This is a genomic window from Streptomyces cyaneofuscatus (assembly GCF_000718135.1).
GTDB lineage: Bacteria > Actinomycetota > Actinomycetes > Streptomycetales > Streptomycetaceae > Streptomyces > Streptomyces cyaneofuscatus.
Genome location: NZ_JOEM01000032.1, coordinates 1 through 56,314 on the forward strand (window position 1 = coordinate 1; position 56,314 = coordinate 56,314).

Annotated in this window: 51 protein-coding genes, 1 tRNA gene and 1 pseudogene; 35 read left to right on the forward strand and 18 right to left on the reverse strand. The window is 70.9% G+C overall.

Going from position 1 to position 56,314, the window contains the following annotated elements; translation table 11 throughout:
- Positions 1–310 (forward strand): Imm49 family immunity protein (locus IF17_RS1000000140040; RefSeq protein WP_244890573.1); only part of this gene is annotated, 310 nt, incomplete at its 5' end.
- 213 nt (positions 311–523) lie between these two features.
- Here IF17_RS1000000140040 and IF17_RS0133725 read toward each other — a convergent pair.
- On the reverse strand, positions 524–1,564 hold the full coding sequence (locus IF17_RS0133725; RefSeq protein WP_030574541.1) for a hypothetical protein: 1,041 nt from the start codon (positions 1,562–1,564) through the stop codon (positions 524–526).
- A 406-nt stretch (positions 1,565–1,970) separates the two neighbouring features.
- Between IF17_RS0133725 and IF17_RS0133730 the strand changes: the two genes are divergently transcribed.
- Positions 1,971–2,369, forward strand: a complete 399-nt coding sequence (locus IF17_RS0133730; protein WP_030574544.1) for a hypothetical protein — start codon at positions 1,971–1,973, stop codon at positions 2,367–2,369.
- Positions 2,366–2,887: a hypothetical protein gene (locus IF17_RS0133735; RefSeq protein ID WP_030574546.1), complete on the forward strand. Its 522-nt coding sequence runs from the start codon at positions 2,366–2,368 to the stop codon at positions 2,885–2,887. Before IF17_RS0133730 ends, IF17_RS0133735 begins: the two co-directional genes overlap by 4 nt.
- On the opposite strand, the gene IF17_RS0133740 is transcribed toward IF17_RS0133735, so the two are convergent.
- Entirely contained in the window at positions 2,855–3,199 is a 345-nt protein-coding gene (locus IF17_RS0133740) for a hypothetical protein (RefSeq protein ID WP_030574549.1), read from the reverse strand. The genes IF17_RS0133735 and IF17_RS0133740 overlap by 33 nt on opposite strands.
- Before the next feature lie 145 nt (positions 3,200–3,344).
- A complete protein-coding gene (locus IF17_RS0133745) occupies positions 3,345–4,112 on the reverse strand; it encodes an IS5/IS1182 family transposase (RefSeq protein WP_030574552.1) in 768 nt (255 codons plus the stop codon).
- 189 nt (positions 4,113–4,301) lie between these two features.
- Between IF17_RS0133745 and IF17_RS0133750 the strand changes: the two genes are divergently transcribed.
- From IF17_RS0133750 to IF17_RS0133760, 3 genes are all read left to right on the forward strand, one after another.
- A complete protein-coding gene (locus IF17_RS0133750; RefSeq protein WP_030574555.1) occupies positions 4,302–5,138 on the forward strand; it encodes an alpha/beta fold hydrolase in 837 nt (278 codons plus the stop codon).
- Positions 5,139–5,310: 172 nt separating this feature from the next.
- Complete coding sequence (locus tag IF17_RS0133755) at positions 5,311–6,114, forward strand: helix-turn-helix domain-containing protein (RefSeq protein WP_030574558.1); 804 nt, start codon at positions 5,311–5,313, stop codon at positions 6,112–6,114.
- On the forward strand, positions 6,107–6,322 hold the full coding sequence (locus tag IF17_RS0133760; protein ID WP_030574560.1) for a DUF397 domain-containing protein: 216 nt from the start codon (positions 6,107–6,109) through the stop codon (positions 6,320–6,322). Before IF17_RS0133755 ends, IF17_RS0133760 begins: the two co-directional genes overlap by 8 nt.
- A gap of 182 nt (positions 6,323–6,504) precedes the next feature.
- On the opposite strand, the gene IF17_RS0133765 is transcribed toward IF17_RS0133760, so the two are convergent.
- A complete protein-coding gene (locus tag IF17_RS0133765) occupies positions 6,505–6,858 on the reverse strand; it encodes a PRC-barrel domain-containing protein (RefSeq protein ID WP_018511266.1) in 354 nt (117 codons plus the stop codon).
- Positions 6,859–7,169: 311 nt separating this feature from the next.
- Between IF17_RS0133765 and IF17_RS0133770 the strand changes: the two genes are divergently transcribed.
- Complete coding sequence (locus IF17_RS0133770) at positions 7,170–7,778, forward strand: MarR family winged helix-turn-helix transcriptional regulator (RefSeq protein WP_030574563.1); 609 nt, start codon at positions 7,170–7,172, stop codon at positions 7,776–7,778.
- A gap of 45 nt (positions 7,779–7,823) precedes the next feature.
- Here the strand turns inward: IF17_RS0133770 and IF17_RS0133775 are convergent, their stop codons facing one another.
- On the reverse strand, positions 7,824–8,165 hold the full coding sequence (locus IF17_RS0133775) for a DUF5713 family protein (RefSeq protein ID WP_018511264.1): 342 nt from the start codon (positions 8,163–8,165) through the stop codon (positions 7,824–7,826).
- A 209-nt stretch (positions 8,166–8,374) separates the two neighbouring features.
- On the opposite strand from IF17_RS0133775, the gene IF17_RS0133785 reads away from it, so the two are divergent.
- The 3 genes from IF17_RS0133785 (at position 8,375) to IF17_RS0133795 (ending at position 11,482) form a co-directional block, all read left to right on the forward strand.
- Entirely contained in the window at positions 8,375–9,532 is a 1,158-nt protein-coding gene (locus IF17_RS0133785; protein ID WP_030574566.1) for an acyl-CoA dehydrogenase family protein, read from the forward strand.
- Between the two features lie 46 nt (positions 9,533–9,578).
- Complete coding sequence (locus IF17_RS0133790) at positions 9,579–10,451, forward strand: acyl-CoA thioesterase (protein WP_030574568.1); 873 nt, start codon at positions 9,579–9,581, stop codon at positions 10,449–10,451.
- A gap of 62 nt (positions 10,452–10,513) precedes the next feature.
- Positions 10,514–11,482: a cation diffusion facilitator family transporter gene (locus IF17_RS0133795; protein WP_030574571.1), complete on the forward strand. Its 969-nt coding sequence runs from the start codon at positions 10,514–10,516 to the stop codon at positions 11,480–11,482.
- A 51-nt stretch (positions 11,483–11,533) separates the two neighbouring features.
- Here IF17_RS0133795 and IF17_RS0133800 read toward each other — a convergent pair whose 3' ends face one another.
- Positions 11,534–12,355: a phosphatase gene (locus IF17_RS0133800; RefSeq protein ID WP_030574574.1), complete on the reverse strand. Its 822-nt coding sequence runs from the start codon at positions 12,353–12,355 to the stop codon at positions 11,534–11,536.
- Positions 12,356–12,673: 318 nt separating this feature from the next.
- On the opposite strand from IF17_RS0133800, the gene IF17_RS0133805 reads away from it, so the two are divergent.
- Together IF17_RS0133805 and IF17_RS0133810 are read left to right on the forward strand one after the other, a co-directional pair.
- Positions 12,674–14,386 (forward strand): glycosyltransferase family 2 protein, encoded by a 1,713-nt coding sequence (locus tag IF17_RS0133805; protein ID WP_030574577.1) that lies wholly within the window; start codon positions 12,674–12,676, stop codon positions 14,384–14,386.
- Between the two features lie 34 nt (positions 14,387–14,420).
- Complete coding sequence (locus IF17_RS0133810; RefSeq protein ID WP_030574580.1) at positions 14,421–17,459, forward strand: acyltransferase family protein; 3,039 nt, start codon at positions 14,421–14,423, stop codon at positions 17,457–17,459.
- Here the strand turns inward: IF17_RS0133810 and IF17_RS0133815 are convergent.
- The gene (locus tag IF17_RS0133815) at positions 17,437–18,015 is read right to left on the reverse strand and encodes a TetR/AcrR family transcriptional regulator (RefSeq protein WP_030574583.1); all 579 of its coding nucleotides are present in this window, start codon (positions 18,013–18,015) and stop codon (positions 17,437–17,439) included. The genes IF17_RS0133810 and IF17_RS0133815 overlap by 23 nt on opposite strands.
- Before the next feature lie 141 nt (positions 18,016–18,156).
- On the opposite strand from IF17_RS0133815, the gene IF17_RS0133820 reads away from it, so the two are divergent.
- Positions 18,157–19,074: an NmrA family NAD(P)-binding protein gene (locus IF17_RS0133820; protein WP_030574587.1), complete on the forward strand. Its 918-nt coding sequence runs from the start codon at positions 18,157–18,159 to the stop codon at positions 19,072–19,074.
- Positions 19,075–19,325: 251 nt separating this feature from the next.
- Here IF17_RS0133820 and IF17_RS0133825 read toward each other — a convergent pair whose 3' ends face one another.
- The 3 genes from IF17_RS0133825 to IF17_RS0133835 all read right to left on the reverse strand — a co-directional run bounded on the left by IF17_RS0133825 (position 19,326) and on the right by IF17_RS0133835 (position 21,978).
- Positions 19,326–20,564 (reverse strand): DUF418 domain-containing protein, encoded by a 1,239-nt coding sequence (locus IF17_RS0133825; protein ID WP_030574590.1) that lies wholly within the window; start codon positions 20,562–20,564, stop codon positions 19,326–19,328.
- On the reverse strand, positions 20,561–21,226 hold the full coding sequence (locus IF17_RS0133830) for a GOLPH3/VPS74 family protein (protein WP_030574594.1): 666 nt from the start codon (positions 21,224–21,226) through the stop codon (positions 20,561–20,563). Before IF17_RS0133830 ends, IF17_RS0133825 begins: the two co-directional genes overlap by 4 nt.
- 107 nt (positions 21,227–21,333) lie before the next feature.
- Positions 21,334–21,978, reverse strand: coding sequence for an SACE_7040 family transcriptional regulator (locus IF17_RS0133835; protein WP_030574597.1), 645 nt, complete (start codon positions 21,976–21,978; stop codon positions 21,334–21,336).
- Between the two features lie 121 nt (positions 21,979–22,099).
- Here IF17_RS0133835 and IF17_RS0133840 point away from each other — a divergent pair, with 121 nt between their 5' ends.
- From IF17_RS0133840 to IF17_RS1000000138230, 8 genes and pseudogenes are all read left to right on the forward strand, one after another.
- Positions 22,100–23,722, forward strand: coding sequence for a carboxyl transferase domain-containing protein (locus IF17_RS0133840; RefSeq protein ID WP_030574599.1), 1,623 nt, complete (start codon positions 22,100–22,102; stop codon positions 23,720–23,722).
- Between the two features lie 7 nt (positions 23,723–23,729).
- Positions 23,730–25,676: an acetyl-CoA carboxylase biotin carboxylase subunit gene (locus IF17_RS0133845; RefSeq protein WP_030574603.1), complete on the forward strand. Its 1,947-nt coding sequence runs from the start codon at positions 23,730–23,732 to the stop codon at positions 25,674–25,676.
- Positions 25,673–26,644: a hydroxymethylglutaryl-CoA lyase gene (locus IF17_RS0133850; protein ID WP_030574607.1), complete on the forward strand. Its 972-nt coding sequence runs from the start codon at positions 25,673–25,675 to the stop codon at positions 26,642–26,644. The genes IF17_RS0133845 and IF17_RS0133850 overlap by 4 nt, the downstream gene beginning before the upstream one ends.
- Positions 26,645–26,652: 8 nt before the next feature.
- Positions 26,653–27,819: an acyl-CoA dehydrogenase family protein gene (locus IF17_RS0133855; RefSeq protein ID WP_030574610.1), complete on the forward strand. Its 1,167-nt coding sequence runs from the start codon at positions 26,653–26,655 to the stop codon at positions 27,817–27,819.
- A gap of 190 nt (positions 27,820–28,009) precedes the next feature.
- Positions 28,010–28,288 (forward strand): hypothetical protein, encoded by a 279-nt coding sequence (locus tag IF17_RS1000000139540; RefSeq protein ID WP_209437795.1) that lies wholly within the window; start codon positions 28,010–28,012, stop codon positions 28,286–28,288.
- A gap of 19 nt (positions 28,289–28,307) precedes the next feature.
- A complete protein-coding gene (locus tag IF17_RS1000000139545) occupies positions 28,308–28,700 on the forward strand; it encodes a hypothetical protein (protein WP_244890574.1) in 393 nt (130 codons plus the stop codon).
- A gap of 82 nt (positions 28,701–28,782) precedes the next feature.
- A pseudogene (locus IF17_RS0133865) lies at positions 28,783–28,953 on the forward strand (YdcF family protein); the annotation flags it as partial.
- Between the two features lie 196 nt (positions 28,954–29,149).
- Positions 29,150–30,556 carry an eCIS core domain-containing protein gene (locus tag IF17_RS1000000138230; RefSeq protein WP_078616132.1) on the forward strand — a complete coding sequence of 469 codons (1,407 nt, stop codon included), beginning with the start codon at positions 29,150–29,152 and terminating at the stop codon, positions 30,554–30,556.
- 237 nt (positions 30,557–30,793) lie between these two features.
- Here the strand turns inward: IF17_RS1000000138230 and IF17_RS0133875 are convergent, their stop codons facing one another.
- The 4 genes from IF17_RS0133875 to IF17_RS0133890 all read right to left on the reverse strand — a co-directional run bounded on the left by IF17_RS0133875 (position 30,794) and on the right by IF17_RS0133890 (position 34,008).
- Positions 30,794–31,468, reverse strand: a complete 675-nt coding sequence (locus IF17_RS0133875) for a hypothetical protein (RefSeq protein ID WP_030574619.1) — start codon at positions 31,466–31,468, stop codon at positions 30,794–30,796.
- A gap of 175 nt (positions 31,469–31,643) precedes the next feature.
- Positions 31,644–32,648 carry a metallophosphoesterase family protein gene (locus IF17_RS0133880; protein ID WP_051884198.1) on the reverse strand — a complete coding sequence of 335 codons (1,005 nt, stop codon included), beginning with the start codon at positions 32,646–32,648 and terminating at the stop codon, positions 31,644–31,646.
- Between the two features lie 278 nt (positions 32,649–32,926).
- Complete coding sequence (locus IF17_RS0133885; protein WP_030574624.1) at positions 32,927–33,478, reverse strand: DUF1707 SHOCT-like domain-containing protein; 552 nt, start codon at positions 33,476–33,478, stop codon at positions 32,927–32,929.
- Positions 33,479–33,561: 83 nt separating this feature from the next.
- Positions 33,562–34,008 (reverse strand): winged helix-turn-helix transcriptional regulator, encoded by a 447-nt coding sequence (locus tag IF17_RS0133890; RefSeq protein WP_030574627.1) that lies wholly within the window; start codon positions 34,006–34,008, stop codon positions 33,562–33,564.
- A 223-nt stretch (positions 34,009–34,231) separates the two neighbouring features.
- Between IF17_RS0133890 and IF17_RS0133895 the strand changes: the two genes are divergently transcribed.
- From IF17_RS0133895 to IF17_RS0133930, 8 genes are all read left to right on the forward strand, one after another.
- Positions 34,232–35,731: an MFS transporter gene (locus IF17_RS0133895; RefSeq protein WP_030574630.1), complete on the forward strand. Its 1,500-nt coding sequence runs from the start codon at positions 34,232–34,234 to the stop codon at positions 35,729–35,731.
- Positions 35,728–36,369 carry a GNAT family N-acetyltransferase gene (locus IF17_RS0133900; RefSeq protein WP_030574634.1) on the forward strand — a complete coding sequence of 214 codons (642 nt, stop codon included), beginning with the start codon at positions 35,728–35,730 and terminating at the stop codon, positions 36,367–36,369. Before IF17_RS0133895 ends, IF17_RS0133900 begins: the two co-directional genes overlap by 4 nt.
- Before the next feature lie 144 nt (positions 36,370–36,513).
- Entirely contained in the window at positions 36,514–37,929 is a 1,416-nt protein-coding gene (locus tag IF17_RS0133905; protein WP_030574637.1) for an FG-GAP and VCBS repeat-containing protein, read from the forward strand.
- A gap of 299 nt (positions 37,930–38,228) precedes the next feature.
- Positions 38,229–39,092 carry a siderophore-interacting protein gene (locus IF17_RS0133910; RefSeq protein ID WP_030574640.1) on the forward strand — a complete coding sequence of 288 codons (864 nt, stop codon included), beginning with the start codon at positions 38,229–38,231 and terminating at the stop codon, positions 39,090–39,092.
- 165 nt (positions 39,093–39,257) lie between these two features.
- The gene (locus IF17_RS0133915) at positions 39,258–40,706 is read left to right on the forward strand and encodes a pyridoxal phosphate-dependent decarboxylase family protein (protein ID WP_030574643.1); all 1,449 of its coding nucleotides are present in this window, start codon (positions 39,258–39,260) and stop codon (positions 40,704–40,706) included.
- A complete protein-coding gene (locus tag IF17_RS0133920) occupies positions 40,690–41,967 on the forward strand; it encodes a lysine N(6)-hydroxylase/L-ornithine N(5)-oxygenase family protein (protein WP_030574646.1) in 1,278 nt (425 codons plus the stop codon). Before IF17_RS0133915 ends, IF17_RS0133920 begins: the two co-directional genes overlap by 17 nt.
- Entirely contained in the window at positions 41,964–42,533 is a 570-nt protein-coding gene (locus IF17_RS0133925) for a GNAT family N-acetyltransferase (protein WP_030574649.1), read from the forward strand. The genes IF17_RS0133920 and IF17_RS0133925 overlap by 4 nt, the downstream gene beginning before the upstream one ends.
- Positions 42,530–44,308, forward strand: coding sequence for an IucA/IucC family protein (locus IF17_RS0133930; RefSeq protein WP_030574652.1), 1,779 nt, complete (start codon positions 42,530–42,532; stop codon positions 44,306–44,308). The genes IF17_RS0133925 and IF17_RS0133930 overlap by 4 nt, the downstream gene beginning before the upstream one ends.
- A 59-nt stretch (positions 44,309–44,367) precedes the next feature.
- Here IF17_RS0133930 and IF17_RS0133935 read toward each other — a convergent pair whose 3' ends face one another.
- Positions 44,368–45,918: a beta-N-acetylhexosaminidase gene (locus IF17_RS0133935; RefSeq protein WP_209437796.1), complete on the reverse strand. Its 1,551-nt coding sequence runs from the start codon at positions 45,916–45,918 to the stop codon at positions 44,368–44,370.
- Between the two features lie 243 nt (positions 45,919–46,161).
- On the opposite strand from IF17_RS0133935, the gene IF17_RS0133940 reads away from it, so the two are divergent.
- From IF17_RS0133940 to glmS, 3 genes are all read left to right on the forward strand, one after another.
- The gene (locus tag IF17_RS0133940) at positions 46,162–47,052 is read left to right on the forward strand and encodes a DUF4429 domain-containing protein (protein ID WP_030574658.1); all 891 of its coding nucleotides are present in this window, start codon (positions 46,162–46,164) and stop codon (positions 47,050–47,052) included.
- Positions 47,053–47,171: 119 nt separating this feature from the next.
- On the forward strand, positions 47,172–47,447 hold the full coding sequence (locus IF17_RS0133945) for a hypothetical protein (protein WP_003968990.1): 276 nt from the start codon (positions 47,172–47,174) through the stop codon (positions 47,445–47,447).
- Between the two features lie 85 nt (positions 47,448–47,532).
- The gene (glmS, locus tag IF17_RS0133950; protein WP_030574660.1) at positions 47,533–49,362 is read left to right on the forward strand and encodes a glutamine--fructose-6-phosphate transaminase (isomerizing); all 1,830 of its coding nucleotides are present in this window, start codon (positions 47,533–47,535) and stop codon (positions 49,360–49,362) included.
- A gap of 110 nt (positions 49,363–49,472) precedes the next feature.
- On the opposite strand, the gene IF17_RS0133955 is transcribed toward glmS, so the two are convergent.
- Positions 49,473–49,994: a universal stress protein gene (locus IF17_RS0133955; protein WP_030574663.1), complete on the reverse strand. Its 522-nt coding sequence runs from the start codon at positions 49,992–49,994 to the stop codon at positions 49,473–49,475.
- A gap of 896 nt (positions 49,995–50,890) precedes the next feature.
- On the opposite strand from IF17_RS0133955, the gene IF17_RS0133960 reads away from it, so the two are divergent.
- The 3 genes from IF17_RS0133960 (at position 50,891) to IF17_RS0133970 (ending at position 52,966) form a co-directional block, all read left to right on the forward strand.
- Positions 50,891–52,111 (forward strand): helix-turn-helix domain-containing protein, encoded by a 1,221-nt coding sequence (locus IF17_RS0133960; RefSeq protein ID WP_030574665.1) that lies wholly within the window; start codon positions 50,891–50,893, stop codon positions 52,109–52,111.
- 10 nt (positions 52,112–52,121) lie between these two features.
- Positions 52,122–52,727, forward strand: coding sequence for an oligoribonuclease (orn, locus tag IF17_RS0133965; RefSeq protein ID WP_030574668.1), 606 nt, complete (start codon positions 52,122–52,124; stop codon positions 52,725–52,727).
- 166 nt (positions 52,728–52,893) lie between these two features.
- A tRNA-His gene (locus IF17_RS0133970) sits at positions 52,894–52,966 on the forward strand.
- Positions 52,967–53,022: 56 nt separating this feature from the next.
- Here IF17_RS0133970 and IF17_RS0133980 read toward each other — a convergent pair.
- Both IF17_RS0133980 and IF17_RS0133985 read right to left on the reverse strand, forming a co-directional pair.
- Positions 53,023–55,095 (reverse strand): TerD family protein, encoded by a 2,073-nt coding sequence (locus tag IF17_RS0133980; protein WP_032773004.1) that lies wholly within the window; start codon positions 55,093–55,095, stop codon positions 53,023–53,025.
- Between the two features lie 183 nt (positions 55,096–55,278).
- A complete protein-coding gene (locus IF17_RS0133985; protein WP_026241329.1) occupies positions 55,279–56,313 on the reverse strand; it encodes a LacI family DNA-binding transcriptional regulator in 1,035 nt (344 codons plus the stop codon).
- Position 56,314 lies beyond the last annotated feature (1 nt).

Consider the following 56,314-nt stretch of genomic DNA (forward strand, 5'->3'; position numbering starts at 1 on the left):
GCCGATCAACCTCTTCTACCACTACGTCCGCAACGACCGCGACGGATTCACCCCCGCCCTCGCGGACGCCCTGAAACTCCACAAGACGTACTGGACCCTGAACAAGGACCGCGCCAAGGACAGCAGGCAGAAGTTCCACTGCCCCCGCGTATGGCGGAACGGCTCGAATATGTCCCGGTTCACCGTGCATATCGCGGAGCCGCCCCCGTCTCCCGTACTCCACATCGTCAGCGCGAGTGTGGCCGCCGTACAAGCTCCCCACAGACCCCAGGTGAAGGGGCGTTCACGCTTTCCGCGAACTGCGGCGTAGGTTCCCGCCCCTGCGGCGAGCGAAAGGATGACGGCCAGGGCGATGAAGAGTTCATGGCCTCGGAAGATGGCGGACAGCATGAAGACCGGGACTCTCGTGAGGATGCCCCCGTCCCATGACCGACGATGTATGTGATCTTCACATTATGTAGGGCACGCGAAGACGATCACCAGATCACCGGATCACCAAGAGGGCGCGCGGCCAGGTCTGTCGTCAGGCGGCGGCCTGGGCGGTCCCGTGTTCGGTTCGGCAGTCGCGGCAGCGGCCGGGGGTGGGGGCGCGGAAGGCGCGTTCGCAGCCGTCGCAGGTCTGTAACGGGGTGACGACGACCCGTGGTCGGGCGGGGGCGGCGAGTTCGTCGGGGCCGGGGAGGGGCGGGGGCAGCAGCACGGTGAGCCGGTGCCTGAGGAGTTTGGCGGGGTGGCGGAGGAGCCTGGGCGGGTCGTTGGTGAGGGCGTGGCGGATGGTGTCGGGGTGGGCGTCGCGTTCCAGCCAGGCCGCGACTGCGGGGACGAGCTGGCGGACGTCGTTCTCGGAGAGCACGAACTGGGGTGCGTGGCGGCGGAGGTCGCTGAGGAGTGCGGTGGCGGCGCGGTCCAGCTCCGGGGTGAGTTCGCGGGGTTGAGGCAGGGGCGGGCGCGGCGGCTTGGGCGCGGTGGGGGGCGGGACGAGGGGGACGAAGGGGGTGTTGGCCTGCGGTGCGTGTTCGTCTTCATGGTCGTGTTGTACGTCGGGGGGTGCGGGGGCGGCGGCCGCTTCCGGTGCGGGCGGCTCCGGTGCGGGCGGCTCCGGTGCGGGCGGCTCGGGCTCGGGGATCTGCGGTGCTGGGATCTGCGGTGCGGCGGGGCGCCGTTGTGGCAGCGGCGCCACAGCCCTGGGCCGTAACAGCGCCGCAGGCTGGTTGCAGAACACCGTGCGGGTGACGATCCGGCCGTTCGGCAGGCGGGTGCGGGCCCGTTGCAGGTAGCCGTGGGCTTCCAGTTCGCGCAGGGCGGCGGCGACGAGCTTCTCGCCCTCGGGGAAGCGGGCGGCGAGCGCTTTGATGCCGATCTCGGTGCCTTGAGGGAGCGACTGGATGCGTACGGCGAGGCCCACGGCGGTCGTGCTGAGGGTGGGGTGCTGGGCGAGGTGGTTGCCGACGACGGTGAAGCGGTCGGTGTGGCGGATCGCGATGTGGATCACGCCACGGGCCGGGAGAGGGCCGGGAAGCTCTGTCAGGGCGCGCATGAGCGCAGTATTCTGCGAGGTATCCATCGGGAAGCTGTCTCTTCCTTGGTGGTCAGGCCCTCGATCGGGATTGCAGTCCCGGCCGGGGGCCGACGTATGTGCTGGTCTGGTGGCGTGAGCATATGCCTGCCAACCGGTGCGAAATCCAGCTCAGTTGGCAAACCTCACCCGTGTGGGTGACGAGCCCCCGGGATCCGTCAGGTGAACGAAGGGTTGGGTTGGGTGGGGTTATTTCTCTAGTTCTTCAAGTAGTTGATGTCGCTCGCCACCGCGTCGCGGTCGCGCACGATCCGGTGAGCGGTTTGTGCCGGAAACCGGATCGCGCCCGCGCACGACCCTGTCGGGATCGTCACCGTACGAGGGGGAAATCAGCCATACCGGAGTGAGTACGGACGCTCATGTCCGGGCCCGGACCAGTTCCTACCGTGAGCCCATGAACACAGGCACGCCGTACGCGAGCACTCTCCCCTGTACGCCGGATCAGTGGCCGCTGCTCTACCTGTGCACGGTGGCCGTCCTGGCCGGTTTCGGCCTGCTGGTGAACCTCGGCGCGCTGTACGTGTCCGTCTTCGCCACCGACGACTGCGGCTCCACCACGCCCACCCCGTTCCGCTGCACCACTGCGGGCACGCTGACGATGTACGCCCTGCCGTGGATGGGCCTGATCGTCGCGGTGGTCGCCGCCGTCGGCCTGGGCCTCGGCGCCTTCGGGCGCGGCGACTCCCCCTGGTGGTTCCTGCTCGCCGGAGCCGGTGCGCATCTGGCGTCACTCGCCGCCCTCTGCGGTGTGGTCCTGTGGGGCCGCGGAGAACGAAAGGCTTCTGCCCCATGAGCATCGGCATCGACGCGTACCAGCACTGGAAGGGCAAGGCGGTCCGCCGGCCCGACGACGTGACGACCACGACCCCGCTGACCTGGCAGGTGGAGAAGTACGGCGAGGCCGAGCGGCGCGTCACCGGCCGGCACCTGCCGCCCTCCGCCCACGCCACCGGACGCGCCACCGCCGCCGACGCCCTGGCCGAGCTGGCACTGGGCGAGTCCATCCGCCGCACGGTCCTGCGGCAGCGCGGGGGGACCGTGCACGCCGCCCTGGAACTGGGGTCCACCTGGGCCGAGGTGGCCACCGCGCTGGGCGGCACCCCGGATGAGGCCCGCGCCGCGCTCCGGCTGTACGCGGAGGAGCAGCGGAAGCGCTACGAGGACGACCGGATGGCCGGCCAGAACCCCACGGGCCTCTCCCCCGAGCAGTACCGCTCCGTCCTCGGCCTGGCCGAACTGACCGACCACGAAAGTACGTTGTCGCCGTCGCCGTCACCCTCAGGGAAGCAGCCGGATGAGCCCCTGGCCTGAGGGGTGCTCCTCCCCTGAGTCGTCCGGGATCCCGAGCCTGAGCCCTCGGCTCCGGGCGACCCGGTGCACATCGCGCAGGGAGTGCGTGAGGGCCGCGCTCACGTGGCGGAGCTGGATCTCGGTGGTCTGTTCGTCGGCCAGCATGTCGTCGGCGTGGTCCAGCAGTTCGAGCGCCATGCTGAGTTGCTGGGCCTCCACCTTGTCGGCAGCCTGCGAGACCCTGCCCGTGCCGTTGCCGACGACGTAGCAGGGCCTGCCTCCCAGGCCGGTCCAGGGAAGCAGACGGGCTTCGTTCGGCGCCTTTTCGCTCATGGGAAGTCAACTTCGTGACATGTGAGGGTGAATTCTTCGCTGAGTGGCGATCCACTCACAGAGTGAGACCGGCGCGGCTAAGGGCTGTCCCGTAAATGATCTCTGAGGGACGGGACCGTGGGAGGCGATCAATCCGGCCGCTTATCTAGCCGGAGAGGTTGAGGTTGTGCAGCCGGGCGATGCCGAGCATGGCGTGGTGGACACCATCGCCTTTGAGGCGGCAGTCACGGAGGATCTTCCAGTTCTTCATGCGGGCGAAGACGTGCTCGTCCCGGGCGCGGACCTGCTTGTGGGATTTGTTGTGGGCCTCCTTCCAGTCGGGCAGCTCCTCGGCTTTGCGGCGCCAGTGAGGCATCACGAGTCCGGTGCCCGGATAGCCGCCGTCGGCGATGGTGATGGTCATGCCAACGGCAGCCTTGGCCCCTGACTCCTCCCATGCCTTGCAGTCATTGCGGTTGCCGGGTACTGGGCGGCCCACCAAGACGACGTGGCGAGTGTCAGCGTCGATGACGACCTGGTGGTTGGTGGAGTACCGATAGTTCTTGGACCGCTCGGCCATGGTGTGGTCTCTGGTGGGCACGAGTGTCCCGTCCACGATCAGTACGGTGCCCTTGTCGAAAGACCTGCGTGGCCGGAGCGCGATCATCGGCCCGAGATGGTCGATGATCCGGTCTGCTGCGGACTTCGACACACCGAAGAGCAGTGCGAGTTGCCGCATCGTCAAGTTTGTTCGCCAGTAAGCCGCGACCAGCAGCGTCCGGTCCTCCAGAGGCAGGCTCCACGGCCGCCCTCTACCGACGGCGTCCGCACCCTCGCGCCGCAGAACCGTCACCAGCTTGCCGAAGGAACGCTGGTTCAGCCCGGTGAACGGGGCTATCCAGGACGGCTGCGATGCCGTAATCACACCAGTCACAACTGGATCATCCCAGTTGCCGCTGCCGCCCCATGCCCTCGATTCTGCGTGAGGGGGTTCGTCGTCTCCCTGCGAGGACTTCGGCACCGAAAGCCTGGCGCACCGATGAGTTTCCTGCACTGCGGGGGTCCTATTGGCAGCAACGCACACCACAGCAGTACGGACCCTACGTGAACTGGAGAGACAAACATGGCAACAGCGCGAGAGCAGTCGGCCGGAGCCGAGGCCCGAGTCACCTCCGCCGACGGCACCGAGATCGCATTCGAGCAGTCGGGCCGCGGGCCGGCCGTCGTCCTGGTTGCCTCGGCACTGGCAGACCGCTCGGACACAGCCAAACTCGCGACTCTCCTCGCCCACCACTTCACTGTGATCAACTACGACCGGCGCGGACGCGGTGCCAGCGGGGACGCCGCTACTTACGCCCCCGACCGCGAGATTGAAGACATCGCCGCGTTGGTCGAACACGTCGGCGGTTCGGCGTCGCTGTTCGGCTCGTCCTCCGGAGCGGTCCTCGCCCTGCGCGCGGCCGCGACCGGAGTCAACGTCGACCGCCTAGCTCTGTACGAGCCGCCGTTCGTAGTCGGGGAAGGCGACGACGGACCGCCTAAGGACCTCGCGCAACAGATCACCGCGTTGCTTGCGGAGGGCCGGCACAGCGACGCGGTCAAGTACTTCATGACCAGGGTGCAGGGCATGCCCGGCATCGCCGTGTTCTTCATGAAGCTCATGCCGAAAATGTGGGCAAAACTCACCAAGTTGGCCAGCACTCTCCCCTATGACATCGCGGTCATGGGCGATACCCAGCAAGGCAAGCCGCTCGATGCCGAGGAGTGGAAAGGGGTGGCCCTACCCACCCGCGTGCTGACCGGTGGCAAGAGTCCAGCCGCATTCCAGCGCGCCGCCCTCGCCGTCACCGAGATCCTGCCGCAGGCCGACCACCGCACTCTGCCCGGACTCAACCATGGCGCCGTCGTCATGGCTCCGAAGAAGATCGCCCCGCAGATCATCGAGTTCATCAAGGGATGAGCTTGTCGTTCGAGCGGTTCGGCGGCGCTTGGCACCCCTTCTGGCACTCGAAGCGGAGCACGCCCCATCCCCAACTGACCGCCGAACCCCGAACGACCACGACTTGCGGGACAGCCTTTAGGCTCGCCAGAGCATTCGGAGTGACATCGCGCTTGTCGCACGGGAGCTGGCTGTGAGTAATGCCTATGGCGAATGGTTGAAGTCCGCACGTGAAGCAGCAGGACTGACCCAGCAGCAGCTGGCAACCACGGCCCTCATGACCCGGTCGCACATCTCGCATATCGAGGCCGGACGCCGCGTGCCGAGCGAAGAAGACGCCCGACGACTGGATCTGGCGCTGGGCACGGGCAATGTGCTCACGAGTTTCCGGCGGGGAGCGGAGGACGACGGAGTCCTCGCGGACTACTTCGGCGCAGCGCGGCATCTCGAACAACAGGCGACGATGATCCGCGAGTTCGCCCTGTCATTTCTCCCGGGCATCCTCCAGACCGAGGCGTACGCACGTGCCGTCCTCGGCATGGCGTTCCCACCGTTGAGCCCGACGGAATGTGACAAGGCCGTCGTCGCACGGCTGAAGCGCGCAAAGATCTTCGAGGGCGCCAAGCCACCGGTGGTCTGGGCGATCCTGGACGAAGCGTCGCTCCGACGTCCGATCGGTGGACCGAAGGTCATGGCGGAGCAACTGGACCACATCATCGAGCTCACCGAAGCGAAACTCATCCGCACGCACGTGCTCCCCATGTCGCTCGGTTTCCACTCGTTGCTGGAAAGCATGCTCACGTTGATGTGGTTCGATGACCAGCCGCCCGTCGCCTACAGCGAAGGGGTGCGGGTAGGGAAGTTGCACGACTCGCCGGCCGTAGTCGAGGCACTCCAGAGCCGTTACGCTCTTGCACTGAGCGACTCCCTGTCACGAGACATCTCTCTGGCGGAGCTGAAGGCAACAACAGCGAAGGGCTACAGAGAACATGGCTAGGCGGAGCATCCCGACCAACTTCTCGCCCACCCGCTGGCGCAAGTCGTCCTACAGCGGCAGCGAGTCGGGGAGCTGCCTCGAAGTGCAGGACCACCACCCCACCGCCGTCCCCGTCCGCGACTCCAAGGTTCCCGGCGGGCCTACGCTCCTCATCCCCGCGCCCGGGTGGTCCACCTTCATCAACGTCGTACGCGACGGGTCCCTGTAGTCCGCGCACGCGGGCGGGGGGGGGGGGGGGGGCGCTCCCGCCCCCCCCCCCCCCCCCCCCCCCTTTTCCCCCTCGGGCGCCGCCGCCGCCGGCCCAGAGCTGGCGGGGGCCGGCGGGGGCCGCGAGGTTCCCCCCCCCCCCCCGCCCGCTGTCACTTCTGGTCCGTCGGCGTCGCCGTCGGATCAGACGCGACGGTGGCGGCCGTAGTACTCACCCGTCGTGCGGTGGAAGTCCGCGTCGCCGACGTGCTTGTCCTTGTCGAACTCCGGGGCGTCCTTGATCTGCTCCTTCGTGAGGTCGATGTAGACCTTCTGGTCGTCGGTGTCGATCCGGCTCACCGTGCCCGCCGGGAGCAGGACGTGCTTGCCGAAGATCCATACGCCGGTGTCGACCACCAGGTACGAGGACGTGACGTCGTCGGAGTGCTTGTCGACCTTGCCGATGCTGCCGTCGGTCGCCTCAACCTTGTAGCCGATCAGGTCGGTGCCGACGGTGTGGCCGACGGTCGGCTGGTAGCCCCACAGGTTCTCAGACATAAAGAAACTCCTTCGATCGCACCTGAATGAATTTGGTTCAGCGGACCGCGCACCTCGTTGAAAAGGTGCTCTTTCCGCCCTGCTCATTTCCTGAGCAACCGTTGACAGCCTCGTGCCCGGCACCCCCGGCACCATGTCTGCGAACTCGTACGTTTTTCGATCCATTTCGCGGGAATTCGATGCGCCCGCTCCGCGCCTCCGCGCGACCCAGATGAAGAATCATGGGTTTCGGAACGGCTGGGGCGTCAACGCTAAGGAGGACTTGCCCGCAGGCGCGGACAGGGCCGCAGCTCGACCGAGGGTGTTCCAGCATGGGCGTAGAGCGTTCCGGCCCTGATCAGAGGCTCCGCGATGTGGCACGGGCGATGCGTGGGGTCATCGAGCTGCTGGAGGTCTACTGGACGCGGGTTCCCGAAGGCTTCTCGCCCGTCACCGTGTCCGCGCCTCAGCTTCGGGTCATGTACGTGATCGAGCGCCGGGAGGGCATCAATCTGCGGCAGCTGGGTGCGGAGCTGGACGCGGCGCCGTCGTCGGTGAGCCGGCTGTGCGACCGGCTGGAGGCCATCGGCTTCGTACGGCGGTCCTCCAGCACGGCCAGTCGGCGCGAGGTCGAGCTGCGGCTGACCGCTCAGGGGCGAGTGCACCTCGACCGGCTGCGGGCACGGCGGGAGGAGCGTCTCGCGGCCGCTCTGGCGCGGGCGTCACCGGCCTCGCGGGCCCGGCTCATGGAGGCGGTGGAGACCATCCGCGTCGCGCTCACCGGCGCCGTACGGGCCGGGCCCGCCGAACCTCCGGGATCAGGAGCCCAGCAGCCCCCGCACACCGGGAAGGAGCAGCCGCCCGGTGACCGGGCGGAGCAGCCGCCGGGTGACGGGTCGGAGCGGCCGCCGGACACCGGGACGGAACGGCGTACGGGATGACCAGCACTCCGGCGCGCTGGTGTGCGGCCGGGCGGCGGGACCTCCTCACCACTCCCGGGCCGCGATCAGCTCCTCCCCGTCCGCGTCCTCGAAGCCGTACGCCTGCGCGATGAACCAGAACGCCTCGCCTATCTCCTCGCGCGCCACCGTCTCGATCTCGCTGCCCGCCGCCTCGAACTCCGCCTCCAGGGCGTTGAACTCCTCCGTCGCTCCCTCGGTCAGCCGGTACAGCGCCGCCAGGTCCGCCGGCCGCTCCGCCTCGATCCGCTCGCACAGGCGCAGCAGCACCGCCCGGCCCCGGTCCAGGACGTGGTCCGGGTAGTAGTCGTCCTCGTACAGCGGGAGCAGGAACGCGTGCTCCGCCACCTGCTGGTTCGTGATCGTCACGATGGCCCCTCCGCCCTTGCCGGTGCACTCCCGTCGATCGTGCACCACGCCACTGACAACGCCCCGGCCCAGCCGCTCTCCCGCGTGCTCAGCATCACCCTGGACAGCTCCGTGACCGACCGGTAACTTCGAGGGGGAATGAGCAAGCGCTTAGCCCTGTCCGGTGAGCGAATACACCAGCCGATCAAGGCCGATCAAGGAGGCACCCCGTGCGCCGTACGGTATTCAACGAGGACCACGAGGCGTTCCGGGAGACCATCCGCGCCTTCATCGCCGCCGAGGTCGTGCCGGTGTACGACGAGTGGTTCGCCGCGGGCGTCGTGCCGCGCGAGTTCTACCTCAAGCTCGGTGAGCTGGGCATCTTCGGCATCGAGGTCGACGAGGAGTACGGCGGCGCGGGCATCGACTCGCACAAGTACGAGGCCGTCATCTACGAGGAGACCGCCCGTGCGGGTGTCTCCTTCGGCGGCTCCGGCGTGCACACGCTGCTCGGCCTCCCGTACGTCAAGATGCTCGCCACCGACGAGCAGAAGAAGCGCTGGCTGCCGAAGTTCGCGACCGGCGAGGAGATGTGGGCCCTCGCGATGACCGAGCCGGGCACCGGCTCCGACGTCGCGGGCATGAAGACCACCGCCAAGCTCTCCGAGGACGGCACCCACTACGTCCTCAACGGTGCGAAGACCTTCATCACCGGTGGCGTCCACGCCGACCGCGTGATCGTCTGCGCCCGTACCGCCGCCCCGCGCGAGGACGACCGCCGCTTCGGCATCTCCCTCTTCGCCGTCGACACGAAGTCCGAGGGCTACTCGGTCGGCCGCAAGCTCGACAAGTTGGGCCTCAAGACCTCCGACACCGCCGAGCTGGCGTTCGTCGACGTCAAGGTCCCCGTCGAGGACCTCATGGGCGAGGAGAACAAGGGCTTCGGCTACCTCGGCACCAACCTGGCCTCCGAGCGCTGGGGCATCGCCTTCGGTGCGTACGCGCAGGCCGCGGCCGCCGTCCGGTTCGCCAAGGAGTACGTGCAGGAGCGCACGGTCTTCGGCAAGACCGTCGCCTCGTTCCAGAACACCAAGTTCGAGCTGGCCGCCTGCCAGGCCGAGGTGGACGCGGCCCAGGCCGTCGCCGACCGTGCGCTGGAGGCCCTGGACGCCGGAGAGCTCACAGCAGCAGAGGCCGCCTCCGCCAAGCTGTTCTGCACCGAGGTCGCGCACCGCGTGATCGACCGCTGCCTCCAGCTGCACGGCGGATACGGCTTCATGAACGAGTACCCGATCGCCCGCCTGTACGCGGACAACCGCGTCAACCGCATCTACGGCGGCACCAGCGAGGTCATGAAGTCGATCATCGCCAAGTCCATGGGCCTGTAGGCGGGCCCAGCCCCTCTGCAAGAGCTGTAAGGACTACGTTCTCTTCATGAGCGCAGCACTCGATTCCCTGCTCGATCTGCTCGACCTGGAGCAGATCGAGCGGGACATCTTCCGGGGCACGAGCCGCAGCGCGGTCGTGCCCCGGGTGTTCGGCGGGCAGGTCGCGGCCCAGGCGCTGGTCGCCGCGGGCCGGACCGTCCCCGCCGAGCGGGCCGCCCACTCCCTGCACGCGTACTTCCTGCGCGCCGGGGACCCGGGCGCGCCCATCGTCTACAGCGTCGACCGCATCCGCGACGGGAAGTCCTTCACCACCCGCCGGGTCGTCGCCGTCCAGCACGGGCAGCCGATCTTCCACCTCTCCGCCTCCTTCCAGACGTACGAGGACGGGCTGGAGCACCAGGCCGACATGCCTTCCTCCCCCGATCCGGAGACCCTGCCCACGGCCGCCGAGATGCTGCCCCGGTACGCGGACCGTTTCAGCGATCCCGGGATGGTGGACCGGCTGATCGAGGCGCGGGGCGCCGTCGACCTGCGGTATGTGGACGCGCCGCCGTTCGGCACGGTGGGCGAGACGCGTGAGCCGCGTTCGCAGGTCTGGTTCCGGACCAACGGCAAGCTCGCGGACGACCCGCTGCTGCACGTCTGCATGGCCACGTACGTCTCCGACATGACGCTGCTGGACTCGGTGCTCCTGGCCCACGGGCGGGGCGGCTGGGCGGTCGGTGACGTGGTCGGGGCGAGCCTGGACCACGCGATGTGGTTCCACCGGCCGTTCCGGGCGGACGAGTGGCTGCTGTACGACCAGGAGTCGCCCTCGGCCTCCGGCGGGCGGGGCCTGGGCCAGGCCCGGATCTACACCGCCGACGGGCGCCTCGCGATCACCGTCATCCAGGAGGGTGTCGTCCGGGTTCCCCGTTGACCGGCGGCGGGATGAGCCCCGCCTGAGGTGCCATTTCGGACATACTCCCCTCCATGAGCTCCATGAGTGACGCGCAAGTCAAGAGCGAAGCTGACGACGGGGAGTCCACCTTCACCGTCATCGTGGCGGCCCTCGCCAACCTCGGCATCGCCGTCGCGAAAGCCGTCGCCGGCCTGATCAGCGGGTCCAGCGCGATGCTCTCCGAGGCCGCCCACTCGGTCGCGGACACCGTCACCGAGGTCATGCTCCTCACCGCGCTCAAGCGGAGCGAGAAGCCGGCCGACGAGGACCACCCCCTCGGTTACGGCCCCGAGCGGTACATCTGGGCCATGCTCGCCTCCATCGCCACGTTCGTCGGCGGTGCGGTCTTCTCCATCTACGACGGGGTCCACACCCTGATCGCGGGCGAGGAGCTGGGCGACCCGCTCATCTCCTACATCGTCCTGGCCGTCGCCTTCCTGCTGGAGGGCTACTCCCTGCGCACCGGGGTCAAGCAGGTGCGGCGCGAGGCGTCGCGGCTGCGGGTGCCGGACACGTACTACCTCCGCCACACCCCCGACACCGCCGTGAAGGCCGTCGTCATGGAGGACTCGGCGGCGCTGATCGGGCTGCTGCTGGCGGCGGGCGGGCTGCTCGGCGGGCAGCTCACGGGGTCGGGGGTCTGGGACGGGATCGCGTCCTGCCTGATCGGCCTGCTGCTCGTGTACGTGGCCTGGGTGCTCGGCCGCTCCAACGCGCAGCTGCTCATCGGGCGCCCGCTGCCCCCGGCGGTGCGGGCGGGGGTGCGGGAGGAGCTGAAATCCGTACCGCACATCGTCGACGTACTGGAGCTGACCACGCTCATCCAGGGGCCGTCCGAGATCATGATCGCCGCGAAGGTCGACTTCCGGGACATGGCGACGGCCGAGGAGGTCGAGTGGGCCTGCGAGGAGGCGGAGGCCCAGCTGCGGGAGCGGTTCCCGTCGGTCCGGCGGGTGTATCTGGACCCGACGCCGGGGCGGGAGCAGCGGGAGCGGCGCAGGGGGCCTTGAAGCCTGACGGCTCCGGCTCCGCCGGCCGCCCCCAGGAGCCCGCCGGATCCCCTACACCGCCGGCTCCCGTGCGGCGTCGGGCTCGCGCTCGTCCTCCAGCAGCCCCGCCGCGTGCAGCAGGTAGTCCGTCATCGGGTCGTAGAAGCGCGGGTCGGTGACGTGGTCGTCGAGGGGGACGGTGACCTGGAGGGTGCCCTCCGCCTCGCCGAGGAAGAGCGCCGGGTCGTTGCAGTCCGCGTAGCCGATCGCGTCCAGCCCGCGCCCGCCCGCGCAGCCCGCCCAGCCGTGGTCCGCGACGACGAGGTCGGGCAGCGGGCGGCCCAGGTGCGCCATGGCGTCCAGGATGGCCGCCATCGGGGCCGGGGAGTGGGTGTGCCAGAGGGTCGCGCCGCGTTCCAGCATCGCGACATCGGCGAACTGGACGACCAGCCCCTCGTCCGCGATCAGCCCGGAGGGGATGCGGACGATCTCGCAGCCCGCCCGGCGCAGGGCGTCCGCCGTCTGCCGGTGCACGTCCAGCAGGCCGCCGGGGTGGCCGGTGGCGAAGAGGACCCGCTCGTGGCCGTCGGCCGCCTTGCGCAGGCGGGCCGCCATCCGCTCCAGGGCGTCGACCGTCAGCTCGGGGTCGATGGTGTCCTGGCCCATCCGGTGCGCGGGGTCGTCGTTCACTCCGCAGCGCTCGGCCATCACCGCGAGCACGTCCTGCTCGTCGGTCCAGCGGTCGCCGAGCTCCAGGCCGAGCCAGTAGTGGCGGTCACCGTTGGCGAGCTTGCGGTAGTGGGAGAGGTTGTTGTCGCGAGGTGTGGCGACGTCCCCCGCGATACGCGAACGGACGAGGTGGTCGACGAGGGCGGCGCGGCTGGGTATCGGCATGCACCCATTGTGCCGCCCGGGGTGCGGGGCGTGCCCGGTGTCCCGTACGCCGGACGGTACGCCGGACAAGTACGCCGGACGGATCCGACGCGGGCCCGTAAGTCTTCCGGGACTGTTCACCCTCGCGTGACCTGCGCCTTCCCCGGCCCGACGGGTGCGGCCGGTCGAATGGAAACACCCAGAGGTCTGGACCAATTGAGTCACGCCAATCCGCTGTCTCATTTCCGCCCGAGGCCGCGTTCTCGCGCAAGTGGTCTATACCTTTGGCACTAGGGTGGGCCACCTGAAACGGGTACATACACAGCCGTGGGGGGCTTTATGACCGTGCATCACCTTCCGCAACCACCGTCCGACGACGAGCTCTACTGGTACTTCGGGCCGCAGCGGCGCTGGGTCCTGGTGAGCAGTTCGCTGGCGTTCGTCTTCACGGCGGCCACCATGTTCGCCTTCGCGTTACGGACTCCGGCCCTGTGGGCGTTCCTCGCGATTCTCGGGCTCAACGTCGTGGCGCTGGGGCTCTCCTCGGTCAACAGCCTGCGCCAGCGCCGGCTGACCCGGCCGTCGCACGAGGTGCTCGTCCACGCCTGGCAGCCCGCCGAACTGCCCACCGTGGACCTGTACTTGCCGACCTGCGGCGAACCCCTCCCCGTCCTCGACAACGCCTACCGCGCCGTCGCCGCCGTGGACTGGCCCGGCGCCCTGACCGTCTGGGTCCTGGACGACGGCGACCGGCCCGAGGTCGCCGCGCTGGCCTCCTCGTACGGGTACGAGTACGTCGTCCGGCCCGACCGGGGGCATCTGAAGAAGGCGGGCAACCTCAACCACGCGCTCACACTCAGCAATTCGGAGTTCATCGCGATCCTGGACGCGGACTTCGCTCCCCGCCCGGACTTCCTGCGCCACCTGGTGCCGTATCTCGCCGACCCCGCCGTCGGCATCGTGCAGAGCCCCCAGTGCTTCGACACCGACGAGTCGATGGAGTGGATCCAGCGCGCCGCCGGTGCGGCCCAGGAGTGGTTCTTCCGCTGGATCCAGCCCTCCCGGGACGCCAGCGACGCCGCCATCTGCTGCGGCTCCAACGCCGTCTACCGGCGCAGCGCGATCGACCTGGCGGGCGGCTTCGCGCGGCTCGACCACAGCGAGGACCTGTACACCGGGCTCGCCCTGCACGAGCAGGGGTTCCGCACCCAGTACGTCCCCGTCCTGGTCGCCAAGGGCACCTCGCCCGACGAGGTCACCTCCTTCGTCAACCAGCAGTACCGCTGGGCGATGGGCAACCTCCACCTGCTTGGAACGCCCGTCCTGAAGCGGATGCGGGCGCCCTGGCGGATGCGGCTCTGCTTCTACGAGGGCGTCGTCGGCTACCTCACGACGGCCGTGAACACCTTCGCCGCGCCGCTGCCGCCGCTGGTGATGATGTTCTGGTACCCGGACCACATCCGGCCCTGGCACGTGCTGCCGCTGCTCGCCCCGCTCTGGCTCTGGCACGTGCTGCTGCCCCGGATCAGCCGCACCCGCTGGCGGGTGGAGGTGATCCGGGCCAACGTCCTCACCAGCGTGGCCGCCGCCACCGCGTTCTGGCACACCCTGCGGGGCCGCAGCGCCACCTGGGTGCCCACGGGGACGCGCAGCAAAGGGAGTTCGGGCTCGATGGCCCGCCGGGTGGTGGGCGTCTCGCTGGCCTGGCTCGTCCTGTCCAACGGGGCGGCGGCGGCCGGGATCGCGCTGGCCGTGGCCCGTAACGGCTGGGAGCCCAACTGGGGTCTGCTGCTCTATCTCTTGGTGCAGCTCCAGATCAATGTGCCGTTGATACGTGACCTGTTGACCGAGCTGCGTCCGGGGGCGCGGGACGAGGACGTCCCGCAGCCGTCACGTGGCGCGGGGGCCAGGGCGTTCCTGGTGAGCCTGCGCTCCCCGGCCGGGATGCTGCCCCGCCGCTGGCCCGAGACCCTCGCCGCCTCCGCCGTCCTCCTGCTCACCGGCCTGCTCGCCTCGGGGTGGGTCAACCCGATGCTCCCCTGGTCGAGCTGAGCCGAGCCGCGCCGTGCTGAAAGGCCTTGCCGTCATGCCCTTCCTCCTTGCTCCCGGGCCGCGCCGGAAGACTCCCGGCCCCCGCCGGAAGCGCTCCGCACCAGCGTCCACGCCACCGCCCGTGCCGCCCGCCCGGCGTTCCGGCGGCGAGTCCGGGCCCAGCCCGCACCGCTCCACGTTCCGGCCCGACATCGAGGGACTGCGGGCCGTCGCCGTCCTCGCGGTCCTCGCCTTCCACGCCGAAATACCGGGCCTGACAGGCGGGTTCGTCGGCGTGGACGTCTTCTTCGTCATCTCCGGCTACCTGATCACCGGGCTCCTGGTCCGCGAGGCCATCAGCACCGGCCGGATCCGGCTCGGCGACTTCTTCTCCCGACGGGCCCGGCGCCTGCTGCCCTCGGCCGCCGTGGTGCTCGCGGCGGTCGCGGTGGCCGGCGCCTGGCTGACCGTACCGCTGCGCCGCACCGACCTGGAGTACGACGTCCTCGCGGCGGCGCTCTCCGTCGCCAACTGGCGGTTCGTCTCCCAGCGGACCGACTACCTGGCCGCCGGGCACGACCAGAGCCCGCTGCTGCATTTCTGGTCGCTCGCCGTGGAGGAGCAGTTCTACCTGTTCTGGGCGCCGCTCCTCGCGGTGGTCGTGCTCTGCGCCGCCCGTGCGGTCCGGCGGGGGCGGGCCGTACGGGCGGTGGTGGCGCTGGTCACCGGGGCGCTGGTCCTCGGCTCGTTCGCGCTGTCCCTGCACTGGACGGAGCACTCGGTCTCGCTCGCGTACCTCGGAACGCCGTCGCGCGTCTGGCAGTTCGGAGTGGGGGCGCTGCTCGCGCTGCTGCCCTGGCACCTGCTGCGCGGGCCGCGTCCGCTGCGGCTGCTGTGCGGGTGGGGCGGGGCGGCGGCGATCGGCTGGTGCGTGGTGGCGTACGACGCCTCGACGCCGTACCCGGGTTACGCGGCGCTCGTCCCGACCCTGGCCACCGCCGCCGTGATCCTCGCGGCGATTCCGGGGCGGGGCGAGCGGAACGTCCAGGGCGCGTACGGGGTCGGGCGGCTGCTGGCCGGGCGCGCGCCCCGGGCCGTCGGGCGGCTCTCGTACAACCTGTACCTGTGGCACTGGCCGGTGCTCGTCCTCGCGGAGGCCCGGCTCGGCACGCTCGGCTGGCCCGCGAGGACCGCGCTGACGCTGGCCGCCGTCCTGCCCGCGCTGGCCACGATGCGCTGGGTGGAACAGCCGCTGCGCCGCAGCCGTACGGTCTCCGAGCTCCCCCGGCGCGGGCTGGCGGTGGGCGTCTCGGCCATCGTGCTGCCGGTCGCGCTGGCCCTGGTGGTGGGCACGGCCACGCTGCACCTGATGGGCCCCGCCACTCCGGTCGACGTCAAGGGGCTGCCGCCGGGGGCCGCCTCCGGGCCGTCGCTGCTCGGGGCCCCCTCAGGGGACGGGCCGGTGGTGCCGAACCCGGTCCAGGCCCGCAAGGACTTCCCGCCGGACCGGAACTGCCAGGTCGCGCCGGAGGTGACCCGCAGCCCGGAGTGCCTGTTCGGGGCGGTGGACAGCCCGGACCGGATCGTGCTGCTCGGCGACTCGCACGCGGGGCAGTGGTTCTCCCCGATGCTGGCGCTGGCCTCGCAACGCGGCTGGGCGCTTCAGGAGTTGGTCAAGCAGGGATGCCCACTGCCGGAGTTGGCGGTGGACAGCCCGCAACTGGGTCGTGCGTACCGGGAGTGCGACACCTGGCGTGCCGATGCCCTGGAGCGTCTCCGTACGGGACCGAAGCCCCGGCTCATCGTGATCGCCTCGCTCAACCGGTACACCGCCGATCCCGAACTCCTCGCCGCTGCATGGGAGAAGACGCTGAAGCCGCTGCGGGCGATCGGCGCCCCGGTCGTGTACGTCGAGGACACCCCCGTACCCGGGAAGGACATCCCGGCGTGTGTCTCGGGCGCTCCGGACGGTGCGGCCGCCTGCGCGTTCCAGCGGGCGGAGGCGGTTCCGGCCGATCCGCTGGCCCGGAGGATCGCGGCGGGGGCGGTGCCGGGCGTACGGGCCATCGGCGTGAACCAGGTCCTCTGCCCGGGCGACGGCCCGACCTGCCCGGCCGTACGGGACCGCATCCTGCTCTACCGGGACGACGCCCACCTCACCAATGTGGCGGCCGTCGTGCTGACCCCGAGGCTGGAGCGGCTGCTGACGGACGCGGGGGCGCTGCCGACGGCCGTCACCCCTGCGGCCCCCGGGGACTGGACCGAGCTGCTGCGGGACGACTTCGAGGGCCCGGCGGGCAGCCGCCCCTCCCCCGCGAACTGGCGGTACGACCTCGGGACCTGCTACCCCGGCTGCCCGGCCCCGCAGTGGGGCACCGGCGAGATCGAGACCATGACCGACTCGACGGACAACGTCCGCCTGGACGGGAAGGGCGCGCTGGAGATCGTGCCCACCAGGAAGGGCGACGCGTGGAGTTCCGGGCGGATCGAGACCGTACGTTCCGACTTCGCACCGCCGCCCGGCGGAGTGCTGCGGATCGAGGCGTCGATCGCGCTGCCGGACGTGACCGGGCCGAAGGCGGCGGGGTACTGGCCCGCTTTCTGGACCCTGGGCGCCGAGCTGCGCGACGGGTACACGGGATGGCCGGGCGTCGGTGAGCTGGACGTCATGGAGTCCGTCAACGGCCGGGACACCGTGTTCGGTTCGATGCACTGCGGGGTGCTGGAGGGCGGGCCGTGCAAGGAACCGGTGGGGCTGACGTCGGGGCCGCAGGCGTGCGCGACCTGCCGTACGGAGTTCCACGCGTACGCCGTGGAGGTCGACCTCGGCGCGGGTGAGGTGCGCTGGTATCTGGACGGCCGGGTGTACCACCGGGTGAGCGCCGGGCAGATGGACGCCGGGACGTGGAAGCGGGCGGTGGACCACGGGGTGTTCCTGATCCTGAACGTGGCGATCGGCGGCAAGCTGCCGGCCGCGGACGGCGCGACGGCGGGGCCGGGCACCGAACCGGGGCATCCGATGCGGGTCGATCAGGTCACGGTGAAGGTCAGGGGCTCGGACTCCGGTCCGGTCAGGGGCGGCGGCTCGGGCTGAGGCCCTCGACGGTGAGGGTGAAGAGGCGGTCGGCCTGGACGGCCGGTTCGGTGTGGTGCTCGGTGGCCAGGGCGATGCCGACGGCGAGGGTGATCAGGTCGTGGAAGGTGACGCCCGGCCTGACCGCCTCGTCGCGCAGGGCGCGGCGGAGCAGCGGGGTGGCCGCGGCTTCGAGCACCGCGCCGCAGGAGTGGCCCCCGGAGGGGTCGGCGGGGGCGTCGGTGGGGGGCTCGTAGGTGAGGGCGTCCGCGAGCCCCCGGGCGGAGACGGCGTACCGCACGAGGTCGTGGAGCCAGTCCAGCAGGGGGGCCCGGCTGTCGTCGGCGCGGGTCAGCTCGTGGGCGCGCTGACAGAGGGCCTGGATGCGTTCCTGGAAGACCGCTTCGAGGAGGGCCTGGCGGGTGGGGAAGTGGCGGCGCACGGTGGCGGAGCCGACGCCGGCGGTACGGGCGACCTGCTCCAGGGAGGCGGCGGCACCGTGCCGGGCGACCTCCGCCTCGGCCACGGCCAGGATGCGGCTGTAGTTGCGTCGGGCGTCCGAGCGCTGACCGGTCACGTGCTCTCCGTTCTCTGCTTGCTCTGCTTGCTCTGCTTGCTAAGTGGTGGGCCCCGCCATATCGTAGCGAGGGTGAAACGGCGGGCCCCGCCGTTTTGCCCGTTCGCGGTCCCGTCGACGATTGCCCGAGGAGACACGGCCATGTCATCACCCTCTGCCCCCGTACTGGTCACCGGCGCCACCGGACGCCAGGGAGGGGCGGTCACCCGAGCACTGCTGGCCGCCGGGGTGCCGGTGCGCGCGCTGGTCCGCGACCCGCACGCCCCGCGCGCGAAGGCCGTCGAGGCGCTGGGCGTCGAGCTGGTGACCGGAGACCTCTCCGACCGGTCCTCGCTGGATCCCGCCTGCGCGGGCGTCCGTGCCGTGTTCTCGGTGCAGATGCCGCCGATGGACGAGAGCGGGGCCGACTTCGCCGCGGAGCTGGCGCAGGCGACCCACCTGATCGAGGCGGCGCGGGCCGCGAGGGTGCCCCAGTTCGTCCAGTCCTCGACCAGCGGGGTCGGGCGGCACACGGAGACCCCGGGCTGGGCGGAGGGCCGCTGGGCGGCCATGGAGGGCTACTTCGCCACCAAGCAGGCGATCATGGAGAAGGTGCGCGGGGCGGGCTTCGCCCGCTGGACCGTGATCAAGCCCGCCTTCTTCATGGACAACCTGCCCCAACTGGCACCCCACGGGCCCGAGGGCGGCCTGGCGACGGTCCTGCTGCCGGACACGCCCCTGGCGCTGGTGGCGACGGAGGACATCGGCGCGGCCGCCGCCCACGCCGTTCTGGAGCCCGACCGCTTCCACGAGGTGGAGCTGGAGCTCGCCGGTGAGGTGCTCACCATGACGGAGGTCGCCCGGACGCTGTCCACCGCATGGGGCGTTCCGGTGGAGGCGCCCACCATGAGCCTCGACGAGGCCCTCGCGGCCGGCATGCCCGCATGGGGCGCCGGACACGTCTGGAGCAACGCCATCCTCCAGCCCGCCCGCCCCGAACTCGCCCTGGAGCTCGGGATTCCGGTGACCACGTTCGCCGCCTGGGCGCAGAACCACCTGACGGCGGCCCGAGGAGCCTGAGGAACGGACAGCCGCGGCCGCCGGACCCTACGCCGTACGCCGTGCGCCGCACCGGCCACGCGCGAGTCCCTCCCCCGTTACCCGGGGACCCGCGCGAGCCGTCGTGCGGGCCGAACGGTCGTACGACACGGTCGGCCGGGGCCCGGAGCCGCACCGTGGTGCGGCTCTGTCCGGGCACCGGAAGTATCGCCTTCCGTCCGGGGAGGGGGCGAACGCTTTTCCGGGTGGATCCCGGCCGGGGAGCCGCCTGTTCAGCCGCGAGGGGCGGGCCGGCCCCACAACGTGACCGCGCGCAGCAGCCGCTCGACCGGGCCGAGCCGGTGGCGGCTCATCAGCCAGGCGGACGCCGCGAGTTGGAACCCGTAGAAGAGAAGTGTCCCGCCCAGCACTGCCGCCGCGCCGACCCGGCCGTACAGGGCGGCCCCGTAGCCCGTGAAGACGAGCGCCATCACCACCGACTGCGCAAGGTAGTTGGTGAGGGCCATGCGTCCGGCCGGGGCCAGCCGGGCGGCCAGGCGGGCGCCGCGCGGGGTGGTGAACCAGAGGAGCAGGCCGCTCGCGTACGCGGCGCTGAGCGCCGGTGCGGTCAGCATGCCGAGGATGAACGCCGGGATCTCCCAGCGGGCGCCCAGCGGCCCCACCGTGCCCGCCGCCATGAGCACCCCGCCGGGCAGGCCGACGGCCAGGCCCCAGAGGCAGACGCGCCGCAGCCGGGCCGTGCGGTCCGGGGTGCCGGTGTCCGCCAGGAGGCGGCGCCTGCCCGCGACGAACCCGGCGAGGAACGCGGCGACGACCATGCCGCCCATCATGAGGAGCCCGACAAGAATGTCGCTCCAGGCGTCCATGTTGGCGCGGACCACGTCCGCCGGGCCGCCCCGGTACGCGGTGGTCAGCTCGGCCGCGGAGGCCGCGGAGGCCGCCAGGCCTTCGTCGCTCTCACCCGTGTCCACCAGGGCGACGGCCGCCCCGAGGAGCAGGTAGAGCCCGGCCACGACCCCGTACACCCGGAGCGCGGCACGCCACATCCTGGCCGGGTCGACGGCACGGGCGGCGAGGAGGATCAGGCCGAGGAGCGCGTACGTGGTGAGGATGTCGCCCGGGTACAGCAGGACCGCGTGCAGCGCGCCGAGCACGAACAGGCCGAGCAGGCGGCGCAGCATCCTCGGTGCGAAGGGGGCCCCGTCGCGTTCGGCCGCGTCCATCTGGAGGGTGAAGCTGTAGCCGAAGAGGAAGGAGAACAGCAGGTAGAACTTGGTCTGCACGAGCGCCATGACGAGCCAGTGCGCCACCTGGTCCAGACCACTGGCGGTCGGCCCGGCGCTGCCCCCGCTCAGCCCGTCGAGGCCGGACATCACGAGGACGTTGGCGAGGAGGATGCCGCAGAGCGCGAACCCGCGCAGCGCGTCGATCTCGACGATGCGGTGAAGCCTTGGGCTTACGGCGGCGGGCTCGATCGCCGCTGTGGGCCCGATGGTCTCCGGGCGCTTCACGGCACCACGGAGAGCACCGTCACCACGGTCACCGTGGAGATCGCGGCCTGGAGGTTGCGGATCGCCTCCCGGACGCTCACGCCCGCCCAGTGGCCGTCGGCGATCTCCGCCATGCGCGGGGTCACCTGCTTCTTCGGCAGGCCGGGGAAGGCCTGCGGGTGCATCCCGGTGGCGTGCACCAGGGCGACCAGTGCGCTCGTACGGGCGTCCGGCTCGGCCCCGTACAGCACCACCGCGGCCAGCCGGTCCCGCAGCTCGCGCTCGACGGAGCCGTCGGCCTCCGGGTAGCGGCGCACCGGGAAGACGCCGAGGGCCCGGTGGCGCTCCTCGGTCACCAGGCCGCGGGCGCAGAGGCTGTCCACGACGTCCTGCGAGCCCTTCGCGTGCTCCCGGGTCAGCCACTCGACCACCTTGCGGCTGCTGGAGGCCCCGTGGACCCAGCGCGTCAGCCGGTCGAGCCGTCCGTCGAGGAGGGAGTCGCCGGTCGGGGTCGGGTCGAAGACCTCGACGCGACCGCCCTTCACCGTGACGCGGCCTGCCATGACCAGCTCCAGGAGCATGCCCGCGGCCACGCCCCAGCGCGCCGCCGACTCCCCCTTCGCCGCGCCCGTCGTGTCGTCCAGCGACAGCAGCATGATCTCTTCGCCCAGCGAGACGGCCATGGTCAGGCTCCCCCGTGCTCTCTTCGTCCCGATCGGTCTCTTCGTCCTGCCTGATCGGACAGACGTGAAGAACGCGCCCGGGGTTGCCCTACGACGGAAACTCCTGCTCAGGAAGGGTCCACGACCACCGCACGGGAGGGGTCCACCGCCGCCGCGAACGCCCCGCGCGCCAGCCGGTGCAGCAGCGCGGCGGTGGCCTCGCGGCCGGGGCGGGCCTCCGGGCGGGCCAGGTGCGGGGTGGAGTTCAGCAGGCCGAAGACGGCGTGCACGGTGACGCGGGCCTCGTTCTCGGGCAGGCCGGGGTAGAGGGCGCGGACGACGCCCACCCAGACCTCGACGTACTCGCGCTGGAGCCGCCGCACCCGCTTGCGGTCCGTGTCGCGCAGCCGGTCCAGCTCGCGGTCGTGGAGGGTGATGAGGGGGCGGTCGTCGAGGGCGAAGTCGATGTGGCCCTCGATGAGCGCGTCCAGGAGCGCCTCCGGGGAGCCGTCGCCCCGCGACGCGTCCTCCGACACCCGCAGGCGGCCGCCGTCCAGCAGCCGCTCGCTGATGCCGACCAGCAGTTCGGCGAGCATCGCGTCCTTGCCGGGGAAGTGGCGGTAGAGGCCGGGTCCGCTGATACCGACCGCAGCGCCTATCTCGTCGACGCCGACACCGTGGAAGCCGCGCTCGGCGAAGAGGCGTGCGGCCTCCCGCAGGATCTGCTCGCGGCGGGTGGGGGCCGCGACGCGGGCGGCGGCATGGGTGCTCATGAGGATTCATTCTAGACAGGGTCGTTAGCGCTCGTTAACCTGAGGGAAACGCGTTAACGCTCATTAACAGCAGACGGACATCACGCACATGATCGCGGTACGGGCAAGGGGGCTCGACACGATGCAGCAGGCACCGGTCCTGGCGAGCGCGGCCGATCCCGCCTCGGAGGCCTGGCAGGCCAACGAGGCGGCGCATCACGCGCTCGTCGACGAGCTGGCGGCACGGCTCGCCACGGCACGGCTGGGCGGGGGTGAGAAGGCGCGGGCCCGCCATGAGGCGCGCGGCAAGCTGCTCCCCCGGGACCGGGTGGACGCCCTCCTCGACCCGGGTTCGCCGTTCCTGGAGCTGGCCCCGCTGGCGGCGAACGGGATGTACGGGGACCAGGCCCCCGCCGCCGGCGTCATCGCGGGCATCGGGCGGGTCTCCGGCCGCGAGTGCGTGATCGTCGCCAATGACGCGACCGTCAAGGGCGGCACGTACTACCCGCTGACCGTGAAGAAGCACCTGCGCGCCCAGGAAGTGGCGCTGGAGAACCGGCTCCCCTGCCTCTACCTGGTCGACTCGGGCGGCGCCTTCCTGCCGATGCAGGACGAGGTGTTCCCCGACCGGGACCACTTCGGGCGGATCTTCTACAACCAGGCCCGCATGTCGGCGGCGGGCATTCCGCAGATCGCGGCGGTGCTGGGCTCCTGCACGGCGGGCGGGGCGTACGTCCCGGCGATGAGCGACGAGGCCGTCATCGTGCGCAACCAGGGCACGATCTTCCTCGGCGGCCCGCCGCTGGTGAAGGCCGCGACCGGTGAGGTCGTCACGGCGGAGGAGCTGGGCGGCGGCGAGGTCCACTCCCGGATCTCCGGCGTCACCGACCACCTCGCGGAGGACGACGCGCACGCCCTGCGGATCGTCCGCAACATCGTGGCCACCCTCCCGGACCGGGCGCCCCTCCCCTGGTCGGTCGAGCCGGCCGAGGAGCCGAAGGCCGACCCGGCGGGGCTGTACGGGGCGGTCCCGGTGGACTCCCGGACGCCGTACGACGTACGCGAGGTCATCGCCCGGGTGGTCGACGGCTCCCGCTTCCAGGAGTTCAAGGCGGAGTACGGGCAGACGCTGATCACCGGCTTCGCCCGCATCCACGGCCACCCGGTCGGGATCGTCGCGAACAACGGGATCCTGTTCGCCGAGTCGGCCCAGAAGGGCGCCCACTTCATCGAGCTGTGCGACCAGCGCGGCATCCCGCTCGTCTTCCTCCAGAACATCTCCGGCTTCATGGTCGGCAAGGACTACGAGCACGGCGGTATCGCCAAGCACGGCGCCAAGATGGTCACCGCCGTCGCCACCACCCGCGTGCCGAAGCTGACGGTCGTCGTCGGCGGTTCGTACGGGGCGGGCAACTACTCGATGTGCGGCCGGGCCTACAGCCCCCGCTTCCTGTGGATGTGGCCCAACGCCAAGATCTCCGTCATGGGCGGCGAGCAGGCGGCCTCCGTGCTGGCCACCGTCAAGCGCGACCAGCTCGGCGACGACTGGAGCGCCGAGGACGAAGAAACGTTCAAGGCCCCGATCCGCGCCCAGTACGAGACCCAGGGCAACGCGTACTACGCCACCGCCCGGCTCTGGGACGACGGCGTGATCGACCCCGTGGACACCCGCCAGGTGCTGGGCCTCGCCCTCACGGCCTGCGCCAATGCCCCGCTGCCGCAGAAGGACCCGGCCGGTCCCGGCTTCGGCGTCTTCCGGATGTGAGGAACAGATGACGACGATGTTCGACACCGTTCTGGTCGCCAACCGCGGCGAGATCGCCGTCCGGGTGATCCGGACCCTGCGCGAGCTGGGGGTGCGCTCGGTCGCGGTCTTCAGCGACGCGGACGCGGACGCCCGGCATGTACGGGAGGCGGATACGGCGGTACGAATCGGCCCGCCGCCGGCCGCCGAGAGCTACCTGTCGGTCCCGGCGCTCCTGGAGGCGGCCCGCCGCACGGGCGCGCAGGCCGTCCACCCCGGCTACGGATTCCTCGCGGAGAACGCCGAGTTCGCCGCCGCCTGTACGGACGCGGGCCTGGTCTTCATCGGCCCGCCCGCCTCCGCGATCTCCCTCATGGGCGACAAGATCCGGGCCAAGGAGACGGTCGCGGCGTACGGCGTCCCGGTGGTCCCCGGCTCCTCCGGCAGCGGCTTGACCGATGCCCAACTGGAGTCGGCGGCAAGGGAGATCGGCACCCCGGTCCTCCTCAAGCCCTCTGCGGGCGGCGGCGGCAAGGGCATGCGCCTGGTCCGGGACGCGGCGGCGCTGGCGGAGGAGATCGCGGCGGCGCGGCGCGAGGCCAGGGCCTCGTTCGGCGACGACACCCTCCTCGTGGAGCGGTGGATCGACCGCCCGCGCCACATCGAGATCCAGGTGCTGGCCGACGCCCACGGCAACGTGATCCACCTGGGTGAGCGCGAGTGCTCGCTCCAGCGCCGCCACCAGAAGATCATCGAGGAGGCTCCGTCCGTCCTCCTCACTCCGGAAACGCGGGCGGCGATGGGCGAGGCGGCCGTGCAGGCGGCGCGCAGCTGCGGCTATGTCGGCGCGGGGACGGTGGAGTTCATCGTCCCGGGCAACGACCCGGCCTCGTACTACTTCATGGAGATGAACACCCGCCTCCAGGTCGAGCACCCGGTCACCGAGCTCATCACCGGTCTGGACCTGGTGGAGTGGCAGCTGCGGGTGGCCTCGGGCGAGCAACTCCCGTACGCGCAAGCGGACATCAGCCTGACCGGCTGGGCGATCGAGGCCCGCGTCTGCGCCGAGGACCCGTCCCGGGGCTTTCTGCCCTCCGGCGGTACGGTGCTGGCGCTGCGCGAGCCGCAGGGCGGCGGGGTGCGGACGGACTCGGGGCTCAGCGAGGGCGTGCCGGTGGGCAGCCTGTACGACCCGATGCTGTCGAAGGTCATCGCGTACGGCCCCGACCGCGCGACCGCCATCCGCAAGCTGCGGGCGGCCCTCGCGGACACGGTGATCCTGGGCGTCCCGACCAACGCGGGCTTCCTGCGCCGCCTGCTGGCCCACCCGGACGTGGTCTCCGGCAACCTGGACACGGGGCTGGTGGAGCGCGAGGCGGAGGGCCTGGTGCCGGACGGGGTTCCGGACGAGGTGTACGCGGCGGCCGCGGCGGTGCGGCGGGAGGCGCTGGAGCCCCGGCCGGACGCGGGGGGCTGGACGGACCCGTTCTCGGTGCCGAGCGGCTGGCGTACGGGGGGTGTGCGGGCGCCGTTGGCGTTCCCGCTGCGGGTGCCGGGCGCGGACCCGGTGGCGTACGAGGCTCCGGCGGGCGCTGTGGTCACACCCGACCGCGTCACCGTCGAACTCGACGGCACGGTGGGCCACTTCCACCGCTCCGGCGACTGGCTCGGCCGGGACGGCGACACCTGGCACGTCCAGGACCACGACCCGGTGGAGGCGTCCCTGAGCGGGGCGGGCCGGAGCGGGGCGGACACGCTGGCGGCACCGATGCCGGGCACGGTCACGGTGGTGAAGGTGGCCGTGGGCGACGAGGTCGAGGCGGGCCAGAGCTTGCTCGTGGTGGAGGCGATGAAGATGGAGCACGTGATCTCGGCCCCGCACGCGGGGACGGTCACCGAGCTGGACGTCACGGCGGGCGCGACGGTGGCGATGGACCAGATCCTGGCGGTTGTAGCCCCTCGGGAGGACTCATGACCACGCGTCCGCTCCCCATGAAGATCCCGGCCCCCGGTCTGCCGGCCCGGGTCCGCATCCACGAGGTCGGGGCCCGGGACGGCCTGCAGAACGAGAAGGAGACCGTCCCGACCGAGGTGAAGGCGGAGTTCATCCGCCGCCTGGCCGTGGCGGGTCTGACGACCATCGAGGCGACGAGCTTCGTGCACCCGAAGTGGGTGCCCCAACTGGCCGACGCGGAGGCGCTGTTCCCGCTCCTCGGCGATATCGCGGACGTGGGCGACGTCTCGCTCCCCGTCCTCGTGCCGAACGAACGCGGACTGGACCGGGCGCTGGCGCTCGGGGCCCGGTCGATCGCGGTGTTCGGCTCGGCGACGGAGACGTTCGCGGCCCGCAATCTGAACCGTACGGTCGATGAGTCGCTGGCCATGTTCGAGCCGGTGGTGGCCCGCGCCAAGGCGGAGAAGGTGCACGTGCGCGGGTATCTGTCGATGTGCTTCGGCGACCCGTGGGAAGGCGCGGTGCCGGTGGCGCAGGTGGTGAAGGTCGCCAAGGCGCTGATGGACCTGGGCTGCGACGAGCTGTCGCTGGGCGACACGATCGGTGTGGCGACGCCGGGCCACGTAACGGCGCTGCTGTCGGCGCTCAACGAGTCCGGAGTTCCGACGTCCGCGATCGGCGTCCACTTCCACGACACGTACGGCCAAGCGCTGTCCAACACCCTGGCCGCGCTCCAGCACGGCGTGACCACGGTCGACGCCTCGGCGGGCGGCCTGGGCGGGTGCCCGTACGCGAAGAGCGCCACGGGCAATCTCGCCACCGAGGACCTGGTCTGGATGCTCGACGGCCTGGGCATCGAAACGGGCGTCGACCTGGCCGAACTGGCTTCCACCAGCGCGTGGTTGGCCGAACACGTGGGCCGGCCGAGCCCATCCCGCACGGTCCGCGCCCTGACCCCTCCCCCTTCTTCCGCCTCCCACAAGGAGTGAGTGACCCCATGTCCCTGGATCACCGGCTGACCGCCGAGCACGAGGTACTGCGCCGCACGGTCGAGGCGTTCGCGCACGACGTGGTCGCGCCGAAGATCGGCGACTTCTACGAGCGCCATGAATTCCCGTACGAGATCGTGCGCGAGATGGGCCGGATGGGCCTGTTCGGCCTGCCGTTCCCGGAGGAGTACGGCGGCATGGGCGGCGACTACCTGGCGCTCGGCATCGCCCTGGAGGAGCTGGCCCGGGTCGACTCCTCGGTGGCGATCACCCTGGAGGCCGGGGTCTCGCTGGGCGCGATGCCGCTGCACCTGTTCGGGACGGAGGAGCAGAAGCGCCAGTGGCTGCCGAAGCTCTGCGCGGGCGAGGCGCTGGGCGCGTTCGGCCTGACCGAGCCGGACGGCGGCTCGGACGCGGGCGGCACCCGGACGACGGCGGTGCTGGACGAGGCGACGGACGAGTGGGTCATCAACGGCTCGAAGTGCTTCATCACCAACTCCGGCACCGACATCACGGAGTTGGTCACGGTCACGGCGGTGACCGGCCGCAAGGAGGACGGCCGCCCGCTGATCTCCGCGATCATCGTCCCCTCCGGCACCCCCGGCTTCACGGTCGCGGCCCCGTACTCGAAGGTCGGCTGGAACGCCTCGGACACCCGCGAGCTGTCCTTCACGGACGTCCGCGTCCCGGCGGCCAACCTCCTGGGCGAACAGGGCCGGGGATACGCCCAGTTCCTCCGGATCCTGGACGAGGGCCGGGTGGCGATCTCGGCCCTGGCGACGGGCCTGGCGCAGGGCTGCGTGGACGAGTCGGTGAAGTACGCGGCCGAACGGCACGCCTTCGGCAGGCCGATCGGCGCCAACCAGGCGATCCAGTTCAAGATCGCCGACATGGAGATGCGCGCCCACATGGCCCGCGTGGGCTGGCGCGACGCGGCCTCGCGCCTGGTGGCGGGCGAACCGTTCAAGAAGGAGGCGGCGATCGCGAAGCTGTACTCCTCGACGGTCGCGGTGGACAACGCCCGGGACGCGACACAGATCCACGGTGGGTACGGCTTCATGAACGAGTACCCGGTGGCGCGGATGTGGCGCGACTCGAAGATCCTGGAGATCGGCGAGGGCACGAGCGAGGTCCAGCGGATGCTGATCGCGCGGGAGTTGGGGCTGCCGGGCTGAGCCTCACCGTGATCTGACCACCGCCCTGGTTGCCGTGAACTGCTTTACGGCAACCGGGGCGGAGCTATCTGCGGACGGTACGGGTTCCCGTCGTGCACGAGTGGCCTCCCTCTTCTCTCGATTCACCGTTCACTCGGTCGGGTCAGGTGAGAGACTCGCCCGATAGGTGGCGATCCAAGGAGTTCAGGGCATGGCAACAGATGCTTTCGACGAGCAAGCTCCGGAAGAAGCCATACGTGGGCAACGCGTGCTCGCCTTGCTGGACAAGGCGGTCGAAGCCCAGAGCTCTCTGGTTCGCAAGAACATCGTCCGGGCGCGCCAGCGGAATCCGGAGGCAACACCGGCGGAAGTGATCCGCAGTCTGGAACGGATGTACGTCAGTGCTCTGACCGGTACGGGTGCCGCAGTGGGGGGAACGGCGGCCGCGCCCGGCGTCGGTACGGGAATCGCCCTCGCTGTCGGCAGGTGAGACCCTCACGTCCCTGGAGATGAGCGCGCTCTTCGCGCTGTCGATTGCCGAAGTGCACGGTGTCCCCATCGACGAGATCGAGCGTCGTCGCACGATCGTCATGGGAGTCATGCTCGGTGGGAGCGGCTCCGCCACCATCACGAAAGTCGCCGAGCGTACGGGACAGCACTGGGGGCGTCAGGTCGTCGCCAAGGTTCCGGTCGAGACGTTGCGACAGATCAACAAGGTCCTTGGGAAGAACTTCGTCACCAAGTTCGGCACCAAGCAGGGAATCATCGTTCTCGGACGTGTGGCCCCGTTCGGAATCGGTGCTGTGATCGGTGGTGGTGCCAATGCCGCCATGGGGGCATTCGCGGTGAGGGCCGCTCGTCGCGCGTTCGGCCCGGCGCCGACGACGTGGGACCACGACTGACACCCGGCGCCCAGCCACCGTTTCCCACAACGCCCCGCACAGTCCGTATCGGGGCCGACCTAGGGCGGAAGGACGACCCACCGTGGCTTCAGGCCGCGACTGGTCGGACGCCCGGCAGGTGTGGGAGCACCACCTGATGCACCACACCCCCCGCCCCTGCTCGGTCATTGTCGGGCTCGGCAGCCATGACCTAGGGGTGGCCGACGCGTCAGCGGGGCACTACCTGCGCGGGCTGGCCCCGTACATCGTGTGGGGCTGGTCGGAGCCGGGTTCACAAGTCGGCTGATTCCGTAGCCTGCGCCAGCTGCCGCGCACGTCCCACGGAGTCCGAGCGCAAGATTGCCCGGACAGCCGGCCGGTGCTGCCCTTCGGGCACTTCCGCGGAGGCACACCGGTGAGGTAGGCAGGAGAGAAGCCTTGATCAACCACACCGAACAGAAAGGCCTTTGATGCGCGCTCAGGACTCGGACAGGACCGCCGGGCCGGCGAAGGCCCGCCGTACGAGTGCGGGCTCCGCCAGGCAGCAGGGAGGCGCGTCCGGGGCACCGCTCGCGGCCCTCCAGCGCGCCATCGGCAACGCCGCCGTCAGCCGCCTGGTCGAGGAGGCGCGGCACCAGCATGACGCGGACTGCGGCCACCAGCAGGACTCCGCGCCCGTACAGCGCTCCGCCGTCCACGACGTCCTGCGCGGCTCGGGTCAGCCCATGGCGGCGCCGCTGCGGCAGGAGATGGAGGTGCGCCTCGGTGCGGACTTCTCCGATGTACGTCTGCACACCGGCACGACCGCCCGGCGCTCGGCCGGTGAGATCGGCGCCCGCGCCTACACCTCGGGCAGCAACATCGTCATCGGCGACGGCGGCGCCGACAAGCACACCCTGGCCCATGAACTCACCCACGTCATCCAGCAGCGCCAGGGGCCGGTGGCCGGGACCGCCCGGGGTGACGGGCTGCGCGTCAGCGATCCTTCCGACCGGTTCGAGCGGGAGGCGGAGGCCACCGCGAACCGCGTGATGTCCGCACCCGTCCCGTCCGCCGGGCGGACCACGGAGCCCGCCCCCGGTCCGCAGTCGGCGACGGCCGGGGACGGGGCGGTCCAACGTGCTCTGGTGACGGAGGACATCGACCGGTGGAGGGAGCGGCTGGGGCTGGCGAGCGCGCCCATGGTGGTCGAGGTGCCCGCGGGCATGTCCGCGGCGACTCCGTTCTCCGAGTATCCGGCGGAGAGCCGCGTGAACCTCACTCCCGAGGCCCTGGCCCTGAACGTGAACACGGTGACCGGCATGGCCGGCGACGACGCCGTGCAGATCGTTTCCTCGGCCGGTGGGGGCGCCTACATGGAAGAGCACCGGATCCTTCTGGTCAACCACGAGGTGACGGGTGACTACACGAAGAATCAGACGATCATGCACGAGCTCGGCCACCAGAAGCAGCAGGAGGGGGGCATCGACATCAACCAGCAGAGAAACAGCAAGGCGCTGGTCGAGTACCACAACATCATCGTCAACGAGAATGCCCTGACCCACGCGGAGGACGAGCAGGCGAAGCCCCGCTTCTTCTATTCGGGACGCGGCGACTCCTCACTCTCCACGGAGACGAGGGCCAACATGACGGCGGCCGGCTGGGCCCCCATCCCCAAGATCTGGGACCTCATGGAGCAGCATGTGGGTGCCGCGGCCAATGACAACGAGCAAAGGCTGTTGCGGGAGATCACGGCGGCACTCGACAGTGAAGAGACCGCTGCCCGTTATGCCGAGAAGACGGGGAACAAGTTCTCCAAGAACTACAAGGACGCGATCAAGGCCAACCTCGCGGGGCTCTACTTCACCGGGAAGTTCGCGGCGACGCCGGCGACGTAACCCGCGCGGTGGTTGGGCAGGGTGCCGACGCCGCCGATCTCGGTCGTGCCTGCCGCTGGGGGGGGGCGTGCCCGGCGGCCAGCGGGGTGCCGTCAGGGGCGAGGGCGGCCATGAGTGTCTTGACCGCCCCGCCCCGCCCCAACCCGACCCGACCCGACGACCCGACCAACCTTCAACGCGTACGCGGCCGACGAGGCCTTCGCTCGCCGAGAACCGGACGAACCAGATGAACCGCCGTTACGGTCGCTCCTCCGTCCTGATCGTGAACGGTCCCTCGGCGACGGCCACGCACGGGACGACATCCGATACCGCGCCCGCCGCCAGGCCCGACTCGCAGAGCCGGCCGCCGTCCTCGCGCAGGTCGAGGTGGAAGCGGGTGTTCCTGCCGTCGTGCTGGAGGTGGTGGATGCGTTCGTCGGTGTAGCCGAGGCTGTTCAGGGTCGCGCGGACCTTGGCGGGGGTCGGCTCAGCGACCTTCTGCAGTGCCGCGATGATGCGCTGTTCGTGGTGGGCGCTGACACACAGGTCGCGGTCGTCCAACTCCGCCGCAGGCCCGGTGAGGGGGCCGGGCTCAATCGGGTCGGTCGGGGGCATTTCCCCGGGGGCGAGGCTCTCCGGCTCCTCCGCATCGGGTGTGCTCCCGCCGGTGGGTCTCGGTGCGATCACACCGGGCGAAGGGCACGCCTGCGCGAACGTGTCGAACAGCGCCGTGGGCTTCGCCTGTTCGACGGAAGGCCGTTGGGAACTCGTCGTGGAGCCGGCATTCCCGCCTTGGTCGCCTCGCTGCCCGCCGCCACTCACCTCACTTCCGCAGCCGGTGAGTGCCACAGCAGTGACGGCGGCGAGAGCGGCAGCCGCGAGAACGCGTCGGCCGGAGGTGAACGCGCTGATGGGGCCTCGGATGTGTGTCATGCGCCGAGTCTCCGTCGGCCCCATGCGGGCCGCTTGAGTACATGTACTCATCGCCCACGGGTAATTCACCGACCGAGGACCGGGGTTACGAGCCCGGCGAACCCCGCCGCCTCCTCGATCCCGGCCGGGAGAAGGGGTGCGCCCGTCGGCGGCGGGCGCACCCCTGGGCGAGGGCCTACCGGGTGCCCGGCACCGCCACCCCGTCCTCCGTCACGTACTTCACGCCGGTGTCGCTCTTCGTGATCGTGAACGCGTCCAGGGTCTCCCCCACCGCCTTGTCCGTCGTCGACCGGTCGTCCCACTTGGCCGCCACCACCGCCTCGTAGCGGATCGTGTCCTTGGTGACCGTGATGCCCTGGAACGCCGACGTGTGGGCCTCACGGGCCACCTGGGTCGCGCCGTTGCGGGTCCAGACGTTGTCGTCGGCCGGGGAGAGCTCGTAGTACTTCGGGCCCGCCATCGCCACCGCGTAGACCGGGCCCGTCGTCACGCCGGGCGTGTCCGTCGCGTCGGCGTTGACGTAGCCGCGGGCGTACACGTGGTCGTGGCCCATCAGGACCAGGTCGATGTCGTTGCGCTGGAAGACCGGGAGCCACGCGTCGCGGATCGGCTTCTCGTCGCGGCCGACCGCTGCCGAGAAGACCGGCTGGTGGAAGGTGGCCACCGACCACTTGTTGGGGTTGTCCGCGAGGATCCGGTCGAGCCAGCGCGCCTGGAGGTCCAGCCAGAGCTTCTGCGGGTCCGGGCAACCGGTCGAGCAGGGCGGGAGGTCCGGCGGTGTCATCAGCTCGCGCGCGTCGTGCGTGCTCGCGTTGAGGGAGATGAAGCGGACGTTCTGGTAGTCCGTGTAGTACGCCGTCTCCGCCAGGGACTTCGCCATGTGCGTTTCGTACGCCGCACGTTGGCGCTCGGCCGGGGTGTCGTCCTTCGCCGGGGCGGGCGTCGGGCCGTTGGCCGGGTACGCGAACGTGGACTTCCACGTCTTCAGGAACAGGTCCGCGTTGTACTCGTGGTTGCCCGGCGCCGCGATCAAGTTCGTCGTCTGGCTGCGGCCGTTCATCGCGCCGAACCACTCGTCCCACTGGCCCGCGTTGCCGCCCGAGTCCACCAGGTCGCCCGCGTTGACGCTGCCGATGCCACGGCGCGCAGCCGGGACCGTCTGCTGGGCGGCGCCGGGCATCCGGCGTCAGGGGCGGGGGCGGTGGGTTCCCGCATAGGCGGTCCTCTCGGGCAAGACGGGGGGATGGCATGGATCACCGGCCCGGGGAGGGAGGGGGAGTCCTGCGCAGCGACGCATGACAACGTTGTCCAACCCCCGTCCGGGCGCGGGCACCACAGTGCTCGGCACAGTTTTCCCGCAGAGGGCCGCCAGGGGAAGAGCTGGGCAACAGCCCGTGTCCCGCGAGGCCGCACGGCAGCGGGCCCTGGCCGCGCAGGGCCGTGCCGTTCACCCTCGCCTCAGCGCCAGGCGTGGCGGACCCTCAGCCGCCCGTACCCCATCGCTCCCGAGATCCGGATGACCGGCCCGCCGGGGCGGGAGGGCTGCCGGGGCCGGTAGCGCAGGTCCTTCCAACCGGTCTGCACGGCGTCCAGGTCCACGGTCGCGTCCCGGGGCACGATGATCGTCGCCCTGCCGGTACCGATGCGCAGCTCGATGTCGACGGCGGGGTCCTCGAAGAGGGCCCGGGACAGATCCAGGCGGACCCGCCCGAAGGCGGACTCGACCGTGAGGAACCGGGGCACCCGCCACGCTCCGCGCCGCCGGATCCGTCCGCCGGCCGCGGCGATCGTCGCCGTGGTCTCCGGTTTTCCGGGCTTCTCCGGGGGGAGCGCGTCCAGGACGGACGCGAGCTCGCCGTGCCGGGTGGCGGAGAGGACCTGGCCGAGGCGCTCGTCCATCTCCGCGTGCGTGATCGCCTCCTCGGCGTACGCCTCCCGCAGGCGCCGTACAGCACTCTCGCGGGCCTCCTCGTCCACCAGGGGCCCCGCGTCGTCCTGAGGAATGGTCACCCCGCCACCCTAGCGCCGGGCTTTACCCCTGAACATGCCGCAGGCGTACGTCTGAGGCGGCCGGCCCGAACCCTCCTGCCCCCTCAGACGACAGGCGCCTCCTCCTCGCTCTGGCGGCTGTCGTACTCAGCGCGCGCCCTGGCGATCTCCTGCTGGTGGCCCTCGGTCCAGTCGACCAGGGACCGGATCGTCGTGTGCAGGGTCGCGCCCATCGGCGTGAGCTCGTACTCCACGCGCGGCGGGACGACCGGGTAGACCGTGCGCCGCACCAGGCCGTCGCGTTCGAGCTGGCGCAGGGTCACCGTCAGCATGCGCTGGCTGATGCCGTCGATCAGCCGGCGCAGCTCGGAGAAGCGCAGCGTCCGGCGCTCCAGGTGCGCTATCGCGAGCAGCGACCACTTGTCCGCGACGCGGTCGAGGATCTGCCGCACCTCGCAGCCCTCGCGGACATCCCAGTTGCTGATGTCGAAGTCCTGCTCAACGCCGGTATGGCCGCAGTTACTCGGTGACTTCGAAGTGCCTTCTTCCATGGTTCCCCAGCGTGCCGCATGCTTCGAGTGGTTACAAGAGAGAACCGACCAGCACTTCGGTAACTCTTCTTCCTCTCACGCATGTTGAGGGTCGGCCGCCCTCGCATTCCTTTCCACGGACCGCTGTTGCGGCGGTTCGTCATGCCCGATTCCGCATCCCTCCCCAAGGAGAAGTCCCGTGTCCACATCACCACCCCTGTCGAGCAGCGGCACCTCCGTCCGGATGACCGGGCGCGCGTGGGGCGTGCTGTTCGTGCTCTGCGGCGCGATCTTCCTCGAAGGCATCGACGTGGCCATGCTCAACGTGGCCATGCCCGCGATCCGCGCCGACCTCGGGCTCTCCACCGGCACCCTCCAGTGGGTGATGAGCGCGTACGTCCTCGGCTACGGCGGTTTCATGCTGCTGGGCGGCCGGGCGGCCGACCTGTTCGGGCGCCGGCGGATGTTCGTCCTCTGGCTCGTGGTCTTCCTGCTCTTCTCCGGTCTCGGCGGGCTGGCCACCGAAGGCTGGATGCTGATCCTCGCCCGGTTCGTGACGGGGGTCTCCGCCGCCTTCATGACCCCGGCCGGCCTGTCGATCATCACCACCGGCTTTCCGGAGGGGCCGCAGCGCAACAAGGCCCTGCTCGTCTACTCCGGCACCGCGGCGGGCGGCTTCTCCATCGGCCTGGTCGTCGGCGGCCTGCTCTCCGCCATCGACTGGCGCTGGGTGTTCTTCGCCCCGGTCATCCTCTCCTCGCTCATCCTGGTCGCCGCCCTGCGGCTCGTCCCGAAGTCTCCGCGCCCGGACCGCACCGGGCGGGGCGTCGACCTGGCCGGAGCGGTCACCGTCACCGGAGGCATCCTGCTCCTCGTCTTCGGCGTCGAGCGGGTCGCGCACGCCTCGGCCGCCTGGACGACCGGCACGATCGGCACCGCGCTCCTCCTCTTCCTCGCGTTCGTCCTCATCGAGCGCCGCTCGGCCTCGCCGCTGGTGCGCCTGGGCCTCTTCCGCAGCGGGTCGCTGGTCCGCGCCAATGTGGCGGGGCTGCTCTTCGCCGCGGGCTTCTTCGGGTTCCAGTTCATCGCCGTGCTCTATCTCCAGGAGCTACGGGGCTGGTCGTCCCTCCAGACGAGCTTCGCCCTGATCGTCATCGGCCTGGACGCGATCCTGTCCCCGCTCCTCACCCCGAAGCTGGTGGCCCGGTTCGGCAACGCGCGCGTCATCTTCGGCGGGCTGCTCCTCGCCTCCCTGGCGTACGCGCTGTTCCTGCCGCTCACCGCGGACTGGACCTATCTCGCGATGCTCCCGAGCCTGGTCCTGCTCGGTGTGGCCTTCTCCCTGGCGTACGGTCCGCTGACGATCACGGCCACCGACGGCATCGCGGAGGAGGAGCAGGGCGTCGCGGGCGGGCTGCTCTACACCTCCTTCCAGTTCGGTGCCGCGCTCGGCCTGTCCTCGGTCGCCGCCGTCAACATCGCGGCGACGGACGGCACTTCGGCGGGGGCTCTGCTCGACGGCTACCGGGCGGCGCTCGTCGTCCCGCTCGCCGCCGCCCTGATCGCGACCGCCGTCAGCGCCTTCGGTCTGCGGCGCCGGTCCACAAGCCCGTCCGAGGGGCCGTCCGAGGGGCCGCACGAGGGACCGTCCGAGGGGCCCTACGACGGGGCCGACGCCCCCTCCGCCCCCGCCCCGGAATCCGTTCGACAAGCCGACCTGCCGTCCGGCAAAGTCCCTGCATGAGCCACCGACACTGGCCCCTCCACGGCCTCCGGATCCGTACACCCCGCCTCGAACTGCGCCTGCCCGACGAGGCGCTCCTCGACGAGCTGGCCTCGGTCGGCGCCGGCGGGGTGCACGCCCCGGACCGGATGCCGTTCATCGTGCCGTGGACCGACGGCGAGCCCTCCGAGGTCGGCCGGGCCACCTACCAGCACGTGCTGGGCACGATCGCCGGGTGGACGCCCCAGAACTGGCACCTCTCCCTGGCCGTCCTCCACGGGGGCGAGGTCGTGGGGCGGCAGGACGTGATGGGCCGGGAGTTCGGCGTACGGCGTGAGGTGATGACCGGGTCGTGGCTCGGCCTCCCCCATCAGGGGCAGGGCATCGGCACGGAGATGCGGGCCGCCGCCCTCCACCTGGCCTTCGAGGGGCTCGGCGCCCGGTACGCCGTATCGGACGCCAGGACGGACAACGCCGGCTCGCTCGGCGTCTCGCGGCGGCTGGGGTACGAGCCCGACGGCCTCCAGATCGAGGTGATCCGCGGGGAGGCCGTCACCTTGCAGCGGGTGCGGCTGGAGCGGGCCGGGTGGGAGAAGCACCGGAGCGTGGACGTCACCGTGGAGGGACTGGACGCCTGCCGGGCCGACTTCGGGGTCTAGCACCCGGGGGCGAGAGGTTGTACGGACGGAGTTCCGCCTTCCGTACAACCCTTCGCCCACGGTGCACGTCTTGGGTGTGTCGTCGGCAGCCGCGTCCCCCTTCTTCCGGGACGCGGGCCCTGAACCGCAGGAGCTCCAACCTTCATGAACCTCCCCCGCGCCCCTCGTGCGCGCCGTCTCCGTCTCCGTACGACGTCGATCGCCGTGGGCGTCGCGCTCGCCGCGGGCCCGGTGCCGTGCCTCGCCGCCGCGCCCGCCTCGGCCGCCGCCGCGAAGCCCGCCAAGCACTACGACGACTTCAACGGGGACGGCTACCGGGACCTGGCCGTCTCGCACACGCACGACGGAATCTTCGCCTTCAATGACCGCGCGGTGCTCGTCACCTACGGCGGACCGAAGGGGCTCACCACCAAGAAGCAGGTCATCCACCAGAACTCACCGGGGATCCCCGGTGCCAGTGAGTCCGGCGACGACTTCGGCACGGTGCTGGCCAGTGCCGACCTGAACCGCGACGGATACGCGGACCTCGTCGTCGGCAACCCGACCGAGGAGGCCGGGCGGACCCGCGTCGGCTCGGTCACCCTCGTGTGGGGCTCGACCAAGGGGCTCAAGGGCGGAACGGCCCTGCCCCGCAAGGCCACCAACGGCTACGGGACCTTCGGCGCCGACATCGCCACCGGGGACTTCAACGGGGACGGGCGCCCCGACATCGCGACGGTCAACGGCGGCGACGTCTTTCTGTACCGCGGCGGCTTCACCAAGTCCGGCGGACTGGGCAAAGTCAGCAAGTACGACCGGGAGGGCCAGAGCTGGGACGGCGACACCATCGCCGCCGGCAAGGTCAACGGTGACGGGAAGACCGACCTGATCGTCATGGGCGTGCGCGGCGTCGGCATGACGTTCCGCACCGAGGCCTGGTTCCTGAAGGGCTCCACCGGCGGCCTGGTCTCCGGTCCGGCCAAGGTGGTCGACGGCAAGAAGCAGCACGAGCGGCTGGACGCGGCCGTCGGCGACTTCGACCGGGACGGTTACGGGGACATCGCCGTCGGCAACCCGGTGGCCAACGACGGCCGGGGCAGGGTCACCGTCTGGTACGGCACGTCCGCCGGGCCGGGCAAGCGGAGCATCACGCTCAGCCAGTCGACGGCCGGGGTGGCCGGCGCCTCGGAGGCGTGGGACCAGTTCGGTTCGTCGCTGACGGCGGGGGACGCCGACGGCGACGGATACGCGGACCTGGCGGTCGGCGTCCCGGGCGAGAGGGTCGGAGCCAAGGTCAACGCGGGCGGCGCCTATCTGTTCCGCGGCGGCAAGGGCGGGCTCAAGGGTTCGCGCTCCGCGGCGCTCGGCAAGTCGCTTCCCGGGGTGGCCGGGGAGACGACGGACCACGACATCCTCGGCTATGACCTGCGGCTGCGGGACCTGAACCGGGACGGGCGCGCCGACCTGGCGATCTCGGTCCCGGGCGAGGACAGCATGCGCATCCTGCCGGGGGCGAAGGGCGGGGTGACGGGGACCGGTTCGTCGGTCCTGCGGGCGGCCGGGTCCGACCTGCCGGAGTAGGGGCAGGGAGAGGTCCGCCGGCCCGCCGGAGTAACGGCGGCGGGGCAGGGGGAAGGTCCGCCGGAGTAAGGGCGGCGGGGGCGAGGGGCGGGTGCCGTGCGGTCGGGCACCCGCCCCTCGCGCGTCGCCAGGGGTGTGACATGCCGGGTCCGTTCCGGCCACGGCCGACACCCCCGCCCCCGCAATCCCCCACGACACCGTGACCGTCTAGCAAGGTTAGGCTAACCTTCCTTCGGACTGCCCTCGCCGGAGCCGGGCCCGTCCGCCCGCCGCTCCTGCCCATTCCGGAGGAGCCCTCGTTGACGACGACTGCCGCCGTTCCCCAAGTAGCCCCGTTCCGGTTCTTCGACCTCACCGTCCTGCGGGTCAGGCGGCTCGGCCCCTCCATGCTCCGGATCACGCTGGGCGGGCCCGGGGCCGACGGGTTCAGCGCCGGGGGCCGCGACCAGAGCCTGTCGATCTTCCTGCCGCACCCCGGACAGAGCGAGGCCGTGGTGCCGGAGGGTGAGGACGGGGCCTGGTACGCGAAGTGGCGGGCGCTGCCCGAGGACGTACGGGCGGTGATGCGGTCGTACACCGTGCGGGCCCAGCTCGTGAAGGCCGACGGCTCCACCGAGGTGGACATCGACTTCGCGCTCCACGGCGACGGCGGCCCGGCCTCCCGCTGGGCGCTCATGGCCACGGCGGGCGACCCGCTCAAGGTGCTGGGGCCGGCGGTCCGGGACAACACCTCCGTGCGGTTCCGGCCCCCGGAGGACACCGATTGGGTGCTCATCTGGGCGGACGAGACCGCCCTGCCCGCCGCCTCCGCCGCCCTGGAGTGGCTGCCCGCGGGGATGCCCGCCCGGGTCTGGCTGGAGGTGCCGAAGACCGAGGACCGGCAGGCCCTCAACACCGCGGCCAAGGCCCGGATCAGCTGGCTCGTCAGGAGCGAGGGTGCCATGCCCGCCGTGGAGGCCGTGCGCGCCGCCGAGCTGCCGGAGGGCACCCCGTACGTCTGGATCGCGGGCGAGTCGTCCGAGGTGCGGGCACTCCGCCGCCACCTGGTCCAGGAGCGCGGCTTCGACCGGAAGCGGGTCACCTTCGTCGGGTACTGGCGGCGCGGGCTCAGCGAGGAGCAGCTGCGGGCGGAGACCATCGCGCGGGCCGGGGCGACGGAGTAGCCGAACCGGAACCAATCCGGACAACTCCCGCACCCGACAGGGGCGAGGGATGACCGTGATCGAGTTAGGTTAGGCTAACCTCACTTCGACATCGCGTCCCTCGTCCCTCCTTTTTCCTGCCCGGAGGGACGCGATGAAGTTCCCCTCACCCGGGAGGACCCCTCCATGCGTTCGCACCTGCTCAACAACACGACTGCGGAGCACTACCGGCGTACCGTCACCGCAGGAGTGGATCGGGTCGCGGCCAGAATCGCCGCCACCGAGCGTCCCTTCAGCGGGGTCGGTGTGGACGAGCTCTCTCCCGTCGTCGACGCGATCGACCTCGACCGGCCGCTGGGCGACGCCACCGCCGCCCTCGACGAGCTCGGCGAGGTCTACCTCCGCGACGCCGTCTACTTCCACCACCCGCGCTACCTGGGCCACCTCAACTGCCCGGTCGTCATCCCCGCCGTCCTCGGCGAGGCGGTGCTCTCCGCGGTCAACTCCTCGCTGGACACCTGGGACCAGAGCGCGGGCGGCACCCTCATCGAGCGCCGGCTGATCGACTGGACCACCGAGCGCATCGGCTTCGGACCGGCCGCCGACGGCATCTTCACCAGCGGCGGTACACAGTCCAACCTCCAGGCCCTGCTGCTGGCCCGCGAGGAGGCGAAGATCCGGCCCGAGCACTACACCCGGCTGCGGATCTTCACCTCCGAGTGCAGCCACTTCAGTGTCCAGAAGTCCGCCAAACTCCTCGGCCTCGGCCCGGACGCGGTCGTCTCCGTCCCGTTCGACAGCAACAAGCGCATGCAGGCCGTGGCCCTCGCCCACGCCCTGGAACAGTGCGTCGCCGAGAGTGCCGTGCCGATGGCCGTCGTCGCGACCGCCGGCACCACGGACTTCGGCTCCATCGACCCGCTGCCCGAGATCGCCGCCCTGTGTGAGCAGTACGCCACCTGGATGCATGTGGACGCCGCGTACGGCTGCGGGCTGCTGGCCTCCCGCGAGCGGCGCGGTCTCCTCGAAGGCATCGCACACGCCGACTCGGTCACCGTCGACTACCACAAGTCCTTCTTCCAGCCCGTGAGTTCGTCGGCGATCCTGGTCCGCGACCGGGCGACCCTGCGCCACGCCACGTACCACGCGGAGTATCTGAACCCGCGCCGGATGGCCGAGGAGCGGATACCCAACCAGGTCGACAAGTCCCTCCAGACGACCCGCCGGTTCGACGCGCTCAAGCTGTGGATGACGCTGCGCGTCATGGGCGCCGACGGTATCGGTGAGCTGTTCGACGAGGTCTGCGACCTGGCCGCCGAGGGGTGGAAGCTGCTCGCCGCCGACCCGCGCTTCGACGTGGTGGTCCAGCCGCAGCTCTCCACGCTCGTCTTCCGCCACATCCCCTCCGGTGTCACCTCCCCGGACGACATCGACCGCGCCAACCTCTACGCCCGCAAGGCCCTGTTCGCCTCCGGCGAGGCGATCGTCGCGGGCACCAAGGTCGGCGAACGCCAGTACCTCAAGTTCACCCTCCTCAACCCCGAAACGACCGTGGACGACATCGCCGCGGTCCTCGACCTGATCTCCGGCCATGCCGAGAAGTACCTGGGAGACTCCCTTGACCGCGCTTCCTGACCCCCACGACTTCATCGGGATCGGGCTCGGCCCGTTCAATCTCGGACTGGCCTGCCTGACCGAGCCGATCGACGAACTGAACGGTGTCTTCCTGGAGTCCAAGCCGGACTTCGAGTGGCACTCCGGGATGTTCCTCGAAGGGGCCCATCTCCAGACGCCGTTCATGTCGGACCTGGTCACCATGGCCGACCCGACCTCGCCGTACTCGTTCCTCAACTACCTCAAGGAGCGCGGCAGGCTCTACTCGTTCTACATCCGGGAGAACTTCTACCCGCTGCGGACCGAGTACAACGACTACTGCCGCTGGGCCGCCGCCAAACTGAGCAGCATCCGCTTCAACGAGACCGTCGAGGCGGTGACGTACGACGAGGGCGAGGCGCTCTACACCGTCACCACCGCCGCCGGGACCGTACTGCGCTCCCGCCACCTCGTCCTCGGCACCGGGACCCCGCCGTACATCCCCGAGGCGTGCCACGGCCTCGGCGGGGACTTCCTGCACAACTCCCGCTATCTGGAGGGGAAAGCCGAGCTCCAGAAGAAGAAGTCGATCACCCTGGTCGGCAGCGGGCAGAGCGCGGCGGAGATCTACTACGACCTGCTCTCCGAGATCGACACCTACGGCTACCGGCTCAACTGGGTGACGCGCTCCCCGCGGTTCTTCCCGCTGGAGTACACCAAGCTCACGCTGGAGATGACCTCCCCGGAGTACATCGACTACTTCCACGCGCTGCCCGAGGAAACCCGCTACCGACTGGAGACCGGGCAGAAGGGACTGTTCAAGGGCATCGACGGGGAGCTGATCGACGCGATCTTCGACCTGCTCTACCAGAAGAACCTGCCCGGCCCGGTCCCGACCCGGCTGCTCACCAACTCGGCGCTGCTCAGCGCGCGTTACGACGAGGAGGGCGGCGCGTACAGCCTGGGGCTGCGCCAGGAGGAGCAGGGCAAGGAGTACGAGCTCACCACCGAGGGCCTCATCCTCGCCACCGGCTACCGCTACGAGGCGCCCGCCTTCCTCGCGCCCGTCACCGGCCGGCTGCGCCACGACAGCCGGGGCCGCTTCGACGTGGCCCGCAACTACAGCATCGACACCACCGGGCGCGGGATCTTCCTGCAGAACGCCGGGGTGCACACCCACTCGATCACCTCGCCCGACCTGGGCATGGGTGCCTACCGCAACGCGTACATCATCGGCGAACTGCTCTGCCGTGAGTACTACCCGGTCGAGAAGTCCATCGCCTTCCAGGAGTTCGCCATATGAACCACCCGCACAGCAACCCTCCCGGCAAACTCGGCACGCTCACCGTCCGCCCGCTCGACCCGGCTTCCGACGCCGAGCTGGTGCACGGCTGGGTGACCCACCCCAAAGCCGCCTTCTGGCTGATGGGCGAGGCGAAACTTGAGGACGTGGAGCGGGAGTACATGGCGATCGCCGCCCACTCGCACCACGACGCGTTCATCGGCCTGCACGACGGCGAGCCCGCGTTCCTGATCGAGCGGTACGACCCCACCGAGGTCGAGCTGAAGGGGCTGTACGAGGCGGAGCCCGGCGATGTCGGGATGCACTTCCTGGTCGCGCCGACCGACACCCCGGTGCACGGCTTCACCCGGGCCGTGATCACCGCCGTGATGGAGTTCCTCTTCGCCGACCCGTCGGTCCGCCGAATCGTCGTCGAGCCCGATGTGACCAACAACGCCGTCCAGGCCCTCAACAAGGCCGTCGGCTTCGAGGTCCTGCGGGAGATCGCCAAACCGGAGAAGGACGCACTGCTCAGCGCCTGCACCCGCGAGCAGTTCGAAGCAGCAACCGGAGGAACCGACCGATGACGACCGCCCTCACCGACAGCGTCGCCCACCTCTCCCCGGGCCGCTGGGCCACCGCAAACCGACTGCTGGTCCGCAAAGCACTGGCGGAATTCAGCCATGAACGGCTGCTGACCCCCGTTCCGCTCGGCGAGGACCGCTACACCCTCCGTAGCGACGACGCGGGCACGGAGTACCGTTTCACCGCACGCCTCTTCGCCCTGGACCACTGGCAGGTCGATGCCGAGTCGATCACGCGGCACCGGCACGGGGCCGAAGTTCCGCTCGACGCGCTGGAGTTCTTCATCGAACTGCGGGTGGCGCTCGGGCTGACCGAGGAGATCCTGCCGGTCTACCTGGAGGAGGTCTCCTCCACTCTGGCCGGAACCGCCTACAAACTCACCAAGGAACCGGCCACCTCCGGCCAGCTCGTCGCCGCCGGTTTCCAGGCCATCGAGACCGGGATGACCGAGGGCCACCCCTGCTTCGTGGCCAACAACGGCCGGCTCGGCTTCGGGGTCGACGAGTACCGCGCGTACGCCCCCGAGGCCGCCTCCCCGATCCGGCTGGTCTGGCTGGCCGCGCGCCGCGACCGGGCCACCTTCACGGCGGGCGCCGGTCTCGACTACGACACGCTGGTCGAGAGCGAGTTGAGCGAGGAAACCCGGGAACGGTTCGCCGCCACCCTGCGCTCGCTCGGCCTCGACCCGGACGCGTACTTCCTGCTGCCCGTCCACCCCTGGCAGTGGTGGAACAAGCTCGCCGTCACCTTCGCCGGTGAGCTGGCCGAGCGCCACCTGGTCGTGCTCGGGGAGGGTGAGGACGCCTACCTGGCCCAGCAGTCGATCCGTACGTTCTTCAACACCGACCACCCCGAGAAGCACTACGTCAAGACGGCCCTGTCCGTCCTGAACATGGGCTTCATGCGCGGCCTCTCCGCCGCCTACATGGAGGCCACGCCCGCCATCAACGACTGGCTGGCCGGGCTCATCGAGCGCGACAGCCTGCTGACCGCCGCCCGGTTCTCGATCATCCGGGAGCGGGCCGCGATCGGCTACCACCACCGGAGTTACGAGGCGGCCACCGCCAAGGGCTCCCCGTATCTGAAGATGCTGGCCGCGCTCTGGCGCGAGAGCCCCGTCGCCGGTCTGGAGCCGGGCGAGCGGGTCGCGACCATGGCCTCCCTGGTCCACACCGACCACGAGGGCCGCTCGGTGGCCGGAGCGCTCATCGAGGAATCCGGACTCGACCCGCAGGTGTGGCTGCGGCACTATCTGGACGCCTACCTGGTGCCGGTGCTGCACAGCTTCTACGCCTACGACCTGGTCTACATGCCGCACGGTGAGAACGTGATCCTGGTGGTGGAGGACGGGGTCGTCACCCGGACGATCTTCAAGGACATCGCCGAGGAGATCGCGGTCATGGACCCGGACGCGGTGCTGCCGCCGAAGGTCGACCGGATCCGGGCCGAGGTCCCCGAGGACATGAAGCTGCTGTCGGTCTTCACCGACGTCTTCGACTGCTTCTTCCGCTTCCTGGGCGCGAACCTGGCCACCGAGGGGGTCCTGGACGAGGACACCTTCTGGCGGACGGTCGCCGAGTGCGTACGCGACTACCAGAAGTCGGTGCCGTATCTCGCGGAGAAGTTCGCGCAGTACGACATGTTCGAGCCGGAGTTCGCGCTCTCCTGCCTCAACCGCCTCCAGCTGCGCAACAACCAGCAGATGGTCGACCTCAACGACCCTGCGGGCGCACTCCAGTTGGTGGGGCGCCTGAAGAACCCGATCGCGAAGTTCTGAGCGGTCCCCACAGACCGGTGAGCGCCTGGGGACGGTCCCCCGGGCGCTCACCTCTTCCGTCATGACCCCCAGTCCACCTGCGGGGAGCGGTAGAAGCCGATCCCCAGCTCGGTCAGCCGCGGCCCCTGGGCGGCGAGGCGCACCTTGTACGTCTCCCAGTCCCGGGCCGCCGCGGGTGACCAGCCGATCTCGGCGGCGCCCAGCAGCCGGGGGAAGGCCATCGCCTCGATCTCCGTGCTGTTCGTCAGCGTCTCGGTCCAGAGCGGCGCCTCGACCCCGAGGACGGCCTCCTGCGGGGCCCCTTCCAGGTAGGTCCCGGGATCCCAGTCGTACGACCGCTGCACCTCCACCAGCCCGGCCCAACTCAGTCCCAGCGGTGTGTCCTTGGTGTACTTCATGTCGAGATAGACCCGGTCGGCCGGCGAGAGCACCAGCTTGGTGCCGCCCTTCGCCGCGTCGGCCACCTGCTTGCGCTCGGCGGCGCCCGTGCGGTCGTACCCCCAGTACTGCGCCACCGCCCCCTTCACCGGCACCGCGCCGGTCAGCTGGTGCCAGCCCATCACCGTCTTGCCGTACTTCCCCACGACCGCCTGGGCCTTCGCCATGAACGTCACGTAGTCCTCATGGCTGGTGGCGTGCGCCTCGTCGCCGCCGATGTGGAGGTACTTCCCCGGCGTGAGCGCCGCCACCTCGCGCAGCACGTCGTCCACGAAGTCGTACGTCACCGGCTTGGGCACGCACAGCGAGCTGAAGCCGACCGTGGTGCCGGTGTAGAGCGGCGGGGCGACCCCGTCGCAGTTCAGCTCGGCGTAGGAGGCGAGGGCGGCGTTGGTGTGGCCGGGCAGGTCGATCTCCGGCACGACCTCCAGGTAGCGGGAGGCGGCGTACCGGACGATCTCGCGGTACTGCGCCTTGGTGTAGTACCCGCCGGGCCCGCCGCCGACCTCGGTGGAGCCGCCGTACGTGGCGAGCCGGGGCCAGGAGTCGATGGCGATCCGCCAGCCCTGGTCGTCGGAGAGATGCAGGTGCAGCTTGTTGATCTTGTACAGGGCGAGCTGGTCGATGTACCGCTTCACCTCGGCGACGGAGAAGAAGTGGCGCGAGACGTCCAGCATCGCGCCCCGGTAGCCGTAGCGCGGCGCGTCCGTGACGGTGCCCCCCGCGACCTTCCAGGGCCCCTTCTGCCGGCTGTCGGCCTCCACCCGGTCCGGGAGGAGCTGGCGGAGCGTCTGGACGCCGTGGAAGAGCCCGGCCAGGGCGCGGGCGGTGATGGTGAGCGCGCCGGGCGTGGAGCGCAGCCGGTACCCCTCCTCGCCCAGGCTCCGGTCCCGGGAGCCCAGCTCCAGCCGGATGCCGCCGGGGCCGGGCCGGCCGGTGACGGGCAGCGCGTAGCCGGTGGCCGGGCGCAGCAGCTCCGCCAGGTAGGTCCCGATCCGCCGCACCTCGGCGGAGCCGCCCGCCACCCTGACCGGGGTCGTGGAGGTGATGGCGTACGGGGAGCCGTTCGGCACCACCTGCACGGGGACGGGCACGAGCTGCCCGAGGGGGCGGGGTGCGGAGGCGGCGGCGACGGAGGAGGTCGCGGCGGTGGAGGAGAAGGCGGCCGCCACGACGATCAGGAGGGTGGCGAGGAGCCTGGGGAGGGGGCCGGGCCGGGCTTTCCAGCTCCTACGTTGCTGTCGCTGCCGCTGTCGCTGTCGCTGTCGCTGTCGCTGTCGCACAAGCTTGTCCCTTCGACGGGTCCTACCTGTGGATCTCGGGGCCGAGCGAACGCCCGTCATGCCTATCGCGCGGCCGTGGACGGGTCAAGGACCACGGCCCGCCCCCGGTGGCCGGCTGGCAGAATCGCGGGCATGGCAGAAATCATCCAGCGCGACGGAACGTGGACGTTCGACGGGGAGACGGTACGCATCGTGCCGGGCGGCAAAGCGCATCCGCTCCGGCTGGCGCTGGGTGAACTCGCCGTCCCTGTGGAGGCGTTGGCCGGTATCTCGTTCGAGCCGGACCGCAAGGGCGGCCGGCTGCGGCTCCGGCTGCGCGGGGGCGCCTGCCCGGTGCTGCGGGCCGCCGACGGGCGCCTGAAGGACGGCGCCGACCCGTACGTCCTGGCCGTGGAGAAGGACCGCACGGGGGTGGCGGAGTACTTCGTCGACGAGGTCCGCAACGCGCTGCTGATCGAGCAGGTCCCCGAGGGGCCGGTGGACCGCTTCCTGCTGGCGGGGCCCTCGCTGCCGGTCTCCGGCGGGGGCGGCGACGGTACGGCGTCCTTCGACGGCGAGACCGTACGGCTCACCTGGAACTGGAAGGCCGAGGAGTCCAAGTACGCGAGCGGCCCGGCGGCCTTCCCGCTGGCGCGGATCGCGGGGGTGCGCTGGATGCCGTCGATAGGCCTGGAGAACGGCTATCTGCGGTTCGAGCCGGTGGACGGGCCGGTCTCGGCCCCGCCGAAGTACGACCCGTACTCCCTGGAGCTGTGGGGGCTGTCCAAGAAGGAGTACACGGCGGTCGTGGTCGCGGCGGCGGTGCTGGCCCGGCTGCCGCAGGCCCGTACGGCCGTGGACGCGCCCGCCGTGGCCCCGGCCCTCACCAAGGCACCGGCGCCCGCGCCCGCCGCCGTACCGCCCGCCGACGATCACGACGTCCTGCTGCGGCGGCTGCGGGAGCTGGGCGAGCTGCACCGGGCCGGGGTCCTCACGGATGAGGAGTTCAGCACGGCGAAGCAGGCGATCCTGAGCCGGATGTGAGCCGGGCGTGCGCCGAATGTGAGCCGGATGTGACCGATTCGGCCACCCTCCCCGCCCCCTCCTGCCCGATATCGGGCAGATTTCTTGCGTAAGAGCGCCCCGGCACGCAATATCGACGGGTGCTTGAACGCCGCTCGTCGCACGACGACCTCATCGACCACCTCGTCCGCTCCACCGCGCTCCAGCGCGGTGAGGCGGCCCGGGTGATCCTCGACGTGCTGGCGTACTTCGACGAGAGCACCGACGACTTCGTCCGCCGCCGCCACCGCGAACTGCAGTCCGGCGGCCTGGTCAACACGGAGATCTTCGAGCGGATCGCGGCCGAGCTGCCGCACCGCGCCGTGGCGCCGCCGGAGCTCTCGCTCCGCCAGCTGCGCCGCATCGTCTACGGCTGATCCAGCTGCGGCGGATCACCGGGCGCCCGTGCGGGGCGCCGAGCGCATGCATGTACGTGTACGTCGAGGAGGGGCAGAGAATCTCATGTGCGGGATCGTCGGATACATCGGGAAGCGTGACGTGGCACCGCTGCTGCTGGAAGGCCTGCAGCGGCTGGAGTACCGGGGGTACGACTCCGCGGGCATCGTCATCACCAGCAGGACGGCGGCGGGCAAGCCCGGCACGCTGAAGATGGTCAAGGCCAAGGGCCGGGTCCGCGAGCTGGAGGCCAAGGTCCCCAAGCGGTTCGCCGGCACCACCGGCATCGCGCACACCCGCTGGGCCACCCACGGCGCCCCCAGCGACGAGAACGCCCACCCGCACCTGGACGCGGACAACAAGGTCGCCGTCGTCCACAACGGGATCATCGACAACGCCTCCGAGCTGCGCGCCAAGCTCACCGCCGACGGCATCGTCTTCCTCTCCGACACCGACACCGAGGTGCTGGTCCACCTGATCGCCCGCGCCCAGGCGGACACCCTGGAGGAGAAGGTCCGCGAGGCGCTCCGCCACGTCGAGGGCACGTACGGCATCGCCGTGATGCACGCCGACTTCAACGACCGCATCGTGGTCGCCCGCAACGGCTCCCCCGTCGTCCTCGGCATCGGCGAGAAGGAGATGTTCGTCGCCTCCGACGTCGCCGCCCTGGTCGCCCACACCCGCCAGGTCGTCACGCTGGACGACGGCGAGATGGCCACCCTGAAGGCCGACGACTTCCGCACGTACACGACGGAGGGCTCGACCACGACGGCCACGCCGACCACCGTGGAGTGGGAGGCCGAGTCGTACGACATGGGCGGCCACGACACGTACATGCACAAGGAGATCTTCGAGCAGGCCGACGCCGTGGACCGGGTGCTGCGCGGCCGGATCGACGACCGGTTCTCCACCGTGCACCTGGGCGGCCTCAACCTGGACGCCCGTGAGGCGCGCGGGGTGCGCCGGATCAAGATTCTCGGCTGCGGCACCTCGTACCACGCGGGCCAGATCGGCGCCCAGCTGATCGAGGAGCTCGCCCGCATCCCCGCCGACGCCGAGCCGGCCTCCGAGTTCCGCTACCGCAACCCGGTCGTGGACCCCGACACCCTGTACGTGGCGGTCTCCCAGTCGGGTGAGACGTACGACGTGCTGGCCGCCGTCCAGGAGCTCAAGCGCAAGGGCGCCCGCGTCCTCGGCGTGGTCAACGTGGTCGGCTCCGCGATCGCCCGGGAGGCCGACGGCGGTACGTACGTCCACGCGGGCCCCGAGGTCTGCGTGGTCTCCACCAAGTGCTTCACCAACACCGTGGTCGCCTTCGCGCTGCTCGCGCTGCACCTGGGCCGCATCCGGGACCTCTCGGTCGCCGACGGCAAGCGGATCATCGACGGGCTGCGCCGGCTGCCGGAGCAGATCAGCGAGATCCTGGCGGGCGAGGACGAGATCAAGCGGCTCGCGGCCGAGTACGCCGAGGCCAAGTCGATGATGTTCATCGGCCGGGTGCGGGGCTACCCGGTGGCCCGTGAGGCGTCGCTGAAGCTGAAGGAGGTCTCGTACATCCACGCCGAGGCCTACCCGGCCTCCGAGCTGAAGCACGGCCCGCTCGCGCTGATCGAGCCCGCGATGCCGACCGTGGCGATCGTGCCGGACGACGACCTGCTGGAGAAGAACCGGGCCGCGATGGAGGAGATCAAGGCGCGCAGCGGCCGGATCCTCGCCGTGGCGCACCAGGTCCAGGAGAAGGCGGACCACACCATCGTCGTACCGAAGAACGAGAACGAGCTGGACCCGATCCTGATGGGCATCCCGCTCCAGCTCTTCGCGTATCACACGGCCCTGGCGATGGGCCGGGACATCGACAAGCCGCGCAACCTGGCGAAGTCGGTCACGGTCGAGTAGTCACCACTACGTGAATGAGTTGGGCCCCGCACCGTCGTGTCGAGACGGTGCGGGGCCCAACTCGTTGTGCGTCGGGTGCTTCTGGCTGGCCGTCAGAGGCCGCGTACGGCTCAGGGGATGACGATGACCGGGCGCTGGGCGCGGCGGGCGAGGCGGCCCGCCACCGAGCCGAAGATGCGGCCGACGATGCCGTGCGTGGAGCCGACGACGATGGCGTCGGCGGAATACTCGCGGCCGACCTCCTCCAGCTCGTGGCAGATGTCGCCGCCGCGCTCCACCAGCACCCAGGGCACGTCGGAGAGGTAGTCCGCGCAGGCCAGCTCCAGGCCGAGGACCTCGGTGCGGTGGTCGGGGACGTCGACGAAGACGGGGGGCTCGCAGCCCGCCCAGACCGTCGTCGGGAGCCGGTTGGCCACGTGGACGATGATCAGGCCCGAGCCCGATCTGCCGGCCATGCCGATCGCGTAGGCGAGGGCCCGCTCGCTGGAGGTGGAGCCGTCGAAACCGACCACGACTCCGTGCCGGAAGGCGGGATCGCACGCAGGGCGTGCTTCTTCGACCGTCCGCGGCTCCGACCGGGGGTCGGCTACCTGCTTGCGGTCTTTGGGTTCAGGGATTTCGTGACCGGCCATCGGTGTCTCGGCGAAGAGAGTCCTCGTGAGGAGGGAGCGGTTTCGAGAGGTGCGTCAGCTGATGGTGTGGCTCTGTCCGGGAATCATCTTCCCAACCCCATACCCCCAAGGGTACGGCGTCACTCCTCAGCTGCCCAGACCCCCGCAAAAGCACGCGTGACGTTGGAGGGAGCATGCCCGAGGCGGTCCGGTATGGCAATGCCGGTTGTGTCGTACACGGGCCTCGGGGGCTCCGGACGAGGGTGACCGCCCTGTTTTCCGGGGTGTCCGGCGGCCGCGCGGACCTGGCGGCCGCCGCCCCGGCGGGCGGTGCCGGCCGTCGGCCCGTGCCGCCGATTCTGTGCCCCTGCCGCCCATCGGTCGGTAATCCGGCTGCCGTCGCCCCGGAGGCCGGTCACGCCCCGGCAGCCCGCCGCGTTCGGCCCCGGCACCCCGAACACGCCACGTCCCGCCGGGCCGAGGGAGCGCACCGGGGCGGCCGTCAGGCGGAAGTTGTGCGCCCGGCGTGACTGGAACCCGCGCACACAACCATCTGTTTTAAGCCAACTTCACATCCTGGCCGAACCTTTCGCAGAATGGCCGGAGAGCCCACCGCCCACCAGGCAGGAAGAGACCGCGCGGTACGCTTTCACCCGACGCGGACGGGCCACGTTCGCGAAGGGCACTTCCCTGTGCGCCTCGCGGGTGAAACGCTTCGTGATCGAACGCTTCACGCCACGTTTCCTTATCGACTTAGCGCCGGTGGGGGAAGGTGTCACGGCGGGGCCACGCGACGCAGTAGATTCGATCTTGAAAATCGGGGGGCTGGGGAACCGTGCGAAACCGAGGGGAAACGTGCAGGAGCGGCAGGCCCGTAAGGACCAGGGAGACGCGAACACCGAGGGGGGCTTAGCGTCATGAGCCAGGACTCCGCCACCGCGACGGAGGCCGCACGCAAGCTGACCGGGCGGCGACGCCGGGAAGTCGTTGCCGTGCTGCTCTTCAGCGGCGGCCCTATCTTCGAGAGCTCCATCCCGCTCTCGGTTTTCGGAATCGACCGGCAGGACGCGGGAGTTCCCCGCTACCGCCTGCTGGTCTGCGGCGGCGAGGACGGACCGCTGCGCACGACGGGTGGACTCGAACTGACCACGCCGTACGGCCTGGAGGCGATCAGCAGGGCAGGCACCGTGGTGGTGCCCGCCTGGCGGTCGATCACCTCGCCGCCGCCCGCCGAGGCACTGGACGCGCTGCGGCGCGCCCATGAGGAGGGCGCCCGCATCGTCGGCCTGTGCACGGGAGCCTTCGTGCTCGCGGCGGCCGGGCTGCTGGACGGCCGGCCGGCCACCACGCACTGGATGTACGCGCCGACGCTGGCCAAGCGCTATCCGTCGGTGCACGTCGATCCGCGCGAACTGTTCGTGGACGACGGCGATGTGCTGACCTCGGCGGGTACGGCGGCGGGTATCGACCTCTGCCTCCATATAGTCCGCACCGACCACGGCACCGAGGCGGCGGGCGCACTCGCCCGCAGGCTCGTCGTACCGCCGCGGCGCAGTGGCGGACAGGAGCGCTACCTGGACAGGTCTTTACCTGAAGAGATCGGCTCCGACCCGCTCGCCGAGGTCGTGGCCTGGGCGCTGGAGCATCTGCACGAGCAGTTCGACGTGGAGACGCTCGCGGCGCGCGCCTACATGAGCAGGCGGACCTTCGACCGCAGGTTCCGCTCGCTCACGGGGAGCGCACCGCTCCAGTGGCTGATCACCCAGCGGGTGCTTCAGGCACAGAGGCTGCTGGAGACCTCCGACTACTCGGTCGACGAGGTCGCCGGCCGCTGCGGCTTCCGTTCACCGGTCGCGCTGCGCGGGCACTTCCGCCGCCAGCTCGGCTCCTCCCCCGCCGCGTACCGGGCCGCCTACCGGGCCCGTCGTCCGCAGGGGGTGGCGGAGAGCGCCGCGACGGTGCTGGAGACGGTCGTGCCCAGCCAGGGCTCGCCGTCGGGCCGCAGGGGCGCTCCGGTGCCGTCCGGCGCCCCGGTCTCCGTATCGGCGTCGGCGGGCTCCTCGGAGCACTCGCTGCCGGTCCCCGACGCGTACGTTCCCGGGCGCCCGGCCCTGCCGGGACAGCGGAGCGCCCCGTAGGGTGGGGCGCATGAACGACCGCATGGTGTGGATCGACTGCGAGATGACCGGGCTCTCGTTGACGGACGACGCACTCATCGAGGTGGCCGCCCTGGTCACCGACTCGGAGTTGAACGTGCTCGGCGACGGGGTGGACATCGTGATCCGCCCGCCGGACGCGGCCCTGGAGACCATGCCCGAGGTGGTGCGGCAGATGCACACCGCCTCGGGCCTCCTCGACGAGCTGGCCGGGGGCACCACCCTGGCCGACGCCGAGGAGCAGGTCCTGGCCTACATCCGCGAGCATGTGAAGGAGCCGGGCAAGGCCCCGCTCTGCGGAAACTCGGTCGGTACCGACCGCGGCTTCCTGGCGCGGGACATGCGGGAGCTGGAGGGCTACCTCCACTACCGGATCGTGGACGTGTCCTCGGTCAAGGAGCTGGCCCGCCGCTGGTACCCCCGGGCGTATTTCAACAGCCCGGAGAAGAACGGCAACCACCGGGCCCTGGCGGACATCCGCGACTCCATCACGGAGCTCCGCTACTACCGGGAGGCGGTCTTCGTCCCGCAGCCCGGCCCGGACTCGGAGCGCGCCAGGGAGATCGCGGCGCGCCACGTGGCCCGCGCCACACCGTAGGAAGCGTCCGCGCCACAGCGCGGGAGGCGTCCACGTCACACCGTAGAAAACCGCTGGTCACGGGCGTGTGAGCGCCCGCGGACCGGCCCCGGGAAACGGGGGCGCGAGCACCCTCCCGGACCCTGTACACTTTTTCTCGGCCGGTCGGAAACGACCGGACGACATGGTGGGTATAGCTCAGCTGGCAGAGCACCTGGTTGTGGTCCAGGATGTCGCGGGTTCAAGTCCCGTTACTCACCCTGAGGGAAGGGCCCCGGTCTTCGGACCGGGGCCCTTCTTCATGCCCGGAGGCCGGTCAGCCGGCCGGCTCCTCGCTCCGGGAGCGGCGGGCCGGGGCCTCCACCTGGGCGACGACCTGGGCGTGGAAGCGGTCCACCGCCTCGTCGACGCTGCGGATGAAGCCGGTCTCGGCGCTGCCCCGGCCGTTGCCCATGCCCTTGAACAGGGAGAGCCGGAAGCCGGTGATCTGCGCCCCGTCCTTGGGCACGATGTCGGCGGGCTCCGGACGCAGCCGCTCCAGCGTGCCGCGCGGCCCGGTGCCCTCGCCGTCGACGAGCGTCTCGATGTGCAGGTCGGCGGGGGCCTCGGCCAGCCGCCGGATCAGCCGCTTGACCCGGCTGAGGGGGTAGCCCGGCTCGGCGGACGGGATCTCGATCGACGTACGGAGCTTGCCGGTGCGCAGGTCGGCGGTGATCGCCAGGACGCCCGGGGTGCCCTCGATCCGGATCTCGGCGTTCAGCCGCCCCTGCTCACAGAGGTGGTCGGCGAGCTCGGTACGGCGGGCCCGCGGGTCGGAGCCGCGCCGGGTGCGCTGGACCGGCAGGACCTTCTGCCCCAGCTCCCCGCCGAGGCGCAGGCAGACCTGGCGGACCAGGCGCTCCCAGTTCTCGATGACCTCCAGGGCCCGGGCGTCGCCCTGGCACAGGGTCTCGTCGTCGATGCCCCGGCGGACCGGGACCCAGGCCGCCCCCATGTTCTGGAAGCCGTGGCAGCCGGAGTTCTCGTGCTGGAGGTAGTGCAGCAGCTCCTGGAGCAGCCAGGCGTGGACGGCGTTGCCGACGCCCTCGTGGCGGATCAGCATTTGCGCCTGGTGCACGACCTCGGCCCAGGACAGATGCCAGAGGGCCACCTTGTGCTTGCGCCGGCCGTCGATCCGCACGTCGACGAGCGGGCTGCCTTCGAGCGCGACATCGTTGGAGAGCGTGATCACCGCCTCGTACCCTCGGCGGGCGGCGATGTCCATGTACGCCTGGACCTGATCGGGCTTGAGCGCGTTCCCGTTGGTCTTGGTCTCGACGAGCGCCGTCCACAGCTTGCCCGCCCGCTCGACCCGGATCACCCCGTCGGGACGGCGGGGCGACTCGCCGTGCGGCAGGGTCACCTCGGTGTACGTCTCCATCCGCCCGGCCGGGGCGCCGAACCCGGCGGTGAGGCGGCGGCCGAACTCCGGGACCTGCGCCATCACCGCCAGGACGACCGAGGTGGCCCGCGTCTCGCGCTCCCGGTCGCTCTTGAGGGCCGACACGGGGAACAGCCGGGCGGAGTGCCAGGACTCGTTGTCGGCGAGGCTCTTCCTCGTCGTACGAGGGAGGGTGACCTTCTTCTTCGCCGTACGCGGACGGCGCGCGGGCTTGGGCGCGGCGACCGGGTCCGGGGCCGGTGCCAGGGCCGGGGCCGGGGCCGGGGCCGTAGGCGCGTCGTCGGCGCGGGCGCCGGCGGCCTGGGCGGGCACCCGGGTCGCCGGGGCGGCGGGCTGCGGCGGCGCCTCCGCTTCGGCGGGTTCCTGTCCCGGCTCCTGCTCCTGTTCGGGCTCCGGCGCCTCCTCCGCCGCGTCGTCGTCGATGTCGACGCCGTAGTCGGTCGCCAGTCCGGCGAGCCCCGACGCGTACCCCTGGCCGACGGCCCGGAACTTCCACTCCCCCGACCGCCGGTAGAGCTCGCCGAAGATCACCGCGCTGACCTCGTCGGCCTCCTCGACGGCGAACCGGACCAGTCCGTCGCCCGCGCCGTCCGCGAGGGTGAGGCGGAGGTCGTGCAGCTCGCCGAAGCGGGAGCCGCCGTAGCGGCTGGCGGCGACGACCACCTTGTCGACCTCCTGCGGCACGGCGTCCAGATCGAAGCTGATCCGGTCCTCGCTGCCGTCGGCCGTGGGTGTCTTGCCGAGCAGCTGCACGCTGCCGCCGCCGGCCACGGGGTTGTTGTAGAAGCAGAAGTCGTCGTCGCTGCGGACCTTGCCGTCGCCGTCGAGCAGGAGGACGGAGACGTCCGCGTCGCCCTCCCCCGTAGCGCTGCTCCAGCCCAGGCCCACCACCACCGAGCCGACGTTCTCGCTCAGCGCCGTGAGACCGACGTTGGCGCCCTTGACCATCTCGTGCACGAGGCCCCCCAGATGCACAGCCGCTCGGAACGCACCCGGCAGCCCGCTGTGTGACGTGTGTGGTGCGTCACACATTCGTCGTACGCAGCGAACATTAGCCCTCGGGACGGAGACGCGTGAAGAACTTGTGAAATCCGGAGGTCCGGCTACCGCCCCGGGGTGTCCCGGGAGGTGTCACGAGGAGTCGCGGACCACCAGCTCCGTCGGCAGCACCACCGTCGGCCGCTCCTCCCCCACGCGTCCCGCGATCTCCTCCAGCAGGAGTTGGGCCATCCGGCGGCCCATCTCCTCGATCGGCTGGCGGACGCTGGTGAGGGCCGGGTGCATGTGGCGGGCGACCACCGAGTCGTCGAAGCCGATCAGGGCCACGTCCTCGGGGATGCGGCGGTCCGCCTCGCGGAGGACCTGGCGGGCCCCGGCCGCCATCACGTCGGAGGCGGCGAAGACCGCGTCCAGGTGGGGGCGGCGGGCCAGGAGTTCGCGCATCGCCCGGGCGCCGCCCTCCTCGGTGAAGTCGGCGGGGGCGATGAGGCGTTCGTCCGGGGGCAGGCCCGCGGCGGCGAGGGCGGCGCGGTAGCCGTCCAGGCGGCGCTGGGCTCCGTAGACCTCCAGGCGGCCGGTGATCGTGGCGACCGAGCGGCGGCCCCGGGTGATCAGGTGCTCGACGGCCGCCCGCGCCCCGTCGAAGTTGTCCGAGTCGACCGAGGCCAGCGGCTCGTTCGCGTGCCGGGCGCCACTGATCACGCACGGCATGCCGAGCTGTTCCAGCAGTTCGGGCAGCGGGTCGTCGGCGTGCACCGCGACCAGGAGGACCCCGTCGACCCGGTGCGCGGTGAGGTACTGGGCCAGCCGGCGGCGCTCCCGGTCGTTGCCCGCGAGGGTGAGGAGCAGCTGCATATCGGTGTCGGCGAGGGCCGCGCCTACGCCGCGCACTATGGCGGAGAAGTACGGCTCGGCGAAGAAGCGGGTCTCCGGCTCCGGGACCACCAGCGCGATGGCGTCGGTGCGGTTGCCGGCGAGGGCGCGGGCCGCGCGGTTGGGGACGTAACCGAGCTCGGCGACGGCCGCCTCGACCGCCTCGCGGGTCGCTTCGCTGACCCGGGGCGAGCCGTTGATGACCCGGGAGGCGGTGCCGCGGCCGACGCCGGCTCTGGCCGCCACCTCTTCGAGCGTGGGCCGCCCGCCGTTCCGTACTCGCGCTGCCGCCATG

Coding starts and splice junctions, on each gene's coding strand:
- IF17_RS0133750 (WP_030574555.1), top strand. CDS start 4,302: ATGGCAACAGCGCGAGAGCAGTCGGCCGGAGCCGAGGCCCGAGTCACC.
- IF17_RS0133820 (WP_030574587.1), top strand. CDS start 18,157: ATGTCATCACCCTCTGCCCCCGTACTGGTCACCGGCGCCACCGGACGC.
- IF17_RS0133830 (WP_030574594.1), bottom strand. CDS start 21,226: ATGGCCGTCTCGCTGGGCGAAGAGATCATGCTGCTGTCGCTGGACGAC.
- IF17_RS0133740 (WP_030574549.1), bottom strand. CDS start 3,199: ATGAGCGAAAAGGCGCCGAACGAAGCCCGTCTGCTTCCCTGGACCGGC.
- IF17_RS0133985 (WP_026241329.1), bottom strand. CDS start 56,313: ATGGCGGCAGCGCGAGTACGGAACGGCGGGCGGCCCACGCTCGAAGAG.
- IF17_RS0133900 (WP_030574634.1), top strand. CDS start 35,728: ATGAGCCACCGACACTGGCCCCTCCACGGCCTCCGGATCCGTACACCC.
- IF17_RS0133980 (WP_032773004.1), bottom strand. CDS start 55,095: ATGGTCAAGGGCGCCAACGTCGGTCTCACGGCGCTGAGCGAGAACGTC.
- IF17_RS0133760 (WP_030574560.1), top strand. CDS start 6,107: ATGGCTAGGCGGAGCATCCCGACCAACTTCTCGCCCACCCGCTGGCGC.
- IF17_RS0133890 (WP_030574627.1), bottom strand. CDS start 34,008: ATGGAAGAAGGCACTTCGAAGTCACCGAGTAACTGCGGCCATACCGGC.
- IF17_RS0133805 (WP_030574577.1), top strand. CDS start 12,674: ATGACCGTGCATCACCTTCCGCAACCACCGTCCGACGACGAGCTCTAC.
- IF17_RS0133725 (WP_030574541.1), bottom strand. CDS start 1,564: ATGGATACCTCGCAGAATACTGCGCTCATGCGCGCCCTGACAGAGCTT.
- IF17_RS0133810 (WP_030574580.1), top strand. CDS start 14,421: ATGCCCTTCCTCCTTGCTCCCGGGCCGCGCCGGAAGACTCCCGGCCCC.
- IF17_RS0133835 (WP_030574597.1), bottom strand. CDS start 21,978: ATGAGCACCCATGCCGCCGCCCGCGTCGCGGCCCCCACCCGCCGCGAG.
- IF17_RS0133790 (WP_030574568.1), top strand. CDS start 9,579: ATGAGCGCAGCACTCGATTCCCTGCTCGATCTGCTCGACCTGGAGCAG.
- IF17_RS0133840 (WP_030574599.1), top strand. CDS start 22,100: ATGCAGCAGGCACCGGTCCTGGCGAGCGCGGCCGATCCCGCCTCGGAG.
- IF17_RS0133940 (WP_030574658.1), top strand. CDS start 46,162: ATGGCAGAAATCATCCAGCGCGACGGAACGTGGACGTTCGACGGGGAG.
- IF17_RS0133735 (WP_030574546.1), top strand. CDS start 2,366: ATGAGCATCGGCATCGACGCGTACCAGCACTGGAAGGGCAAGGCGGTC.
- IF17_RS0133880 (WP_051884198.1), bottom strand. CDS start 32,648: ATGCCCGGCGCCGCCCAGCAGACGGTCCCGGCTGCGCGCCGTGGCATC.
- IF17_RS1000000138230 (WP_078616132.1), top strand. CDS start 29,150: ATGCGCGCTCAGGACTCGGACAGGACCGCCGGGCCGGCGAAGGCCCGC.
- IF17_RS0133955 (WP_030574663.1), bottom strand. CDS start 49,994: ATGGCCGGTCACGAAATCCCTGAACCCAAAGACCGCAAGCAGGTAGCC.
- IF17_RS1000000139545 (WP_244890574.1), top strand. CDS start 28,308: ATGAGCGCGCTCTTCGCGCTGTCGATTGCCGAAGTGCACGGTGTCCCC.
- IF17_RS0133930 (WP_030574652.1), top strand. CDS start 42,530: ATGACGACCGCCCTCACCGACAGCGTCGCCCACCTCTCCCCGGGCCGC.
- IF17_RS0133850 (WP_030574607.1), top strand. CDS start 25,673: ATGACCACGCGTCCGCTCCCCATGAAGATCCCGGCCCCCGGTCTGCCG.
- IF17_RS0133960 (WP_030574665.1), top strand. CDS start 50,891: ATGAGCCAGGACTCCGCCACCGCGACGGAGGCCGCACGCAAGCTGACC.
- glmS (WP_030574660.1), top strand. CDS start 47,533: ATGTGCGGGATCGTCGGATACATCGGGAAGCGTGACGTGGCACCGCTG.
- IF17_RS0133795 (WP_030574571.1), top strand. CDS start 10,514: ATGAGTGACGCGCAAGTCAAGAGCGAAGCTGACGACGGGGAGTCCACC.
- orn (WP_030574668.1), top strand. CDS start 52,122: ATGAACGACCGCATGGTGTGGATCGACTGCGAGATGACCGGGCTCTCG.
- IF17_RS0133905 (WP_030574637.1), top strand. CDS start 36,514: ATGAACCTCCCCCGCGCCCCTCGTGCGCGCCGTCTCCGTCTCCGTACG.
- IF17_RS0133730 (WP_030574544.1), top strand. CDS start 1,971: ATGAACACAGGCACGCCGTACGCGAGCACTCTCCCCTGTACGCCGGAT.
- IF17_RS0133875 (WP_030574619.1), bottom strand. CDS start 31,468: ATGACACACATCCGAGGCCCCATCAGCGCGTTCACCTCCGGCCGACGC.
- IF17_RS0133855 (WP_030574610.1), top strand. CDS start 26,653: ATGTCCCTGGATCACCGGCTGACCGCCGAGCACGAGGTACTGCGCCGC.
- IF17_RS0133925 (WP_030574649.1), top strand. CDS start 41,964: ATGAACCACCCGCACAGCAACCCTCCCGGCAAACTCGGCACGCTCACC.
- IF17_RS0133770 (WP_030574563.1), top strand. CDS start 7,170: ATGGGCGTAGAGCGTTCCGGCCCTGATCAGAGGCTCCGCGATGTGGCA.
- IF17_RS0133915 (WP_030574643.1), top strand. CDS start 39,258: ATGCGTTCGCACCTGCTCAACAACACGACTGCGGAGCACTACCGGCGT.
- IF17_RS0133800 (WP_030574574.1), bottom strand. CDS start 12,355: ATGCCGATACCCAGCCGCGCCGCCCTCGTCGACCACCTCGTCCGTTCG.
- IF17_RS0133895 (WP_030574630.1), top strand. CDS start 34,232: ATGACCGGGCGCGCGTGGGGCGTGCTGTTCGTGCTCTGCGGCGCGATC.
- IF17_RS0133765 (WP_018511266.1), bottom strand. CDS start 6,858: ATGTCTGAGAACCTGTGGGGCTACCAGCCGACCGTCGGCCACACCGTC.
- IF17_RS0133845 (WP_030574603.1), top strand. CDS start 23,730: ATGACGACGATGTTCGACACCGTTCTGGTCGCCAACCGCGGCGAGATC.
- IF17_RS1000000139540 (WP_209437795.1), top strand. CDS start 28,010: ATGGCAACAGATGCTTTCGACGAGCAAGCTCCGGAAGAAGCCATACGT.